Annotated in this window: 50 protein-coding genes and 2 pseudogenes (1 of these 52 only partly in view); 30 read left to right on the top strand and 22 right to left on the bottom strand. The window is 62.9% G+C overall.

Going from position 1 to position 55,591, the window contains the following annotated elements:
* Nucleotides 1-165: 165 nt before the first annotated feature.
* Nucleotides 166-294, top strand: a pseudogene (locus tag DK926_RS19860) (histone-like nucleoid-structuring protein Lsr2); the annotation flags it as partial.
* Between the two features lie 181 nt (nt 295-475).
* Here DK926_RS19860 and DK926_RS26495 read toward each other — a convergent pair.
* The 6 genes from DK926_RS26495 to DK926_RS19835 form a co-directional block, all read right to left on the bottom strand.
* Nucleotides 476-670 (bottom strand): hypothetical protein, encoded by a 195-nt coding sequence (locus DK926_RS26495; RefSeq protein WP_125833436.1) that lies wholly within the window; start codon nt 668-670, stop codon nt 476-478.
* Between the two features lie 24 nt (nt 671-694).
* Entirely contained in the window at nt 695-1,000 is a 306-nt protein-coding gene (locus tag DK926_RS19855) for a hypothetical protein (RefSeq protein WP_114331859.1), read from the bottom strand.
* Nucleotides 1,001-1,186: 186 nt separating this feature from the next.
* A complete protein-coding gene (locus tag DK926_RS19850) occupies nt 1,187-1,750 on the bottom strand; it encodes a hypothetical protein (RefSeq protein ID WP_114331858.1) in 564 nt (187 codons plus the stop codon).
* Nucleotides 1,751-3,088: 1,338 nt separating this feature from the next.
* The gene (locus tag DK926_RS19845) at nt 3,089-3,826 is read right to left on the bottom strand and encodes a DUF2637 domain-containing protein (protein WP_243636915.1); all 738 of its coding nucleotides are present in this window, start codon (nt 3,824-3,826) and stop codon (nt 3,089-3,091) included.
* Between the two features lie 234 nt (nt 3,827-4,060).
* The gene (locus tag DK926_RS26490) at nt 4,061-4,960 is read right to left on the bottom strand and encodes a hypothetical protein (RefSeq protein WP_125833435.1); all 900 of its coding nucleotides are present in this window, start codon (nt 4,958-4,960) and stop codon (nt 4,061-4,063) included.
* On the bottom strand, nt 4,957-5,850 hold the full coding sequence (locus DK926_RS19835) for a ParA family protein (RefSeq protein WP_114331855.1): 894 nt from the start codon (nt 5,848-5,850) through the stop codon (nt 4,957-4,959). Before DK926_RS19835 ends, DK926_RS26490 begins: the two co-directional genes overlap by 4 nt.
* Nucleotides 5,851-7,623: 1,773 nt before the next feature.
* On the opposite strand from DK926_RS19835, the gene DK926_RS19830 reads away from it, so the two are divergent.
* The 11 genes and pseudogenes from DK926_RS19830 (at nt 7,624) to DK926_RS19780 (ending at nt 19,990) form a co-directional block, all read left to right on the top strand.
* Nucleotides 7,624-8,214, top strand: coding sequence for an SMI1/KNR4 family protein (locus DK926_RS19830; protein ID WP_165839627.1), 591 nt, complete (start codon nt 7,624-7,626; stop codon nt 8,212-8,214).
* Nucleotides 8,215-8,691: 477 nt separating this feature from the next.
* Nucleotides 8,692-10,026: pseudogene (locus tag DK926_RS19825) on the top strand (transposase); the annotation flags it as partial.
* Nucleotides 10,027-10,181: 155 nt separating this feature from the next.
* A complete protein-coding gene (locus tag DK926_RS19820) occupies nt 10,182-10,970 on the top strand; it encodes an ATP-binding protein (protein ID WP_114331852.1) in 789 nt (262 codons plus the stop codon).
* A gap of 62 nt (nt 10,971-11,032) precedes the next feature.
* The gene (locus DK926_RS19815; RefSeq protein ID WP_114331851.1) at nt 11,033-12,427 is read left to right on the top strand and encodes a hypothetical protein; all 1,395 of its coding nucleotides are present in this window, start codon (nt 11,033-11,035) and stop codon (nt 12,425-12,427) included.
* 45 nt (nt 12,428-12,472) lie between these two features.
* Nucleotides 12,473-12,703, top strand: coding sequence for a colicin E3/pyocin S6 family cytotoxin (locus DK926_RS19810; protein WP_114331850.1), 231 nt, complete (start codon nt 12,473-12,475; stop codon nt 12,701-12,703).
* Complete coding sequence (locus DK926_RS19805) at nt 12,696-13,049, top strand: hypothetical protein (protein WP_114331849.1); 354 nt, start codon at nt 12,696-12,698, stop codon at nt 13,047-13,049. Before DK926_RS19810 ends, DK926_RS19805 begins: the two co-directional genes overlap by 8 nt.
* 460 nt (nt 13,050-13,509) lie before the next feature.
* Nucleotides 13,510-14,061, top strand: a complete 552-nt coding sequence (locus DK926_RS27100; protein WP_243636914.1) for a hypothetical protein — start codon at nt 13,510-13,512, stop codon at nt 14,059-14,061.
* Nucleotides 14,062-14,495: 434 nt separating this feature from the next.
* Entirely contained in the window at nt 14,496-15,668 is a 1,173-nt protein-coding gene (locus DK926_RS19795) for a site-specific integrase (protein ID WP_114331847.1), read from the top strand.
* Between the two features lie 39 nt (nt 15,669-15,707).
* Nucleotides 15,708-16,547, top strand: a complete 840-nt coding sequence (locus tag DK926_RS26485; protein ID WP_125833434.1) for a hypothetical protein — start codon at nt 15,708-15,710, stop codon at nt 16,545-16,547.
* 333 nt (nt 16,548-16,880) lie between these two features.
* Nucleotides 16,881-18,053, top strand: coding sequence for an ATP-binding protein (locus tag DK926_RS19785; RefSeq protein ID WP_114331845.1), 1,173 nt, complete (start codon nt 16,881-16,883; stop codon nt 18,051-18,053).
* 5 nt (nt 18,054-18,058) lie between these two features.
* Nucleotides 18,059-19,990: a hypothetical protein gene (locus DK926_RS19780; protein WP_114331844.1), complete on the top strand. Its 1,932-nt coding sequence runs from the start codon at nt 18,059-18,061 to the stop codon at nt 19,988-19,990.
* Nucleotides 19,991-20,008: 18 nt separating this feature from the next.
* Here DK926_RS19780 and DK926_RS19775 read toward each other — a convergent pair whose 3' ends face one another.
* Nucleotides 20,009-20,740, bottom strand: a complete 732-nt coding sequence (locus DK926_RS19775) for a hypothetical protein (protein ID WP_125833433.1) — start codon at nt 20,738-20,740, stop codon at nt 20,009-20,011.
* A gap of 80 nt (nt 20,741-20,820) precedes the next feature.
* On the opposite strand from DK926_RS19775, the gene DK926_RS19770 reads away from it, so the two are divergent.
* The 4 genes from DK926_RS19770 to DK926_RS19755 all read left to right on the top strand — a co-directional run bounded on the left by DK926_RS19770 (nt 20,821) and on the right by DK926_RS19755 (nt 24,003).
* The gene (locus DK926_RS19770) at nt 20,821-21,750 is read left to right on the top strand and encodes a hypothetical protein (RefSeq protein WP_114331842.1); all 930 of its coding nucleotides are present in this window, start codon (nt 20,821-20,823) and stop codon (nt 21,748-21,750) included.
* 291 nt (nt 21,751-22,041) lie between these two features.
* The gene (locus DK926_RS19765) at nt 22,042-22,329 is read left to right on the top strand and encodes a hypothetical protein (RefSeq protein WP_114331841.1); all 288 of its coding nucleotides are present in this window, start codon (nt 22,042-22,044) and stop codon (nt 22,327-22,329) included.
* 309 nt (nt 22,330-22,638) lie between these two features.
* Nucleotides 22,639-23,646, top strand: coding sequence for an endonuclease/exonuclease/phosphatase family protein (locus DK926_RS19760; protein ID WP_207890870.1), 1,008 nt, complete (start codon nt 22,639-22,641; stop codon nt 23,644-23,646).
* Nucleotides 23,647-23,796: 150 nt separating this feature from the next.
* The gene (locus DK926_RS19755; protein ID WP_114331839.1) at nt 23,797-24,003 is read left to right on the top strand and encodes a hypothetical protein; all 207 of its coding nucleotides are present in this window, start codon (nt 23,797-23,799) and stop codon (nt 24,001-24,003) included.
* 181 nt (nt 24,004-24,184) lie between these two features.
* Here DK926_RS19755 and DK926_RS19750 read toward each other — a convergent pair whose 3' ends face one another.
* Nucleotides 24,185-24,793: a DUF4190 domain-containing protein gene (locus DK926_RS19750; protein WP_114331838.1), complete on the bottom strand. Its 609-nt coding sequence runs from the start codon at nt 24,791-24,793 to the stop codon at nt 24,185-24,187.
* 226 nt (nt 24,794-25,019) lie between these two features.
* Here DK926_RS19750 and DK926_RS19745 point away from each other — a divergent pair, with 226 nt between their 5' ends.
* On the top strand, nt 25,020-26,015 hold the full coding sequence (locus DK926_RS19745) for a hypothetical protein (protein WP_114331869.1): 996 nt from the start codon (nt 25,020-25,022) through the stop codon (nt 26,013-26,015).
* 151 nt (nt 26,016-26,166) lie between these two features.
* On the opposite strand, the gene DK926_RS19740 is transcribed toward DK926_RS19745, so the two are convergent.
* Complete coding sequence (locus tag DK926_RS19740; protein WP_114331837.1) at nt 26,167-26,505, bottom strand: DUF4229 domain-containing protein; 339 nt, start codon at nt 26,503-26,505, stop codon at nt 26,167-26,169.
* Nucleotides 26,506-26,661: 156 nt separating this feature from the next.
* Here DK926_RS19740 and DK926_RS19735 point away from each other — a divergent pair, with 156 nt between their 5' ends.
* The 3 genes from DK926_RS19735 to DK926_RS19725 all read left to right on the top strand — a co-directional run bounded on the left by DK926_RS19735 (nt 26,662) and on the right by DK926_RS19725 (nt 29,196).
* A complete protein-coding gene (locus tag DK926_RS19735; RefSeq protein ID WP_243636913.1) occupies nt 26,662-27,363 on the top strand; it encodes a DUF3105 domain-containing protein in 702 nt (233 codons plus the stop codon).
* Nucleotides 27,360-28,061, top strand: a complete 702-nt coding sequence (locus tag DK926_RS19730; protein WP_114331836.1) for a DUF305 domain-containing protein — start codon at nt 27,360-27,362, stop codon at nt 28,059-28,061. Before DK926_RS19735 ends, DK926_RS19730 begins: the two co-directional genes overlap by 4 nt.
* A gap of 157 nt (nt 28,062-28,218) precedes the next feature.
* Nucleotides 28,219-29,196, top strand: a complete 978-nt coding sequence (locus DK926_RS19725) for a peptidoglycan DD-metalloendopeptidase family protein (RefSeq protein ID WP_243636912.1) — start codon at nt 28,219-28,221, stop codon at nt 29,194-29,196.
* Nucleotides 29,197-29,245: 49 nt separating this feature from the next.
* On the opposite strand, the gene DK926_RS19720 is transcribed toward DK926_RS19725, so the two are convergent.
* The 7 genes from DK926_RS19720 to DK926_RS19690 form a co-directional block, all read right to left on the bottom strand.
* Nucleotides 29,246-30,202, bottom strand: a complete 957-nt coding sequence (locus DK926_RS19720; protein WP_114331835.1) for a cytochrome c oxidase assembly protein — start codon at nt 30,200-30,202, stop codon at nt 29,246-29,248.
* Between the two features lie 10 nt (nt 30,203-30,212).
* On the bottom strand, nt 30,213-30,809 hold the full coding sequence (locus tag DK926_RS19715; protein WP_114331834.1) for a copper resistance CopC family protein: 597 nt from the start codon (nt 30,807-30,809) through the stop codon (nt 30,213-30,215).
* A gap of 47 nt (nt 30,810-30,856) precedes the next feature.
* Nucleotides 30,857-32,629, bottom strand: coding sequence for a cytochrome c oxidase subunit I (gene ctaD / locus DK926_RS19710; RefSeq protein ID WP_114331833.1), 1,773 nt, complete (start codon nt 32,627-32,629; stop codon nt 30,857-30,859).
* Nucleotides 32,630-32,709: 80 nt separating this feature from the next.
* Nucleotides 32,710-33,672, bottom strand: a complete 963-nt coding sequence (locus DK926_RS19705) for a M56 family metallopeptidase (RefSeq protein WP_114331832.1) — start codon at nt 33,670-33,672, stop codon at nt 32,710-32,712.
* Entirely contained in the window at nt 33,669-34,022 is a 354-nt protein-coding gene (locus tag DK926_RS19700) for a BlaI/MecI/CopY family transcriptional regulator (protein WP_114331831.1), read from the bottom strand. Before DK926_RS19700 ends, DK926_RS19705 begins: the two co-directional genes overlap by 4 nt.
* Nucleotides 34,023-34,044: 22 nt before the next feature.
* Nucleotides 34,045-34,542 carry a M23 family metallopeptidase gene (locus DK926_RS27095; protein ID WP_243636911.1) on the bottom strand — a complete coding sequence of 166 codons (498 nt, stop codon included), beginning with the start codon at nt 34,540-34,542 and terminating at the stop codon, nt 34,045-34,047.
* Between the two features lie 725 nt (nt 34,543-35,267).
* Entirely contained in the window at nt 35,268-37,289 is a 2,022-nt protein-coding gene (locus DK926_RS19690; RefSeq protein ID WP_114331829.1) for a cytochrome c oxidase assembly protein, read from the bottom strand.
* A gap of 184 nt (nt 37,290-37,473) precedes the next feature.
* Here DK926_RS19690 and DK926_RS19685 point away from each other — a divergent pair, with 184 nt between their 5' ends.
* On the top strand, nt 37,474-38,403 hold the full coding sequence (locus DK926_RS19685) for a cation diffusion facilitator family transporter (protein WP_114331828.1): 930 nt from the start codon (nt 37,474-37,476) through the stop codon (nt 38,401-38,403).
* A 25-nt stretch (nt 38,404-38,428) separates the two neighbouring features.
* Here the strand turns inward: DK926_RS19685 and lspA are convergent, their stop codons facing one another.
* Nucleotides 38,429-38,950 (bottom strand): signal peptidase II, encoded by a 522-nt coding sequence (gene lspA / locus DK926_RS19680; protein ID WP_114331827.1) that lies wholly within the window; start codon nt 38,948-38,950, stop codon nt 38,429-38,431.
* Between the two features lie 149 nt (nt 38,951-39,099).
* Between lspA and lnt the strand changes: the two genes are divergently transcribed.
* The 3 genes from lnt (at nt 39,100) to ccsB (ending at nt 43,319) form a co-directional block, all read left to right on the top strand.
* Nucleotides 39,100-40,707, top strand: coding sequence for an apolipoprotein N-acyltransferase (lnt, locus tag DK926_RS19675; protein WP_114331826.1), 1,608 nt, complete (start codon nt 39,100-39,102; stop codon nt 40,705-40,707).
* Nucleotides 40,708-40,816: 109 nt separating this feature from the next.
* A complete protein-coding gene (locus DK926_RS19670; RefSeq protein ID WP_114331825.1) occupies nt 40,817-42,361 on the top strand; it encodes a cytochrome c biogenesis protein ResB in 1,545 nt (514 codons plus the stop codon).
* A complete protein-coding gene (ccsB, locus tag DK926_RS19665) occupies nt 42,348-43,319 on the top strand; it encodes a c-type cytochrome biogenesis protein CcsB (protein WP_114331824.1) in 972 nt (323 codons plus the stop codon). Before DK926_RS19670 ends, ccsB begins: the two co-directional genes overlap by 14 nt.
* 12 nt (nt 43,320-43,331) lie before the next feature.
* On the opposite strand, the gene DK926_RS19660 is transcribed toward ccsB, so the two are convergent.
* Genes DK926_RS19660 through DK926_RS19650 form a run of 3 tightly spaced genes read right to left on the bottom strand, consistent with a single transcriptional unit; the run spans nt 43,332 to nt 46,258 of the window.
* On the bottom strand, nt 43,332-43,679 hold the full coding sequence (locus DK926_RS19660) for a DUF3703 domain-containing protein (protein ID WP_114331823.1): 348 nt from the start codon (nt 43,677-43,679) through the stop codon (nt 43,332-43,334).
* A 4-nt stretch (nt 43,680-43,683) separates the two neighbouring features.
* The gene (locus DK926_RS19655; protein WP_114331822.1) at nt 43,684-45,855 is read right to left on the bottom strand and encodes a cation-translocating P-type ATPase; all 2,172 of its coding nucleotides are present in this window, start codon (nt 45,853-45,855) and stop codon (nt 43,684-43,686) included.
* Complete coding sequence (locus tag DK926_RS19650) at nt 45,848-46,258, bottom strand: metalloregulator ArsR/SmtB family transcription factor (protein ID WP_114331866.1); 411 nt, start codon at nt 46,256-46,258, stop codon at nt 45,848-45,850. Before DK926_RS19650 ends, DK926_RS19655 begins: the two co-directional genes overlap by 8 nt.
* Before the next feature lie 137 nt (nt 46,259-46,395).
* Here DK926_RS19650 and DK926_RS19645 point away from each other — a divergent pair, with 137 nt between their 5' ends.
* The 6 genes from DK926_RS19645 (at nt 46,396) to DK926_RS19620 (ending at nt 51,133) form a co-directional block, all read left to right on the top strand.
* Nucleotides 46,396-47,055 carry a thioredoxin domain-containing protein gene (locus tag DK926_RS19645; RefSeq protein WP_114331821.1) on the top strand — a complete coding sequence of 220 codons (660 nt, stop codon included), beginning with the start codon at nt 46,396-46,398 and terminating at the stop codon, nt 47,053-47,055.
* A complete protein-coding gene (locus tag DK926_RS19640; protein WP_243636910.1) occupies nt 47,039-47,665 on the top strand; it encodes a vitamin K epoxide reductase family protein in 627 nt (208 codons plus the stop codon). The genes DK926_RS19645 and DK926_RS19640 overlap by 17 nt, the downstream gene beginning before the upstream one ends.
* 55 nt (nt 47,666-47,720) lie before the next feature.
* The gene (locus DK926_RS19635; RefSeq protein WP_114331819.1) at nt 47,721-48,338 is read left to right on the top strand and encodes a TlpA disulfide reductase family protein; all 618 of its coding nucleotides are present in this window, start codon (nt 47,721-47,723) and stop codon (nt 48,336-48,338) included.
* Nucleotides 48,339-48,367: 29 nt separating this feature from the next.
* Nucleotides 48,368-48,961, top strand: a complete 594-nt coding sequence (locus DK926_RS19630) for a TlpA disulfide reductase family protein (RefSeq protein ID WP_114331818.1) — start codon at nt 48,368-48,370, stop codon at nt 48,959-48,961.
* Entirely contained in the window at nt 48,958-49,791 is an 834-nt protein-coding gene (locus DK926_RS19625; protein ID WP_114331817.1) for a cytochrome c biogenesis CcdA family protein, read from the top strand. Before DK926_RS19630 ends, DK926_RS19625 begins: the two co-directional genes overlap by 4 nt.
* Nucleotides 49,792-49,891: 100 nt before the next feature.
* Entirely contained in the window at nt 49,892-51,133 is a 1,242-nt protein-coding gene (locus DK926_RS19620; RefSeq protein WP_114331816.1) for an Nramp family divalent metal transporter, read from the top strand.
* A 951-nt stretch (nt 51,134-52,084) separates the two neighbouring features.
* Here the strand turns inward: DK926_RS19620 and DK926_RS26865 are convergent.
* Nucleotides 52,085-53,497 carry an ankyrin repeat domain-containing protein gene (locus DK926_RS26865; RefSeq protein ID WP_207890868.1) on the bottom strand — a complete coding sequence of 471 codons (1,413 nt, stop codon included), beginning with the start codon at nt 53,495-53,497 and terminating at the stop codon, nt 52,085-52,087.
* A gap of 1,446 nt (nt 53,498-54,943) precedes the next feature.
* Nucleotides 54,944-55,591, bottom strand: partial view of a nucleotidyltransferase gene (locus DK926_RS19605; protein WP_114331814.1) — the 3' portion only. 654 nt of this gene lie beyond the right edge of the window; only the last 648 of its 1,302 coding nucleotides appear in the window; its start codon lies off the right edge, out of view; its stop codon occupies nt 54,944-54,946.

Here is a 55,591-nt window from a genome sequence, read left to right as displayed (position 1 = left end):
CGACCCGGCGAATCGCCTCGAACTCCGAGAGCTCGGCGTCGGATTCCAACACCGTCTCCACCATGCGCACTGCTCGCTGCCGGAACTCCGGCGGGTACTGACGTGGCATAGCTCCATCCTCCTACAAAGAACGGAACAAAACCTGGGGTACTTCATGCCCGCAGCGAGTGTCCGAAGCGGGATCCGGCGCAAACCAGGGCGATTCGTCAGTGGGCGGCCGATGAGGGCTACGAGATCAGCGAGCGAGGCCGCATTCCGGCCGACATCGAAGAGGCGTACAACTCAGCCCACTAGCCGACCGCCGGCCCCGGTAGTTCCGCACGGGCGATCGAGGTGCTGGGTAGCGGCTCGTGCCGCTCTGACAGTCGATGAGTACTTCATTCGAACGGAGTCGGTCAGCCGGGTGGATGCACACTGCGACTGCGACGCAAGGTTTGGGCGACCCATCTCGCGACGCCATGCGGTGAGTCCGTTTTTAGGCGGTCAGTTCGATGTGCTGATCGACAGCAACGTCGGCGAGGGCGACGCCGGTTTCGAGGGCGATGACCTCGCGCGCCATCGTCGGAACGCTGCTGAACTCCCGGGCCTGGGTGACGGCACCGAGTTCGGGGATGGAAATCAACCACCATTTGCCGTCTCGGGTCACCACGACCCTGAATCTCGCGCTCACTACTGCAGTTTTTCATGTTGTTGGTCAGATGTAGAGCAGGTTGGGTGGTGCTGTGCCGTCGAAGAGTTCGAGGCTGTCGAGGACGCCGTTGTAGTTTTCTGGCCGGAATCGGCCCAGGCCGACGATGAGTGCACAGGTGCCGTCGAGTCTGACCAGGTAGGACGGGGCACTTCCGTTGTCCGGTGAGGCGTGTTCGCGCGCGGCGAGGAGGGCGTAGCGGACCGCATCGGCGGCGGCCCGTTTCGCGGTGTCAAGGTTGGGTTCTGCTCCTGTGGCGGTGACGATCTCGGGGCTGTTCTCTGGGTGGGTGGTGACTGTCCAGGTGATCATCGTCGGTGGTTGCCTTCCGTGCTCGTGGTGGGTTGCTGCTTGCTGGGCAGCGTCGCACGGGGAGCGCAGCGAGTCGTGCGACGCCGACGCTGATCCAGCAGCTCTTGTGGATCATTGGGGGTTCGGAGTTTTCTGGGGACAACGACGTTCGGCCCCGGGGTGCGGGGCCGAACGTCTGGTAGTGGTTCAGGCGTTGTCGAAGGCGTCGAGGATTCTGGTGGGGTCGCGGCGGTAGCGGCCTCCGTCGAGGAAGACGCCGACTGCGGTGCGGTGGACTCGGCGAAATTCTTCCATGAGGGTGTCGTAACCGATGCGGTCGGTGATGCGCCAGGTGATCGGGCCTAGGTGTAGGTCGACCCAGTGCATGGTGCGGCGTTGTTCGGGGATGTAGCGGCGCTGCGGCACGGCTGCGTGCTCGGGGCTTGCGAGCCAGAGGACCGATAGTGCTGCGGCGCCGTACTCACCTCCTGGCTGCATCGGCTTGGGAGCGTGTCCGTCCGCTCCAGTGAGGGCTGCCCGGACGGTGGCGAAGGCGGCGATGACGTCGTGGACTACTTCGGCGCTGTGGAAGGTCATCATGACATGTCCGAGCACGACGATCATCTGCGCGTGTTCGGTCGCTGAGGCGGTGACGGTGATCGTGGCGTTCTGTGGTCCGGTGACGATGGCGGTGGTGTGGGTGACGATGCCTGTTGCACGCCCGTGGTCACGGGCGGTCTTCTTGTGCTGGTGAGTGGTGTTCGTGGGCATGTCGGGCTCTCCTCGTCTCGCGTGACCGGCTCCCCCGGCCCTTCGCTTTGCCAATTTCTTTCGCCGTCATCTGGCGTGAGGAGAGAAGGCGATGCACTGGGACGTCGTCCTGCCCTTGGGACGAAAAGTTTTCAGCCGGAGGCGTTGGGAATAGTTTTCGGAGCCCACAGGGCCGGAGCGCAGCGGAGTCAGGGGTGGGTAAGACGGGCCAGGGTGGCGCAAGCTCGGAGAAGCCAGATGCCCGAAAGAAACCTGACGCTTTCTATCGCGCGACGCGCAGCGGAGCTCCAATCGGTGGACACCCGCAAGGGTGGCCCGTCGCCATCGACGGGTACACCACGGGCCAAAGCGCCAAGGTCGGTGACCTTCCCACTTCCTGCCGTTGCACTGCCCAAGGTGACTGTGCGGAAGCGACGGAACCCAGCACCGTTCTGAGTCGCGGTAGCACTGTCGGACCCGGATCCGTGAAGCTGACGAGACTCGAAAGAACTGACCGTCCCGTGATCTCTGTCTGAGCAGTGGGGGGACCTATCTGCCCGTGCCTGCATCTAACGAATGTCTACACGCAGCAGACCAACGAACCACGGTGTGAGCGACTGAATACGCTGCACTCCAATCTATTTCAGGAACAAAGCATGGACATTCTCAAACTCGTCGCGGTCGGATTCAACATCGCGGCGAACGCGTCGGCGATCGTGGGCAACCTGGTCAACATCGCGGTAACGCCTCCCCACTGAATTTCGGCCACCTGTCTCGACATGACTTGATGGGAGATGCACTGGTGAAGACCATTTCGTTAAACCACGTGGTGTATAGCGCAATTGCGCGTTCGGTGACTGCTGGCGCCCTTGCCGCCGGCAACGGTGCCGGATCGGCGGATACGGGAACGCAGACGTTCGGGACCCGGGGCGAGTGCGTGGCGGTCCGACAGTCGTTCGAGAACAAGACCGGCAAGGAGTGTGGGAGCAGGATCAGGCGGCGGCGAACTGGCAGTCTGGTGATTCGCTGCTGCCGTACCCCGTTCCTGCGCGCTTCGGACGCCGTGCACAGAGGTCGACGGGGGTTGGTGGTGCACGGTGTCACACCCACGATGACCTTTTGAACCCACAGCATGGCGCGAGTTCGCCACTCCCCCACGCTGTGTGCGGTCTGCTGTGGTTTTGCCGTCAGTGCACCGTAGGGCTCAGGGTCCGCCGAGCACCGTCAGCTGCGGTGAGGAATCCGAACTGGCCAATTCACCAAGCCGCAGCTCTAGGGCTGTACCAACATGCGCAGCTCGGCGTTGAACGGCCCGGCCGTCGCGCAGGAAGGTAGGACGGATACGAGGAGCTCACACACCTATGCGAGCGCAGGCATGCGTCCACGATCTTCGAGCATGTGAGGGTGGTTGGCCGCGGCGGGCTCTAGGCCGCAGTGCCGGGCTGTCGTCATCTGCAAGTCGAACCACGCCGCAAGGTGGGTGGAGACGGTTGCCGCGTCGACATCCAGCTCTGCGGCGACATCATTGTAGGACCAGTCTGGATGTTGGAGGTACACAAGCACCGTCGCCCAGATGACTGGATCGAGTCCGCCGCTCCCTTCCGCGACGTGCGTCGACGCCGCAGTATCGAGGGCATCCGAGATTAGCTGCGTCCGTTCGACTTCAGCCTGGCCCGCCGGCGTTTCCTGCTTACGTGGCGCACGCAGAATGACAGCAAGCACCTCGGTCATTGCGAGCAGAAAAACCGGTGCAACAGTGGCGATTCCGGCCGCGATCACGGCTGGCACAGCATTGGGGGCCAGCGTGGCGTGGTATCCGTTGCCGAGGATCGACGCGCCGGCCGCTACCACGAGCACAGCCAACACGAACCTTCGCCCGCGAACGGTTTGGGGGTCGGTGTGATGAGAAAGTGCGAGCGCGATCACCGTCGTCGCGACGATGGCACCGTCGAGAACGGCCGGCAGCGCCCATGCAAGCCCCGGATCGGTTCCCGCCATAACGGCCAGCTCTCTGAGCGCAGCGAAAGACAACCAGAACGAGGATGCGGCGATTCCCACAGTGAGCGCAATTCCGGTGATCAACGCGGCGAAGAGCACCTGGGGATGGACCGTGAGTACGGGTAGCGACTCGGGTGCGCCGCTATTTTTCCTGCGCAGATCCATTCAAGACTCCTTCTAGTGGTCAACTACGTTTAGGCCGCTGCGGCCACTCCAGAGTGGGTCGGGTCCGGGTTTTGGATGAAGCTGCAGAACCTTGACCAGCCGATCTGGTCTGATTTTGGTACCGGTACCCCTCGGCGGAACGAGCCGCCGCGGTTGCCTCTAACGCCGTCACTCGACACGTAGATATAGGCGTAGCGCCTGTTCGACAAGAGCACTTCTGCTGCCGGCACCCCAGTCGATAGCCAACTGGTCCAAAACTGCTGCGTCGGAGTTGATGACACCGGCGAGCGGCACACGAGACTGCGGCGCGTTGTGTCGTCGGCGTGTGGGCCTTCCTGCCTCCGCCCTTCTGAACAGTCCTGTGCCCGAATTGGTGACAGTGGCCGACCAATGCGTCTTCAGTTCGCCTGCGTGCTCTTCGACGGCATCAAGCACAACTTGGCCGTAGGAACGTGCCTTTGTCGGATCCGCGCTCCGCTCATTAAGGGTGAGGGCTCGCAAGGCGGTGTAAATCTCGTGCGGCAGTGCTACTTCGGGCGGCGCGGGACGGTTGACGCTGGTCGTCTGCGAGTCTCGTCGTGAGTTCCTGCGCCGCGCGTCTGTACGGCGTGGTGTGCTCTGCTTGTCGTCACCCTCAGTCGGAGGGGTGAGGGTATCGATAGGTTCCTCATCGGGCGTCACCGTCGCGTCTTCTGTGACGCCCGATGCACCTTGAGTCACCACTTCCGAGTTTCCCGTATCGCGCGAAGTGGGTTCCTGCGCTAGGGAGGGATCGTGATTTGCCACGACAGTTAGCGCGTGACCCGGCTTGGGGTGGCGTTCGCTGGGTGCGTCGGTACCCGGGGTGGCCTTGTCGTCCGTCGTTACGCCGCTACCGCTGCCCGCACCATTGTTGCCGCCAGCTGATAAACCTTGAGTCGGAGGTGTTGCCCGTTCGTCACCGGTACGAGGCACCGCATTCCCACCCGCGGCCGCGGCGTCTCGGACGAGGTTAATCGGCGGGAGCAGGTCGTCCATGTCGTCGAGTGCGTTCGGGTTGAACGCGGCCTTGCGCTTTCTGGTACTCATGCAACACCGCCTGCAACGCGATCGCGTTCTGCGTTTGATACGCGGCTGAGAATCTCACGCGTCAAAGCCTGATAGTCCGACGCAAGTCCCGATGGGTCTCGGGACCACAGCCGGTCGCCGGTCTTCCCCTTCTGACGCAGTCGTTGTAGGCGGTTCTTCTGGTCCGATTCCGCGACCTCCACGAGTTCGAGCGGAGTGAGGTGGCGAGTCCGAAGATCTACTGCTGCAGCACGATCTGATCGAATGAACGTCTCAAATGGGTCGGCGCCGCTGCCGTCGAGGAGGTCATTTACCTGCTCGAAGACCTCACGATTGCGTGCGGTTGCGCGAGGGTTCGTGTCGAATAGGACCACGCCAAGAAGCTGGATCAGAGAGCCCGCTTTTCGAGCTCGCAGGTACCGCATGGCGAGTAGTTCGACACCGGACAAGCTGGCGTCGTCGTCTTTCGTGGGCACGACTAGGTATCGGGCTGTGCCTAGCAGCGCCTCGAGGAGTGGGGCGTCACCAGGTCCGGAGTCGATCAACACCAGGTCGTAGTTCTCGGCATCGTTCAAGTCGTTCAGCGTTTGGGTCAGGTTCGCACGCAAATCCGTATTCGTCTGCGCCGCCGTGGCCGCCACTGCGGAGATAACCGCGAGAGCCGGGCCGCCTGGAATGACATCGAGATTTGGCCGGACCGCTCGGACGGGAGTCAACGGCTGCCCGTACTGCAGGGTGATGCTGAGTCCTTTTCCACCGTCGCCTTCGACCCCGAGGTCGGACGACGAGACGTTTGCTTGCTGGTCGGCATCGACGACAAGCACGCGCCGGCCCGTGGCGGCGACCATGCCCGCTACTGCTGACACGATCGAGCTTTTACCGACGCCGCCCTTTTGGTTGGCGACCAGCACTGTCCGTGAAGTTCCGGTTGTCGTCACCCGGGTGAAGGTACCGGACTCGTGCCGTAGATAGGGCCTGCGACACGCACTTCGAACCGATCGTTCATACAGCCGTTAACAGGGTTCTACATCAAGACTTCTCAAAGGCGCCGCAGATAGCCTCATCAAAAGCCTGTAAAGCAGTCCTTGGAACAGCCGTTGGGAAGTTCCTGTGCAGAGCTGCCGCGACTGCGTTTTGAACAGCCCTTTAACTGCTCCGCGTTAGGGCTTAACATACGGCTATATCGACAACAATGCTTGTTGCTCTACCTACAGCCAGTCGCAAGTACGTCGCTAAGGTACGTTTCACAGCTTTACCCAACGCCTTTTCAACTGCCGTGCGCAAAGCCATACAACACTACTTGCACACCACCTTTACGAAAGCTGCTCATTCAGCCTTACCCACAGCCATAATCATGCACAGTCATACGTAATTACACCCGGCCATGCAAACGACCGTATGCACGGCCTTGCACACGCACATACTTTCCGCCTGACAACTGACCTGGGCACTGCCCATGCTTGCACCATTAGGTCTGGTCGAGCGCAGGGGAGTCGGTATGGCCATACGTATGGCGTAGCGTATGGGCTTACACATGGCCGCATATACAGCCCTCTACTTGGCCAAACTTGTTTATGCAGGTCAAGAGCCACTTTGTAACTCTATCCGAACCGCTGAGTCCGACAACTCAACACGCAGGGGGAGTCCTTCAGGACGCGTCATTGCGCATACCGGGGAGGAACCAGACAGTGGAATCCTCGGGAGCAAGGTGGACCGAAATACCGGGCGACTCCATAAGCTTCGCAGTGCCCTTCGGCAGACGGATCTGGGGCGCCCGATGTAACCCGAAGACCACGCTGTAGCACTATCCGACACCACGCATCGATTCGTGCCAGAGCCACGACAGAATCGGAATTATCAACAGACCAAGGCTGACCACCACCACCGCCCCGTCGATCTTTCGGCGCGCGCCATCACACCCCCGCACCGGATGCTCATTCAATCCACTTCAATGAACGCGAACTATGACCGCCGAGCGCCCTCGCCCCACACGTCGCAGCGCGTGAAGTGCATTTGACAGCACCGGTACCGGGGCCGACGCCACTAAGAGCAGACCGACAGATAGAAATTGGCATCGATTGCAACACGCCGAGTAGATCATTGAGCCTACTGCCCCCTGCTAAGCATCCGCGCCGACCGTCGCTCCGGCCCGCACCGAGTGCCAGGGGGTCCTGTATAGACCCCACTGAAACCCCGTCCGAAGCGCTGGCACAACCGCCGTATCGACGGTCATAGCGGCCCCCGTTCCTACGTCCTTCGCTATGGGTCTTGCTATGGCCATACGTATGGGATTAGAAAGCAGTCGAGTGCCACTTACAAGCGGCGCCGGCAGACAAGCCTTCGCCTCCTTCGCGTTAACCTTCACCCCAAGAATGGCAAAGGCATGCAGATCAGGACATCATTCTGATTCGTCACAGTGACGCTGAACATCACGCAGTTGAATCACTGCGCATCACTAACTCCTGAGTCGCCACGTGACTACAACGGACTGATGCCGGCGATTCGCCGCGGGGATCTGCTTTGGGAGATTGGCTGCGCGAGCACGAGGGCGCCCGCCTCCGTGAACGGTATCCCGCGCAGCGAGCGCTCGCGGTTCGCTGCCAGCGCATAACCCGCACCCCGTTAGCATCCGCTCATGACTCTCACGCAGACCTGGGCGAACTATATGGCCCTCTTGCAGGAAGTTGGCTCCGGTCACAGCTGCGTCTATCGCGCCGCCGCCTTCGCGCGAGGCGCGGCAGGAGGCCGAACAAGCAACGACGCTGTGGACCGAGGAACTTCACGAGTTCTTCTCACTGCAGGGCGGACAAGTCTTCCCCGTGCGTTCAGATCAGTGGGTCGGCACAGTACTGCCCGACCGCGGCTTGCTCACTCTTGAGGGGCTGATCTATCGGCACAGAGCAGCCCGTGAGATGCGGGCAAATACAGACGATCTCGGTCCGGAATGGCCTGAAGTCGTACATACCCAAGAGGCAGGTGGTACCGCCGAGACGTTCCTCGACGCCTACGTGCCATTCGCCGAGGACGGTGCCGGGGACTTCGAATACATCGACACGCGTCCGGGCAAGCATCACGGATGCGTGCGCTACTTCATGGCTATCGACGGTGGCGGCCCGATATTCGATTCTCTGGCCAGCTACGTCGCGGCCGTTCACCACAGCGTTGAGTCGCCGTACGACTACAACGGACTGATACCGACGAGAATTGACGGGGCCCTGCTCTGGGAAGTGGCTGACGCATCGCATCTACCTGCGGGGTCCCAGCCGATCGATTGAGATAGGCCGCTAGATCCCACCCGGACGGCATGGTCGGCATCGGCCCTTTCAACCGCAGCCAGTCCGTATCCTCTGCGCCCGACAGCCGTATCTCGAAGAAGTACTTCGCCTCGGTTAGCCAGTCGTCATCGAGACGAGTCATTGGAACGCATTGGCCGGAACCCTTCATAGGAGCCACGCCCTTTCCCAGCTCAAGCTGCATCCAGCGCGATATCCGCTGGCGTTCAGTGCGGCCTACCGCTGATACCCATCGGGGTATTCCCAGGTCAGACCACTGACATTTCATGCGGCCGCTGACATCCAACCTGAGACTTCCCACCAATGTGTCAGTGGGTTTTCCCGTTTCGGTGTCAGTAGCTCTGGCCTCGTGGTCGAATACCTCCGTTCGGGGACCCAGCACTGTGTTGGGAGGGGGAGCGGGTGGGGAACGCGGATGCACGGGCGCTACAGCAGGCTGTAGCGAGTCGGCTAGCGGCAATGAACGAACGCGGCGAGCTCACAAGCGACCACGTACGTCTGAGCGCACAGACACTGGGGGTAGCCGAACGCACCGTGTGGCGATGGTTGGCCGTTCGCCGAGACAAGGTCGAGCCTGTTGCGCGGCAACGCTTTCGCCTGGACAACGCGCTGCGGGTACGACTGGCGTACTGGCGCGGGAACGTCCTGGCCCTGCACAGGGAACTCGTAGCCGCGGAGAAGGCAGGCGGGCCGGCGGCACCCAGCAAATCCGCACTGTATCGAGCGGTGGCAGCCGATGTCACTGCCGGCGACAGGGCAGGGCTCCGCGCGGGGGAGAGGGCACGCAGAAACTTCGACGTATTCCTCAAACGCCCACCATCGCATCGCAATGCGGTGTGGGAGGCCGACCACGTCGAGGCACCTGTTCAGGTCGACGTCGAAGGCCGACTCGTCAAACCGTGGGTCACCTGGTTCGTCGACGCCGCCCACGACGTCATCCTCGGTGTAGCAGTCACACCTCGAACACCGAACCGCGAGAGTGTGTTGGCGGCCCTGCGAGCAGCAGTGATGCGCCGCGAACCGTACGGGCCTGCAGGAGGACTACCCGCGGCGGTCCGGATCGACCGAGGCAAAGACTTCCTGTCCCGAACCGTCGGCGAGGCCCTGGGCGCCTTCGCAGTACGAGTGGACGACCTGCCTGCCTACTCAGCGCATCTGAAGGGAACGGTGGAAACGATCAACGGTGCCGCAGAGAAGATGCTGTTCGCCGCCTTACCCCGCTACACCCACCGACAGACCCAAATCAACGGCACACCTACCGATCCCAGCCAACCACCGTTGCCGTTCGAGGCGTTCACCGCCGAGGTGCTGACCTGGGTGCGATGGTGGAACAGCGAACACGCCATCGCAGAGCTGGGGGAGCGGACCCCGCTCCAGTCGTGGGACGCCGACCCGACTCCACTGCATGACGTCGACGAGACACGGCTGTGGATGTTCACCCTCGACGACGACCGCCGGGCGCGCAAAATCACCACCAAAGGCGTCGCTTTCGGCCGCGGCCGCCACTACGTAGCCGACTGGATGACCGGCCTGGTCGGGGCTACCGTCCGGATCCGCTACATGCCGCACCACCACGGGGAGATCGAGGTTTTCGACGCCGGCACCGGCAAGCATCTGGGCACCGCAGTTCTCGCCGACTCCGCCTCCCCTGAAGACCGCGCGAAGGTCCATCGCGCCCGGGCCCGCAAAGCTCGCCAGTTGCGGGCCGATCTCGCTGCGGCCGAACGGGATCGCCGGGTCAGGTATGCAACGTCTACGGTGCCAGAACCTGCGAAACGGTTGGATGCGATGACCACCGCAGAAGTAGCCGCCGTCCTTGGCGCCGAACGCGACAGCGACCTGGCGCGGTGGGCACGACCGGATCTCATTCGGTTCGATCCACCACCAGCCAACTGGCGACTACCGCAGGGCTCCGAACATGAAACCAGGACGTCGGACGAGGAAGGCCGGTGACCACGACACCCCAAAATCCGGGCGTCGGCGTCGGACTCACCATCACCGACCACTTCCTCGGACTGCCTGGAGCTCACATCGTGGCCACCGACGCACTGCTACTGACCCGCGACAACCTCGCCGACGTCATCGACGCGAAGGCGATGATGTGCGTCCACGGCGATGCAGGCGTGGGAAAAACGTTGTCGGTCAACGCCTCCCTCCGCGAACTGGCCGCCGGCACCGTATGCCGGGTGCAGTTCCGGGCCAGGCCCACCCCGCGAGACATTCGGCACACACTCTTCGGCGCACTCGGCATCGCCGGAGCCCCACCACGACGGCCGATCGAGTTCGACCAGACACTCAAAGACGCTCTTTCCGAACGATTCCGGGTCCTGGTGTGCGACGAAGCGCAGTGGATGTCGCGGGAATGCTTCGAATACTGGCGGCACCTGTGGGACGACCCGCGCACCGACGTCGCGATCGTGTTCGTCGGCGGCGGCGACTGCTACCGCGTCCTGTCCAGAGAATCGATGCTCTCGAGCAGGGTGTACGTGTGGCAGGAGTTTCGGCGCATGACCCCTAAGCAGGTCCTATCGGTGATCCCGGCGTTCCACCCGGTATGGGAGGGCGCCGATCCCGAGGTCTTAGCCTTCGCCGACGCACACGCCGGGCACGGTAACTTCAGATCCTGGGCCAAGCTCACCGCTCATACCATCCGAATCCTGACACGCCTGGACCTCGACCGAGTTGACCGCGACGTCCTGGGCTCGGTGTTCGCGAAGATGTCTGGCCGCAGCGGATGAGGACGACACCTCACCGTCCACCGCCAGCGTCGACCATCGCATCTGACATCGCCGCTGTCACAGTGCTTCTCGACCGCGTTGACGACGCGCGACTCACTCGTACCCTGCTCGGCGCCCACGATCTCGCCGCAGCAGTGGTCGTGGTGCACCCGACTCCCGGTGCAGCGGCTGCAGTCACCCTGGCCCAGGATCTGCTGGCCGCACTCGGACACCGGCTCGACCCGACTGGTGCCCGAGGTGTCACGGGTCCGGAATCGGCGTGGCGGGCGGTCGAGGCGTGGATCTGCGGCGACGACATCGAGCATCTGATCGTGCTGCGTTCTCAGCTCCTCACACCGGACCAACGCGCACGCCTGTTCCAGCTGCACCGCGACACCGGAGTGCACCTGGTTCTCGTATGGCACGGACTGCATCGGCTTCCACCTCACTTCGACGCCGCCGGGATGGACCTTTACGTCACCGACGACCTCGCAGCCGTAACAAGTCGCCTCGGCTCTATGCGGCGGCCTCACCCACCCCCGTCATCGCCGACTCGGGCGCTGACGACCGTCCCCGATAGCGCCGGTCACACCTTCCTCGCCGACGCCGCCCGCCTGCTTCCACCGGCGGAATATCTGCGGGTCGCAGGCGTCTATCGGCAGGCATTCGAGACAACCACCCACCGTATGGCAGCCGGTCGGGGAGCGCCGGATCTGCCAACTCAACTGTTGGCGTGGCTGCCAGCGCCGCGAACTCACCTACGCGCACGCTACGGCGTCGCCAACCCTGGATCGGCCCGACGGTGGCATGCCGCAGTGGGATTGGCCCGGTTCCTCGGCGGTCTGGTCGTCGACAGTCCCGGCCGCGCCGACACTGTCACCAGGCTCCGCGGCGCCCAAGCCGCATTCAAGCGGTACGGCCTTGAGCTGGCACTGCCGCCGCACCTGAACTACATGGTCGGAGTGGGCCTGACCAGCATCCCGGTCACCGAGCAGCTCGTTGCCCGGATCCGAGAACGCATCGCCAACCCGGTTCGAGCGGCCGCGTTGGCAACGATCCTGTTCACCGGCGCCACCTACCGCGAACTCACCTACCTGCCGCAGGACACCGTCGTTGGAGACACCATGGTCTTCCGCACCACACGCGTCGTCGCGCACCCCACCGACCTGGGTGTTTGGGTAATCCCGGCATCGATCAGGCCCCTACTGCGGGCCGCCACTGCTCTTCCAGCATTCGCGTGCCGACCGCGAAGAACCCCGCCTGTTCGCCGACGCGATCGGCAACACCGGCGCCCTGCACCTGCTCGCCCGCCTCTGCGGAGTGACAATTCCCGCTCTGCACCCTTGGCACCACGGCTGGCTCCGCAGCACCGTCGCACTCAACCTGGCCGGATGTTACGAATGCAGAGACACGGTGCCGAGATGACGCACCCTAAGTGCGAGATCCTTGATGAACTGGTCTGCTGCTGCGAGCGTTAGGAGTGTCGTCACGGAAATGGGACGCGGATACGCGATGATCAACAGGTGAGTCCAGTCGGAAGAACAAACGATGACTGGTTGGGCTCGCAAGTTAAGGTGAACAGAAAGGGCAACTCTCGATGGCGTAACGCCGAGGGGAGCCGACTATATGAATGGGATAGCACCCACGGACACATTGAGGCCTACAACAAGCGTGGGCACCATGTGGGTGTACTCGATTCAGAGACCGGCCAGCTCATCGGCGCGGCAGTGAAAGGAAGGAGCATCGATGTTTAACAACTTAACCGAGAAGTCGTTCGTCGATGCGTGCTTGAACGGGCATGCCTTCCTTGAAGACGTTGACGACTGGGTTGAGCACTGGCACACCTCTGACGACGTGCCCGCCGAGCTGCAGACTTTTCTGGGCTTAGACGACACGGAGTATGCGCTGTGGGTCGAGCAGCCAGAATCACTCCAGTTCGCTATCGCGGCGCATCGCCATAACCAACCCGTGACAGCTCTGATGACGTCCCAACGGGACTACGCTCTCGCTGCTCGCGCAGACAATCCCGAAGCCGCCAGCCACCTGGTGAGCTGGCTCGCCCGCACGGGTCGCATCGACGACGATTTCAAGCCGGCATAGGAAGTTGGGCACCGGAAGGCCCCGAGTATCGTTCGACGAATCAGCGGCCAATGCAGCAGCTTTGTTCGTATCACGTCGGCAGTTGATTCCCCCCATTGACGTCGAGTCGCTCCTGGCCGAGTTCGCGGAAATCGAAGCGGTAAGCGGCGAGTGGCCCACACCCGACAGCGACGCTGCGGTCGTATACGGCAACGGGTCACGCCGTCCACGAGTTTTTTACAACAACGACGTCGAGCACCAGGGACGCGTCCGTTTCACCCTGGCCCACGAACTTGGCCACATTCGACTCCCATGGCACTGCGGTTCGATGACATGTTCCCCTCTAGGGGGATGGCAGACTGAACGCACCACCTCTGACGAAGCCCATACAACTGCCGAACGTGAAGCCGATACGTTCGCCTCTGGGATCCTCCTTCCCAGGATTTGGCTACGCAATGAGCTGCGAACGCATCGCGATAATATGAACACGCTCCTCGGAGCGGTACAGATTGCTGAAGCCAGCGCTACCGCAACGCTGTGGGCCATTCGTGACTGTTTGCCCGTACCTGGTTGGGTTTTCCAGCTGAACAATCGATCTCGGTTCTTCCAGTCCCGAGGCACCCTAAGCCACGGCGGTGCGTTGTATCGAGGTTCTGACCAGGGGCGACTTTTTTTGAACCGGCATTCTGTCGATCGCGGCTCCGTGCAGCTGGGACGAAACGTTGTGCGGTGGTGGCGGCTGGTCGGCCCCTACACGCTTCCCGACATCGGTGACCCCAGAACACGAGATCGAGAGCTCCTCCAAAAGGCCATGGCCGCCCAAGGGATCGACACGCGACGTGAGCAGTCGATTAATGGCAAGGTTGGCGGCGGCACCACGAAGTATGTAGCCGGTGGGGACGCCGCCGAGGTGTACGCCGGCCTGCGGTACCGGTTTACCGACACATCTGACTATGCGTTGCTGCTGGACGACGAGTACTTCACCCAATGGCTTGCTCGACGCTCCACTCGTATCGCCGAACGCACATCCTGAAAGGGACCGTCGGCGACAGCCCGCGACGTGTCTCTTATTCACATCCCCCTCAACTGAACGTCCAGCCAAGCCGTCGCTGTGCGCTGGGGTCGAAGGTGCGCACGTACCTCCCCCCCCACTTAACAACGCTGCTTCGACTCGCCACAGTGCCAAAGACGCAGATCAGGGCATAGGAGCCGGCAAGGATCACTGACGCCTATCGGGAAAACTTACTGACACAGTCTGGGAAAACCGCAGCTCAGGCCACTGACATTTTGGTGGGAAGTCTCATCTGAACTGGTGTTTCGAGCGTTTTTTGATCCACTACGTAGTCACCCTGGTTGTTGTGGATGTGAAGCACGTAAATTGCATTTTCCGCACCAGCTCTCTCGAAACGCCAGTTCAGCGTAGTTTTGCTCCGCAGGAGTGTCGGTGGCGTGCGTTAGGCTGCCCGAATGGACTTCCGACCAGGCCGAACACCTGCGGTGAGCACTCCGGATGGCGCCTCAGAGCTCATCGCGACGGCTGTGGAGCCCTTGATCCCGCCAGCGGTCGCCGCACGCATCGCGGGCGCGGTGCAGTCGTCCCGGTCTGAGGGCACCCGCCGCACCTACGCGACGGCATGGCGGCGCTTCGCCGGGTGGTGCGAGCGAGAGGGTCACATCGCGTTGCCGGCGCACCCGGTCACGGTCGCCGCCTACCTTGTCGATGCCGCCGACACCCGCGCCGAGACGGGGGAGCGGGCCTACGCCGCCGCCACGTTCGGCACCTGGATCGCGGCAATCAACCATCAGCACCGCACCACCGGCCATCTGTCGCCGACCGCACACGAATTGGTGACCGCGACGCTCTCCGGGATCCGCCGCGAATACGCCACGGCGGGGGACCGGCCACAGAACCGGCGCGCACCACTGCTGGTCGACGACATCAAGATCCTCGTCTCGACGGCACGAGACCGATGCCGCGGCTGGGCCGACGAGGTCCTCGAACGCCGTGACTCCGCGATCCTGCTGCTCGGGTTCGCCGGCGCCTACCGCCGCAGCGAACTCGCCGACCTGCAGTGCGGCGACATCACCCTTAACCGCCTCGACGGGATCCACGTCCGACTGCGCAAGTCGAAGACCGACCAAGAGGGCAGGGGAGTGGTGAAAGCGCTGCCGTACACCAATTCCCACAAGACCTGTCCACCCTGCGCCTACGTTCGCTGGGTCCAGGTCGTCGCTGCATTCGACGCCGGTGGCCGCCCGTCCGTGATTCGGCTATTGCGCAAACGCGAAACGTTTAGCGGGCACGTCTGCCGTGGGGGAGTGCCGCGCACCGCGGCCCGGGCACCACTGTTCCGAGCGGTAGCCCAGAACGGCAACCTCGGCTCCACCCCGCTGTCGGGTGCCGCGATCCACAAACGCATTCGCCGTCGCGCCGAAGACGCCGGCTACGACCCCACCACCCTCAGCAAACTCGGTGGACACTCCCTCCGCGCCGGCTTCGTCACCCAGGGCACTCGCAACGGCGCCGACGGCCATGCCATCGCGCGTCAAACCGGACATGCCAGTCTCGACTCAGTCGAGGTCTACCGTCGCGAGCACGCGCCTCTGATCGGAAACGCCGTCACCGACATCGGTCTCTGAGGGGTCAAGTACGCAAACGAGGCTTATTAGAATTCGAGCATGACCTCACCCAGGCAGCCAATTGACTGGAACCACAGGATCAGCGCCCTCTTCGACGTGATCGCAGGTTGGTCTGGGGTGACCAAGTCTCTTTATTTGCCTACACCACAAAGTGATCTCGCAGGCGACGATCTGATCTACCCGCTGCATCCCACTAGTTCGGTGGCATGGCAGGCCATCGGAAGTTCGATCGATCATTTGGGCCTCGTTCGAGATGCCCTTGTTTCGAAGCCATCTCTGCGCCCATTCGCGTTCTACACCCCTCTTCGAGCTGCACTACTCAGTTCGTCTAAGGCGGTGTGGATCCTGCATCCCGACGAACCTTCAGAACGTCAGCAGCGCGGACTCATAGTCGCGAACGAGGATAACCGCCGGTTTCGACAACTGGTCGACGAGACCGGAAGCGGACCGTTCCTGAATGCCTCATCGAGCGCATCATACGAACGCATGGCCGGCAAGCTCGAAGACCGCTCCACAGCGCTAGCAGAAGCGGCAGCGAGCATTGGTATTACGTTCTCGGGCAAAGGCAAAGCCTCCATAACCGACACCGCTGTCATCCGAGAGGCCGCCAAGATAGTCCACGGTGCCGCAAGTGGCGCCGACCACGCCACAATATTGTTGTGGATGACCGGATCCGGCCACGCACACGGCTTGAGCTGGCAAGGAATGTTCAACGTCGAGATGGGAGATCGGGCGGCTGACGGCATTCACGAAGGCCGGGTGAAGACGACCATCGAGGACTTTGGCTCGGCACTGGGCGCCGCGGTTCTTGCATGTAGTGAAGCCCTCACGCTCTACGCTTCGCGGTCCGGCCGAGCGATCGAATCGATACACTCATAGCGGCACAAGTGAACCTCCGTGAGGACTTCGGGGCTCCTGCCGGTCCGTTCACTCCGAGATCAGTCGCGTAGCTGGGACGGCCAGCATATTGGATGTGGTCAGGCCCCTTGTCTGCGCGTGGTCATTGCGCTCGACAAGTTCATGCCCAATCGGGTGACGTACCGCCACAGGGGCGCAGGTACGTACGGCCAGGTGCTCAACGAGCCGCGAGGGCGCCGTTAAATCGACTGTTCTGAGCCTGAGCTATCACCGGTAGCGCGTTGAACTATCGGCAACCATGGGCAATTATGGAGGCTTATAGCTTTTTCACCATAAACGGCTATAATTTTCCATATGGATCCAGCGCTGAACCCGTTCAAACCAGGTTCTGGCCTGCGCCCTCCGGCGTTGGAAGGCAGAACACGTCAACGCGAAGAGTTCGACTTGCTGGTAGTACGAAGCAAACGCCGAAACTACGACCGAGGCATGGTCCTGTCCGGTCTGCGGGGCGTAGGCAAAACGACGCTGCTCAACAACCTCGCTGAGCATGCAGAGCGACAAGGCTGGTTAACCATCGGCATCGAAGCGCGCCCCAACGACTCGGGCATCGCCGCTGTCCGCGCCAAACTGGGAAACGAACTTGCACTGAGCCTGCGGCGATTCAGCCGCACACATCGACTGCGTAAGGCGATGGACGAACTGATCGCGCTGGCGAAGGGCTTCACCCTCGGTGTCGGTCTGGGCCCGGCGAACGTCGAATTGAGAATCGACCAACCCGCTGCCAGTGGCGACATCGACATCGACCTCGAAGAACTGGTCGAAGCAATCAGCGCAGTGATGAAGAAACAAGGAACGGCGTTCGGGTTGTTCATCGACGAGATGCAGGATCTCGATGGGGATCTCCTCGGCGCACTGCTCGCCGTTCAACACCGAGCCAGCCAACGAGAATGGCCCTTCTTCCTCATCGGCGCAGGCTTACCCAGCCTCCCATCAGTACTGGCCGACACACGGTCATACGCCGAACGGCAGTTTTCCTACAGCACCATCGGTCCACTGAGCCCGACCGACGCTGCCGACGCATTGGCGATACCGGTTCGAGAACATGGCGGTGCGTTCACCACCGACGCACTCGACATCCTCGTCGAAGCAAGCGGTGGTTACCCCTACTTCCTCCAAGAATTCGGTAAAGCGATCTGGAACATCGCCGCATCATCGACATTCGACACCGACGACGCACATCTGGCAGTCGAAGATGGCCGACGCGCACTGGACGGTGGTTTCTTTCCCTCCAGGTGGACCAGAGCAACAGACCGCGAAAGACGCTACATGCGTGCCCTCGCTCTGACCGGAGAGTCGAACCCCCGATCTGGACGAGTAGCCGCTGAAATGGGTCTGACCACGACCTCCGTCAGCGACATACGCGACTCCGCCATCAAAAAGGGCCTTATCTGGGCACCCGAACACGGGCGAATCTCGTTCACTGTTCCGGGCATGGCCGATTTCATCAGACGGCAATCGACCGAGTAGGACACATGATGTTCGAGATGCACGCTCGTTGGCTGGAGGAACTACGTGGCCACGTCACCGCCGATGGATCGGTCACCCACACGACTGGCTACATGACGTTGGTCGCGATCAGCTCCGAGATCTGTGACCTCTGCGCCGATCCCGACGAACATAGCTATTGGACCTGGGACTCGATCGCCACCGACCTCGACGACGTCCTCGACTACCTCGGCCCCGACTCGACAGGCGTTGTCAGGACACACATTACTGCGGTCCTCGACACCATCTGGAAGGAGTTGTTCGTCGCCCGCAGTGGAAAGACTCCTACCGTCGATGACACCAAACGTCCTCTCGTCGCCGCCCGCGCGGCAACACTGCACGCCCTTCTCGACGACGACACCGTCATCGTCTCGTTGTGGCGTGATCTGGTGGCAGCGTGCAAGAACGACGACCATCTCCTCTACACACACGACCGCATCGCATTCCTACGGGACAACCTCCACGCACTGATCGAACACAGGCGCCAGGACGACGGACCCTGGGGAACGTCTCAAACCGCGGTCGACATACTCTTCGACTACGGCCACGGCGTGAGCCGAGCCCAGCAATTACTGGGAGAGACAGCGTTCGACTTCGACCCACGCGACCAGTCCCGTCCCACCGGTCTCGACGACCGCGGACGAATGGACCTGTCCGAACGGTGGATCGTCCGACGAACTCGAACCAGCCCAGCGGTGGTGTGGTTCCGCATCTCAGACGCATACCCCCGCGCGCTCAACTGCCTGACCCACGACACCATCACGTTCTACCCAGCTCAAGTCCTCGCTGGCGGAATCATCGACCACGCCACAGCACGCGAAATGTTCGACGTAGTACCCGAAGAACTGTTGACAGATCGCTTCAGCACCTTCCAGCAGTCAGAGGAGATAGACGAATACACAGGTATCGAGCACAGACCTGGGCTCGCCTACGCGCGAGTCGCGATCCCCGTCATCGAACCACATCTCGCCGAATCCGCAGCCCGCGCTCATCTCGACGCCCTGCTGAACCTCATCCGACCATCGAGGGACACCTGGACACTTCTCAACGGCCACCTCGCGTTCGTAGGAGGCTGGATGCCACGCCTCGACTGGGGTCCGAAGTACGCCCGAAAAGCCACTGTCTTCGCGCAGAACGATTACACGACAGTCAATCTGGAGGACCTGCACCGATCCGGGTACACCATCACCTCCTTAGTAGCCGAGCACCTACGGCCCGTTCATCGACTGCTGGAGCAAGTCGAGTCAGCCGAGGACTCCGAGGCGGTCGTGATGGCCGCGGTCCGAGCCATCGAACACGTCAACACCTGGACAACCCGTTCAACCACCAAGTGGTACAAGTTCATCAAGACTTACCTCGTTCAGGAATACACCAGGTTGGCATTCCTGGAACGCGCCACCCAGACGACGTTCGAAGCGATCGTACGGACCCTCCCGGACACATCTCCTACAGCTTCACCCCAACCTGTCCTAGACACCATCCGCGGCGAAGTCGAAAGCGGCACATGGGGGAGGAGCTTCGATCGACTGAAGGCGCTCGGTTACCTCGCCGATCTGAACACGATCTACGCGCAGCACCCGCTCGTCCGACGCCTCCGCGAAACCGAACACATACTCAGCTCAGGCCAGTCGATTCAAGATGCCTTCGCCCGAGAAGCGCGTCGCGTCGACGCCAGGGTCGCCAGGCTCACGCGGACACGCAACTCAGCAATACACGGCGGGCCGCTCTCGCCGAGTGCGTGCGACTCCGTGATGGACTTCGCTCGGGAACTATCGCTTCAAGCGCTGCGACATGCACAGACTTCTGCACTATCGGGGACTGATCTGAGAACCGTCATGGATGAACGCAGCCGAGCAGAAGCACAGCGAGCCAACGATCTCAGGCTCCGAGCCGAACTCGAGGACTTGTTCGACTCCTGAGTTCTTCGATTCGGCCAATCACGGTCTAGGAACCATTGCAGGCCACCATGGGTCCCCCGGGTGCGCGATCGTCGTCACCGGCAGCCGGGTTCCTGGCTGGATCCGGATATGGACCTCGCCGGTAACTGCTGACCTATTGCGCCACAAATCGACTACGACAGTCGACAGATCAGGCGCGTAGACATCCGTCGACTGAGGGTGGTGAACGAACGTGATCAGCGCGGGTTCGCCGACCGACCGAAGCGTCTCCCTCAGCCCCGTATCCGGGGTGTGCAGTTGCCAGAAGTAGGTGATTTCACCGCCCCAATACTCGAAGAAAGACCGGACGCCCTCTGGATCCGCCCCGATGGCTTGCAACGTGGTCAGCGCGCAGATCGCATCGTTTCGACCCCTTAACTGGTCTCGGGACGTCAAGACGCCGTTGTTCATGATTAGCTCAGCCTGGGCTCGCGTTATGAAACCAGCCCGGACCGCCGCCTCCACTTTGTCTGCCAACAGGGCAGAAGATGTGGCTCGCAGTCCATTCTCGCGGATATCGCGCACTTCGGCGGCGAGCAACCGGGAGCATTGGTGCACGAGAATGCCTCGCTCGGAAAGCTCATGATCGATCACGTTCGAGAGCGACTGAGGTACTTCGACTTCTCGACCTTCTGCACTACGACGCTGTGCCAACTGGATGCATTCATCGGCGAGCTCCTGCAGCACCGGAGGCCAACTGGCGAGATCGTCAAGAGCAAGTGGTTCTTCCACGCGGAAAGCATAGGACTGCATTCATCACAATGGTCGCGCCACACATGTCGTCATCCGATCAGCGATGGACAATCGAGCGCATGGACCGCCCGATCGATTTTTCGCGCCCACGTTGGATGCTCTGTGGACGCTGCACACGCCAGTGGATGGTCGACCTCGACTGGATCGATCGGTGGGAACAATCCCGAGAAAGCTGCCCGGACTGCGGTGTCACGTGCGAAACAGAAACTGGACCAAGGGTGACGGTCGCCCCCGACGATCCTGCCCTGCGCAACGCCGCAGAGCGTCTCCCTTGGTTTCACACCAGTACCCATCCGGACTGGCCCGCCGAGCATTTCGCCCCGGAAGAATCACTGAGTGCAGCGACCAAAGAGATGTTCGAACAGAACGGTTCGAGTGTCGCGAGCTGGGCCGAGAGGCAAAGAGCGAAAGCACTGCATATCGGTACGTATGAAGCGGCCGTTCACAACATGCTGCGTCGAATCAGCGACCAAGGCGACCGCGGGAAGCAGTTCTATCTTTACCGAGTTCGCCTCACAGCCGACATCACGCTGCGCGATAGCTGGATAGCAGATCCTGGCGGGTTGGTGGGCGATGTACCGCTGACCGACGTGTGTCCGCCCGGGGTCCTCGCTACGCGGTACCGCAACGACCACGAGGACCCGGGCGGACTCTCACTTGCCCTCGGACGTTCCGCAATTGCCTCGACCCAACGGATCTCGATCCCGGAAGCCGCCGATCGCGAGTGCGACCATCTCTGGGTTCAAACCGCAGTAGCTGAGCTCGAGAATGCGGTGCCTACGCGCCGCGCCAAAGCGCACGATCTGGTCGTCCCGCTTGCACAGCAACTACCGGTCAATCTTCGAAGGCAATTCTCGGCCGCCGTCGCGTTCGACGAAGATCAAGACACCGAAGAATGGGCCACGTACACCAATGCTCTCGTGAACATGGTTACTGCGCCCGAGCTGATCCTCGCTGCGCTCGATCAGCAGCCGATTCGGTGCCTCTGACTGGCACCAATCTGCGCCGCAGCAAGCAGGCACCACGGTCAGTCGTATTTCTGACAATCCGGATTCCCGGCCACCTCACGAGTTCAATGTTCTGTCGCACCGAACACTGAAGTTGCACAACGCCCGGGGAGGCAGCGCCGCCTTGCGTCAAACCCGGCGGGTCGCCGCTCCGAGGCACCACCAGCGTCAACATCTCTTGACGCTGCGATAACTGTGCTTTTCGCCGGCCTATCCAGTGGCAACACGGTGGATCGTCGTGCTGATGACGACCAGATGTGGTTACGTCGAAGGATGTTCAACGATGAGGGGCACACGGTTTCCGACGATGACGTCCTGGACCTGGTTCATGAAATGGGAGCAATAGTGGTGCGCCGCGGACCCGTCGAAAGTCTCGACATCGAGAGTTGGCGACGAAATCTTCGCGCACAGGCCAAGGCCCGTGGGTTCCGGATTCATGTCCGCAAGACCGATGACGACAAGTTCATCGTTTCCGACCCAAACCATGTTGTAGACCGGCAACGCATGCGCGCAGCGGTGCAGGCCATCTCAATTCCACCCGATCTGGGGCCGAAGCTCTGACACCTGACCCGTTCCTCGTTGCGCCGAGCACGACATCGCAGCGACCGGAAGCGCTGACGCAAAGTCGGCGCACTCTGAGCCCGCCATAAGCGACTGGCGATGGAGCCCATAAGCGCGGCGACCAAGTCACCGATGAACGGGAGCAGGCGCACACCGAAGCGATGAATTCAGCGAGATCACGGCATCCGTCAGGTTATCTTGACGAACTCGTGACCGCTTTTGCGCGGCACCGAAACGCGACTCGTTCAGCCAAGTCTTCACCTTGTCATCGAGGTGGCCATCGTATGAACTGCGCGAGAACCACCGCGTGTGCAGACACGCCGTAAACGACTGTCCCTGCGACGGTGGTGGTTCGGTGAACCGATCGGGGGAGTAGCAGTGGTACGCATCGCGACGTGGAATGTGGAGAACTTGTTTCTGCCCGGCGAGGACAGTGGACCGCGGTCGGACGCGGACTTCGACGCGAAAGCCGATGCTCTCGCCGCCGTCATCGACGTAATGAACCTCGATGTGCTTGCCGTCCAGGAGATCGGCAGCAGGGAGGCACTCGACCAGGTTCTGGGCCGCGTCGGAGAGGACTGGCATGTAGAGCTCGCAGACACAGACGGCCGCGGTATCGGAGTCGGAATCGCCTCGCGGACACCGCTCACCGACGTCCAACAGGTTGTCGATTTCCCGGACGCGCTGGCCCCGATTCAGGTCGACGACACAGACGACCGCATCCACCAGTTGGCTCGACCGGCCCTGCACGCCGTCGTCGATACCGACCTCGGACCGGTACACGTCCTCACCTGCCATCTGAAGTCGAAACTGCTCACCTTCCCCGGAGGCCGTTTCTCCCCACGCGACGAGCACGAACGCGCCCGCTTCGCCGCCTACGCGTTGTTCCGCCGCACCGCCGAAGCCGCCGCGATCCGCGACGCCGCCACCGACATCCTCGACAAGGGCGACAACACTCGGTTGGTGGTGTTGGGCGATCTCAATGACACCGCCGACGCGCAAACCACCCAGATCCTGCACGGACCACCGGGATCGGAGATCGGCACCACCGGATACGAGCGCCCCGACCAAGGCGACACACAACGCTTGTGGAACCTCGCTGCGCGGATCCCCGTCGACCAGCGTTACTCGCGTATCTACCGCGGCCGCCGCGAACTCATCGACCACATCTTTCTCTCCCACTCGTTGGTCGAGCGAGTCGATGACGGCGCGGTCACCACCGACGCTGCCGGCATTCCCGAGTCCATCGGCGACGATCCAGGTCGCCGCCGAGACAAACCAGCCTCCGACCACCGCCCGGTGCTAGCTGCCCTCTGAATCCACCGGTCGAAACCTCGGCCACGGGATGGGCCAATACGGTCACCACGGGTTGGGCGCCGAACTGCCTCGCAACCTGGCCCCTGGTCCGTACCCTCGACTGCGGCGCCGTACCGGTGCCAGGTATCCCGAGATTGTAGGAGGCGTTTCATGGCTGGAATTGCTGACAAGCTCGACAAGGCATACGAAGACAAGCCGCTCACCGAACTCGTCGACGCGCCCGTCGAGGCGCTCCAAGGCGTCAGTCCCGGCGACGCCGAGCACCTCAAAGCGGCGTTCAACATCAAGACCATCGGAGACCTCGGCCGCAACAAGTACTTCCTGTGGGCACTGGCCATCACGAAACTCGCCGAGTAACAACACTTCCCGATCTAAGCAGGAGCATGGACCCGGTTACCGGTCCATGCTCCTGCCGTGCGTGAAGTTCGCAGCGGCGATAGTTCGGCCCCTGTCCGCCGAACGCCCCCAGAGCCGACCTGCATGGCGCACCGATTCACGCTGCGCTCGGTACTCGGTATCGACGCCACGCACACAACGGTCATGGACCGGGGACCCAGTACCCACCGTCGGAGTCGAGGTTCGAGACGCACACCATGTCCAATCCCTCGGGTGAGACCGCGATCCCGCGCACCGACGGATCGCAGGCCGAGCTCTGGTCTGCGTACGCGATGATCGGCGCCGACTGCACCCACCGTGCGGTGCTCCGTCCGGCGTACGCGCACTTCATGAAAGTCCCGTCCGCCGCGGTCGCGTGATTGTCCACGGCAGGATCGCACGTCTGGTCGACGACCGGGAGGACTGGGACGGGCTCGTCCGGCACTCGGGTGGTCGTCGGGGCCGGCGGCAGCGTGGTCAGTGATGGAACGGTGAATACGGTTGGCGGAGGCGACATCGGTGTCGCGGGCAGGGAGTAGTCCTGGAAGGCAGTCGAGGCCGTCGAGTCCTCGGCGGTCAGGCCAGCCCCTAGGCCGTACACCACGATTGCCGCCAGCAGCGCTTCGATCACACCGAAGGCCAGACCAGCGATCGCCAACCCCCGGCCTCCCGGCCGCCAGAACACCAGAATGCCGAACACGATTGCTACCGGAAACAAGCCGAGCAGTGCTGCCACCAGCGCGATGACTGCGTAGGGTTGATCGGGCCACACCCAGTAGCCGTCTCCTTGCGCAGATCGACGGTCATCGGCGTACCACTTTCCATTTCACGGTTTCGGACTCATCCGGGACGGTAGGTGGCCGACCGAGTCCGACGGAAACTACCAGTAGGTAATCATCTGAACGAACGACACCCGGCACCATGAACTCGATGAGGCAATTCGGGACCGGCGATGCACCTGACCGTTGACGTCGGTGGGCGGCGGTAGCGTCTCAGTCGTGCAGCCGAGACCAACCGCACCGTCGGCGAGTGGGTACCGGTACGAGTGGTTACTGTTCGCCGACTGGTGCGCCGCCGCCGACCTCGCACCATTGCCGGCATCGCCGGTCACTCTTGCGGAGTTCCTCGGCGACAACCCGGCGAGTGATTCGGTGCAGATCCGGCGTGTCTCGGCGATCAACCGCGGCCACCTCGACGCCGACCATCCGCCGCCGGGACGGGCCACCTCTCTTCGTCTGGCTCTCGATTCTGCGCGGGCAGGCAGGACGCGACGGCGAGCCCGCCAGTACATGGCCTTGGCGGCCGCGCTCCCCACCGAAGGGTCGGCGGCAGCGTTGTTCGGGCGCCGAGACGCGGTTCTGCTCATGCTGTCCGGCGCGGGCCTGTCGCACCAGGCGATTGCGGCCCTCGACCGAAAAGACATCAGCGCCGACGGAGACAGTGTGTGGATCGGCGGTGCCCACCGGATCCGTATCAACGCTGATGAGGCGTCGGGCAGTAGTCCGGTTGAGATGTGGGAACGGTGGCGCATCGTCGTGCAGTTCTCCGATCGATATCCCTCGACCGCGTTGCTCGTAACTCATCTGCAGGCCAACACTTTTCCCGACATGACTGGCTTTCCCGACTGGCCTGGTCCGGTCGCGCTGCCGATCGACCGGTGGGGCCACCTGCCGTTCCCTGCAACCGCGATGACTGCGGCCGCGATCGGTGCGGTGCTCGACGCTCACCGCACCGGGATACCACCGCAACATGTTCCTCCGCGCCGACACTCGCCGAGGTCACGCGAGTGCGAGGACATGAACCCGAGTGCGACTGCGCCGGAACAGATCTCGGCCCCGTTGAGCGCGGAGTACTACAGCGTCGGCGTCGACGCACGCCGCCGCGCCCACACCGCGCTGGCCGATGTGCCCGATCTCGTCGACGACGTCGAAGACCGCATCGAAGTACTGCTGCAGCGCACCCTCGATCTGCTCGGCGACGACACCGAACTCTGACGTGGCGTGCAGTCGGGTTCGTCAGGAACTCCTGACGAACCGGACCTGACATATAACCGACTTATCGGCGGGGCTTGTCTTCATCGCATCTCGACCATTTGGTAACTACCCCTACCAAGATCGTTGGAGAAAGGGCAGGCCCCATCCACTTTCACTTCACGTGCGATTGATTACCTCGACGGGAGGAGCACCGCGCTGACGGGCGTAAGGCCGGACTCTTCCGTGCTTCTGCACGCGTGCGGTCGACGGCGTCGATGTCCGCGTTGATGGTGCGGCGGAGCTTTCTGAACGCAAATGCCGAGAACGGAAGGCTGGCTGCGAGCGCGATGAACAGCACCGCGGGCAAGGGGATCGCCAGATCCGCCGCGGCCCTGACAGCTAGGACGATGCCTGCGGTGGCGCACACCAACAGCAGTCGAGCGCCGTTGTAGGCCAAGACGTGGAAGACCAACAGCCCTTTGATGGTGGCGGGTTTGCGGAACAACGGCATCGGTTCGGGGCGACCTCTCGTGGGGATGAGCTACTGTCGAATGTAAATACTATGCTTCATAGTATTTACAAGGAGGAGTGGATGCGTAAGACGAGGCCGACCCGGGGCCGTACTGGTGCTAGGACGCCGCACCGCGGGGTTCCTGGAGGTAGCCGAGTGCCATGGTCGATCGTAGGCGCCACTTTCGTGATAGTGCTGCTCATAGGCTTGATCGGATTCAATCTGACCCCACGCATCATCGACCGCAACCAGGCGCAGCGGTTCGCACCGACCGCCGAGGATCCAGATCCTGCGCAGGGGATCGAAGGGGTAGTCGAGATCGAGTACGCGGCAGCGCGACATGTCGCGGCTACACAGCGGGTTGCGTACGACAAAAGTCCGCCCTTCGGTGGACCCCATGATTCGACGTGGGCAACGTGCACGGGCATCGTCTATCCCGTTGCCTTGCGCAACGAGAACGCGGTTCATGCACTCGAACACGGAGCGGTATGGGTGACGTACGACCCCAATCGAGTATCAGCAGAGGACATCGATGCACTCAGCTCTCGCGTCGAAGGCAAGTCGTACATGTTCATGTCTCCCTATCCCGACCTGCGAGTGCCGATCACTCTTCAATCATGGGGGCACACACTCGAACTCGACTCCTCGGCTGACCCACGAATCACTCAGTTCATTGCCGCGTTGCGGCAGAACCCGTCTACCCACCCTGAGAACGGTGCGAGTTGCTCGACCATCTCAGGTGCGTTCGATCCCGACAATCCACCGCCGTTCGACGCGACCGAGCCCGGTCCCGATGCGATTCCACTCGACGATCCCGTCCCCGATCCTGCCCCACCGATCGACGGAGGCGCCCGATGACCGCCGATTATCACGCGGTGACACTGAGTCCCACCCACGAACCCCGCCGTAGTCGGCTTCTCGTTGCTCTGGTCGGCGTCGCTTTGGTTCTGGCGGGGGTCCTGTTCGGCGTCTTGGCGTCACCGGTTGGGCCCGGCGCCGATCCTCCTGCGGAGGATTCTCTCGAAGTTGGTTTCGCACAGGATATGTCGGTGCATCACAATCAGGCGATCGAAATGTCTGCCATGGCGTTGGATCGATCTTCCGACCCGATTGTGCGCACCCTCGCATACGACGTCCTGACCTCGCAGCAGAGCCAGGTCGGCATGATGCAAGGGTGGTTGGCACTGTGGGGCAGGCCGCCAGTGGCGAACACACCTCCGATGTTGTGGATGGCCGCCGGCAGTTCGATGGCCGGTCACACGATGTCGACGGACATGGATGGGCAACCAGCGATGTCGATGCCAGGAATGGCGAGCACACCGGAACTCCAAGCTCTCAGACGCATGGACGGAGAAGGATTCGACGGTAGGTATCTTCAACTTCTCCGTCGCCATCATCAGGGCGGGATTCCGATGGCGACATTCGGCGCAGCAAATTCGACGGAGCCTGCCGTGGCATCTCTGGCGCTGACGATCGCCTCGACGCAGGCCGCGGAGATCGATCAGATCGACATGTTGATGGCCTCTCACGGGGTCGCGCCGCTCCCCGAGAACTAGGCCCCGACACCGTCGCCTCCGGCACCGGCGTCCGATAGGCAGCACCACACAGTCCCGCCACGAAAGGTCCGACATGCCCCTCTCCGAATTATCATCATCGAGCGCCGCCGACGCCGAAAAGCGCTCGCACAGACCGAGATCTGGTTCGATCGTCGCCGTGGTCATTGCAGCGGCGTTCACGTTCACACCGACGGCCACTGCGGCTCCTCCGAACGCAGACACCGCGACGGTCGACAGAACGGCAGTCGATGCTGTCGGGCGATTGATACGCCTTGCCGATCGCGCGGCCCAAGTGGGCACCGACCCGATCGCATTGTCCGAACTGACGAACTTCGCGTCAGCGAGCGTGGAAGCAGCGCGCACCAACGGACTCGTCGGCGACGCTTCGGCCCCGGTTGAGGAGACACTGCGTTGCGTCGTCAACATGCTCGCTACAGGAGCCGCGGGCGGGTCGGCGCAGGCAATCTCGTGTCTGACCCCGTTGACCAGGATGGACCCACTTCTGGGGCTGCGGGTCCTGTCCTCGCTACAGGTCGACCTCCTGGACCCCGCCCTGCCGCATGCGCCGGATCGAGGCCCCGATGAGACATCGACATCCGATTCGACTGCAGGCGAACCGGATTCGCTCGATTCCCGCACCACGCAGCCCTCGCCCGAGATCGACGCACCGGCGCCGGCCCCGCGCACGGACATCGAGGCACCCCCTGTACCTGACCCAACGCGATCAGCGACAGCCGCCGCGCCCAGTAGCGGAATCGTTACGTCGAGTTTCGGGTCGCGTGCGGGCGCACAGCACGGCGGTGTCGACATCGCCAATGCCCTGGGCGCCCCTATCGTCGCGGCGGCCGACGGCACCGTGATCAGCGCCGGCCCGGCGCAGGGATTCGGGCTGTGGGTTCAGATTCGGCACGACGACGGATCGATCACCACATATGGGCACAACGACGGCAACTCGGTGACCGTCGGTCAGCGAGTGGTTAAGGGCCAGCAGATTGCGCAGGTGGGCAACCGCGGCAATTCGACCGGACCCCACCTGCACTTCGAGTCGACCTCGCCCGGTGGGCAGAAGGTCGACCCGGAGTCGTGGCTCCGGGACCGGGGCGCCCAGATCGGCGCTGGTCGGCTCGCGCAATAGCGCGAGGGTCTGCATTCGGAGACGAACCGACACCGGCCGCCGATAGTGGCTAACGGTGCCGGTGGGTGTCGGTGCCGATGGTCTTCAAGAACTCGTTGTATGCATTGAGTTCGCTGTAGCCGTCCTCTTCCGCCTGGCGATCCGCGAGAGCGGACTGATCTTTCTCGTCGCGGTTCCACTGGATGCAGAAGAGCAGGACGACGAGCAGTGCAACCGGTTCCCCATACGACCAGGCGAGAGCTCCGGCGAGTTTCTGATCGTCGACCGGGTCCACACCCCATTCCGGCGGCGGGAAGGCGAAGGTCGACAGCATCGGTGTACTCGTCATCATCAAGATGACCCCGAAGAAGACGTGCAGCGGCATTTCGACGAAAAGGTCGAACATGCGACCCAGGTTCGTCTGGCGGACCGGCAGTGGCCCGACCGCGAGGACCGGGATGATGAAGAGCAGCCCGCTGGCGAAGAAGAAGACCTCCATCGACACATGACCGATCACGGTCACGGCCAGAGCATCGAAGATCGACGACAGATACAGTCCGTAATAGCTGAACAGGAACAGCGGGATCGTCACCCCTGGGTGCAGTGCGATCCTGCCGGCGGGACTGCGCAAACCGATCAGTGCCGCCACCAGGATCCAGCGTCCACACCCATGATGCGCAGTGGCGCGCAACAGCATCCGCCCGGGTGAGCCCAAGACCAGTAGCGGTGGGATCGTCATCGACAACGTCAGGTGCTGGAACATGAAGACGCTGAACATGCTGTAGCCGTAGCGCTCGACCTGCAATCCTGTGACCAGTACGAGAAACAGGCAACCGAGAAGGAAGCTTGCACTGCGCCACGGTGACCAGTAGATGCCCTTCTTTCGGACTCGGTGCAATCCCCAGCAGTACAACGCTGCCATGAACATGCCGGTGATCGGCAGAACAGGCAGCGGGGGCACATCCCAACTCAGCAGCGCCGAAAGGGTGGGCGGTGCTGTCGGTGTGTCGACTACTGCGAGGATCATCACCGCAGCGTCACTGCTTGTTCTTTGCTCGGAACACCAGGGCCAAGGCGATGGCACCCAGCAGTAGGACGGCGATGGCGACGATGGACAACAACATCATCGTGTTCTGTTTCGGTGGGCGTTCGCCTTCGCTGGCGGCGGGGTCGGCCGGGTCGTACGCGGGCGCAGCGGACGGCGTCGCGGACGTGCTGTTCGCACCAGAGGATTCGGCTGCTGCGACGTTGGACTCGGCCGGAGTCGTTGCGGCGACGTCGACCGAAAATGTGTACGACCCCGAGATGGGGTGCCCGTCGGCCGATGTCACGCGATACCCCACGGTGTAGTCGCCGTTGGGAAGTCCGTCTTTGACCGAAACGGTGACGTCGGGCCCGTCGACGGTTGTCGATCCTTGAGACCATTGCTGTTCGTCCGGGCCGACCAGGCTGATGGTGGCGAAGGATTCGTTGATGTTCTGGTTGAACACCAATCCGACTCCGATCGGTGCGAATTCGAGGGTGACGTCGGCGGGTGGATCGGAGCTGACCAACTCACTGTGCGCCGCCGCCGGGGTAGCGCCGAGCAGCGCGGCGCCGCAGATCGTTGCGACGATCAAGAACAGTCGTTTCACGTGTAATGCTTTCTGTCTCGGGTGTTACGAACGGTAGGCGAGCTACATCAGCGGATCGAGCTCGGCGGGTCGGAATCGTCTTTTCCTGCAATGGATTCAGTGATCACTTCCGACGGTGCTATCGAGTCCGGGTGGGGTCCGCCCACGTGCTGCTCGGCCCGTATTCTCTCCACCATGTGTGGGTAATGAAGTTCGAACGCAGGTCGCTCGGACCGAATTCGAGGAATTTCGACGAAGTTGTGCCGCGGCGGCGGGCAGCTTGTCGCCCATTCCAGTGAGTTGCCGAAGCCCCACGGATCATCGACGGTGACCACTTCACCGTAGCGGTAGCTCTTGAACACGTTCCATATGAACGGGAGCGTCGACGCTCCGAGGATGAACGAGCCGACGGTGGAAATCTGATTCAGGGTCGTGAAGCCGTCGGAGGGGATGTAGTCGGCATAACGCCGAGGCATACCTTGCGCACCGAGCCAGTGCTGGACGAGGAATGTCGCATGGAATCCGAGAAAGGTGAGCCAGAAGTGCCATTTGCCAAGTCGCTCGTCGAGAAGCCGCCCGGTCATCTTCGGGAACCAGAAGTAGATGCCTGCGTAGGTGGCGAACACGACGGTGCCGAAGACGACGTAGTGGAAGTGGGCGACGACGAAGTAGGTGTCGGTGACGTTGAAGTCGATCGGGGGGCTCGCCAGCAACACGCCGGAGAGTCCGCCGAAGACGAAGGTGATGAGGAAGCCGATGGAGAAGAGCATCGGCGATTCGAGGGTGACCTGTCCGCGCCACATGGTGCCGATCCAGTTGAAGATCTTCACTCCTGTCGGAACGGCGATCAGAAAGGTCATGAAGGAGAAGAACGGTAGGAGCACTGCTCCGGTGGCATACATGTGGTGTGCCCACACTGCGATGGACAGTGCTGCGATGCCGAGGGTGGCGTAGATCAGGCCTTTGTAGCCGAAGATCGGTTTACGGCTGAAGACGGGGAAGATTTCCGAGACGATGCCGAAGAACGGGAGCGCGATGATGTAGACCTCGGGGTGGCCGAAGAACCAGAACAGGTGCTGCCACAGTAGTGCTCCGCCGTTCGCGGGATCGAAGATGTGTGTGCCGAGCTTGCGGTCGGCGAGCAGCCCGAACAGGGCGGCCGTCAACAGCGGGAACGCCAGCAGGATCAGGATGGAGGTCACCAGAATGTTCCAGGTGAAGACCGGCATCCGGAACATGGTCATGCCCGGGGCACGCAGGCACACGATCGTGGTGATCATGTTGACCCCGCCCAGTATCGTGCCGAGTCCGGCGACGAGCAGGCCGACGATCCACAGGTCCGCACCGACACCTGGGGAGTAGACGGCGCTGCTCAGCGGCGTGTAGGCGGTCCAGCCGAAGTCCGCCGCGCCACCGGGAGTGATGAACCCTGCGGTCGTGACCAGAGCGCCACTGAGGTAGAGCCAGTAGCTGAAGGCATTGAGCCGCGGAAAGGCGACATCGGGTGCACCGATCTGCAGCGGCAGTATGTAGTTGCCGAATCCGAAGACGATCGGCGTCGCGTAGAGCAACAACATGATCGTGCCGTGCATGGTGAACAGCTGGTTGTACTGCTCGTTGGACAGGAACTGCATGCCAGGAACTGCGAGTTCGGACCGCATCAGCAATGCCATCAGTCCGCCGACGAGGAAGAAGCCGAACGAGGTCACCAGATACATCAACCCGATGACCTTCGGGTCGGTGGTGGTGATCACCGTGTAGAAGAACGCACCCTTGCGTGCTCGACGCGGAGGGTAGGGCCGTACCGCTGGCGCAGCGGGAGGGGACGTCAGCGCCGTCATGGAAACCACCTTCTGTCGAACGCGAAAAGGAACGCGCTCGCCAGAGTAACCTAAATACTATGCAGCATAGTATTTAGGGGTCAGGTCTGAAATGTGATGCACGCCAGCGCGGATACGGCGCTGAGTGCAACCACGGACAAGGCCGCGGGTGCGAGCAACGGAAGCGTCGCGATCGCCGTGAAGGCGCCGGCGCGTTGCCGAGCTCCAGGCGCCGACGCCCCCTCCAACTGCCGCAGTCGTTCGGAGGTCGATTCACTGAAGACACCCAGTGCCCAGTCGGGTCGTGGGGAGTCGGAGCCGGATCCGCAGACCCTAGACAGGGCCGCGCTCACCGCCTCAGGGCTGGTTCCTTCGGCTGCAGCGCGGTCGGCGGCGAGTTCGACGAGCATGCGCACCGCCGACGGTGCGGCGGCGAACAGTGGAACGCGCGGGAATGCTGCGGCCAGGATTTCGCAGATCGTGACGATGCGGTGGTGTCGTCCCCGCAGGTGCGCGCGCTCGTGCAGTAGGACTGCCCGTTGCTGTTCGGAGTCGAGACGCTCGGCCAATCCGGCGGTGGCCACGATGTATCCGGGTCGTCCGTCGATGCTGTACGCCAGGGGCAAAGGATGATCGAGCCACATCACAGGATCCGGACCGGTCTCCCGACGGGCCACTATCGCCAGGACGTCCAGGTGTTGGTTGCGCACCTGTGACCGGGTTCTGATCTGCCTGCGGGCTAGACGCGTCAACCGTACGGTTGCACTGACGAACACTGCTGCGGCGGCGAGGGCGGCGGTTTCTCCCACCCAGGGTTGAACGGCATGTTGCAGTGAGCCCAGGCACCGAACAGCGAGTTCGACAAAACCTTCTGCGGGAGCGTGGTCGGGCCATATCAGCACCACAACCGCCGAACCGAGCAGAAAGAACACCCCTGCTACGGTTCCGATCCACGCAGACAGTGCAAGCACCGGAGAAACGGTCCGAGTGAGTGATCCGAGCCATCGTGGCCCGGTGAGAGCGGACAGCACGGCCGCGAGCAGCAACGCCAGCGCGACGATCATCGGTCGGTGTCCGGGAGGCTACCGCGCAGGGCTTGGAGTTCGTCGTCGGTGACCGTCTTGGCGAAATGCATCAGCACTGCGGCGGAGTCGTGGCTGGTGTCGAGGATCTCGCGCAATGCCTGTGAGGTGGCTTCCGCACGTGTCTGCGCGGGTGAGTACATATAGGCGCGCGAGACCTTGGTGCGCTCGACCCATCCCTTCTCGTGGAGATGGGTCACCACAGTCAAGATGGTCGTGTACGCGAACTGTCGATCGGCCATGTGCGCGAGCAGATTGTGGACCGACTGCGGCTCGGTGCACGCCCACAACACGTTCATCACTTCCGCTTCGAGGTCGCCGAGCCTCTTCATCGCTGGATTTCTCTTTTCGTCATCAGGTGACATCGACACCACGGGCCGAAAGCCACGCCTTCGGGTCCGATTTGGCCCCGTCGGCCTGCCACACCTCGTAGTGCAGATGTGGGCCGGTGGATTGACCGCGGTTTCCTACCGTAGCAATCAGGTCGCCCGCTTTCACACGTTGACCGGCGGTGACCAGGGTTTCATTGATATGACCGTAGACGCCGATGGTGCCGTCGTCCTGTCTGACTCGGATCCACAATCCGAACCCCTGCGCCGGTCCCGACTCGATGACTTCACCGTCTGTCACCGACACGATCGGGGTGCCGATCGTATTGGCGATGTCGAGACCGTAGTGGGTCGTGCCCCATCGCGCCCCGTAGTTCGACGTCAGGGTCCCCGACACCGGAACCAAGGTCAGTGGGCGGCGCGCCTCGGCGTCGCGTGCCGCCCGCTCGATCTCTCTCGCCCTGCCTTCGGCCAGTTGCTCTGTGAGTTGCTGGGCAAGCTTGCCGACGTCGAGATCGGGCACCTGCAAGATCTGGGCCGGTTCCACCACTGGGGCACTGGCCTGGGGCAGGCCGGCGGACGGTTGGTCTGTGCTCGATGCGCTCAGGGCCACATGCTCGGTCGATGCGTTCTGCGAGCTGGCGGCCGCGGACAGGAACGCACCGACCGCTACGGATGCAGCGACGGCGCGTCCTCCTGGCTTGGGGACTCGGCGCCGATGGGCACCGTTTCGGCGCACTCGGCCATGCCCCTCAGCGCGGCCGTGCCCCTCGATGCGGCGGTGCCCGGCTGCTGGCGCTCGTCGAGACTCCGGATAGCCGTTTCCGGCCCTGGGCGGGTCCCCATCCTGCTCGTCGACCCACGCATCGCATCGTTCGAGCGCGACCTCGACTGGTGTAACCGTCTGCGAGGGGGCGACCGGGGATACGAACCGGGATGGGACGAACTGAGCAGAAGGCAGCGCGACATTGTGCGGTTCGGCGGACTGAGTCCACCGGTGGACAGCGAGCGAGTGCTCGTCGTCGTCGATGATGTCGGTTTTGCGGTGTCGGGCCAAAAGATCAAGTCCTCGGTTGCTCTCGCGACTCGTAAGCCCGCGAGATATAACGAATTGGTGACGATCAATGGACAGGCTACTACTATTCGGCATAGTTTTTCATCAAGGATCTCGCGACGGGGGAATCGGCGCTGTTCAGACGCCATGTTTCGCGGTCGTGGAGAGACGTAGCAGTGGAGGGTCCGCGCGAGTCAGCCGTTACCCGGTCGAGACGAAAGGTCGTCCAGCATCGAGTTGTAGGCGTCGAGTTCGTCGTCACCGGCGTCGTCGATGGCTTGGTCTCGCCGCCGTGCTGCGTTCTCGTCAGCTGCGGACCAGCGCACCGCCGCGAGGACGGCGGCAGCCAACAGAGGGAGTTCGCCGATGCCCCATGCAAGGTTGCCCGCGAGTCGTTGATCGGCGAGTAGATCGGAGTTCCAGTCCAGTCGTAGACCGCTGTAGAAGGTGCCGCCCAGCGCTGTCTCGATGTCGATGAGCGAGACCAGGAAGAACGCGAAGCCTGCCAAGGCGAGGATGCTGGACAACAGCTTGGACAGCCCGGAGATCGGCCGGGGCGTGGGATCGAGCCCGATGGTGCCCCAGAAGAACATTAGGCCCACGATCAGGAACCACGCTTTCATCGCTGCGTGTGCCACATGTGAATCAGCGACGAAATCGAACACTCCGCCCGAATACAGCAGATAGAAGCTCCCCAGTAGCATCGCTGCACCGATCCATGGATTGAGCAATAACGCGGTCGTTCGACTGTGGAACGCTGCTGACAGCCATCGTCGAAGTCCGGGAGCAGCGTCGGGTGATGCTGCCGGCAGGATCGATGCCACCAGCGTGATCGGGCGCCCGATCACCAGTAGCAGCGGTGTCGCGATCGCCACTGCGGTCAGTCCGGCCATGTGCACGCTGAACATCGCCGGACTGTAGAGGCCGACGCCGGACGATGTGGCGATCAACAGCACCGCGGTCCCCGCGAGCCAGCTGGCGGTCCATCGTCGTCGCCATGTCAGCCCTGCTGCGCGGCGGCGACGGAGTGCGATCAGGTACAGCGTTGCCAGCAGGATTGCGGCCGAGCCGAACAGTAGATCGAATCGCCATTCGAAAGCCAGGCGTGCTGCGGTGGGCGGGCCGTCGAGCACGAATCCGAGTGCTTCCTCATGGGCTTGGGGTAGTTCGGTCGACTCAGGGGCGGGCGGGGGAGTGCGCCCCAGAGCGACAGCGAGGCCGATCGTGGTGACCAACACGAGCGCCTCGATCAGAGACAAGGTGATGAGGGGCTTTCGGTTGGCTGGGTCGAGGGCGAGTGCGCCGACCGTGTTTCGGCGTTGACGCCACCCCAGGACGCCCACGACGGTCAGGGCGGCAACCTTGGCGAGTACCAGGATTCCGTAGGTGGACTCCCACAGCGAGTCCAGCGGCACCCGGACGGCGGCGTTGATCACTCCGGATGCGGCCATGGTCACGAACGCGATCAGTGCGATCGTGGAGTAGCGGCGAGTGGCGAGTGCGAGGTGCCCTCCGCCGCGCAAAGCGTGCCCCAGTAGCGCGAGTAGTCCACCCGCCCATAGAGCTGCCGCGAGAATGTGCAGGATCAACGAGTTGGTGGCGATGTCGTGATTACCGCCGGTCGAAGAATGGCCGCTCACAGCTCGGGGCATCAGCGCGAACAACGACATGGCGAGCAGAGCTGGAGTCCATTTGTGCCGCAACGCTATCGCGCATCCGGTCGCGGTTGCTGCCCCGATCAAGGAGGTGAACATCCAAGCGGTCGCGACATCGACGTCGCCGATGGCACGCAGAAACTGCAGCGGCTCGCCGGCGATCGCCCCTACCGGCTGACCGGAGGCATCCGAGAGTGTCAACGGAACCAGAAGCGCCGCGCAGACCGCCCACACCGCGGAGGCTTTCGCTGCAGTGCGCACGGCGACGTAGCCGTCGATGTCGAGCACTCCAGATCCCTGCGGCGGAACGAGAAACGCCGCCAGCAGCAAGGATCCCACTGCCACAACGGCCGATGTTTCCCCGAGTGCCGTCAGCGCCGGAATCCCGAACGTCGTCAAGGCCCCGGGATCGGGGATTCCCAACAGAACCAAGGCCTGCGAGGTCGACAGTGCCGCGAGTAGTGCCGCGACGATCCCGGCGATAGCAGCGCACAACAGGAGCACCTGGGCTCCGGTGCGTCGATTCACAGCACCGCGGCGCTCCTGGGCATCGGTGGACATGTAGGGGACCTCTCATGGTCGGGCGGTGACGCAGGCGGGTGCGCCTGCTCGGTTGACCCACCGGGAAATACTACGCAGCATAGTTGACACGACCGGGCGGTTCGGAAAGTATTGCGCACACGGTTAGTTGCATATATGCGCATATCGCAATATGTTGAGTCGAACAGATCCGAAAGGGGCGATCATGGGGCACGGACATGGGCACGGCCACGGTATCGACGCGAACTCGGCGGCGAGCGCCTCCGGCAGACATCTAGGACGATTGTGGATTGCAGTCGGCCTGGGGGCGGTCACTCTCGTGACGCAGGTCGTGGTGGGCTTGTACACGTCCTCGTTGGCGTTGCTGTCGGACTCCGCGCATGTGTTCACCGATGTGTTCGGAATTTTGATGGCAATCGTGGCGATCAAGCTCGCACAACGGAGAACAACCCGTTCCGATCGCACATTCGGCCTGTACCGAGCCGAGGTGTTCGCAGCACTGTTCAACGCCCTGCTTCTGTTCGGTGTGGCGGGTTGGATTCTCTTCGAAGCCGCACAGCGTATTTCGGACCCGCCCGAGGTCCCTGGTGTGCCGGTGATGATCGTCGCGGTGCTCGGTCTTGCGATGAACGTCATCGCGTTCATGCTGCTGCGCAGCGGCGCGCAGGAAAGCCTCAACGTTCGGGGCGCCTATCTCGAGGTCATGGCCGACATGCTCGGCTCGATCGGAGTGCTGATCAGTGGCCTGGTGACCGTGGTGTTCGGCTGGCGGTACGCGGACCCCGTGATCGCCGTCGCGATCGGGTTGTTCGTCCTGCCTCGTGCATTCAGTCTGGGCCGCCACGCGGTGCGCATACTTCTACAACACGCCCCTGCCGGCATCGATGTCACTGCAGTGGAGAACGCGCTGAGCGGCGTCGACGGTGTCGACGAGGTGCACGATCTCCACATCTGGACACTGACGTCCGGAATGGAGGTCGCATCGGCGCATCTGACCATCACCCCTGGTGCGCAATCGCCGAGCGTGCTCGCTACGGCGCAGCGAATTCTGGGCGAGGACTACGGACTCGAGCACGCGACCTTGCAAGTGGAGCCCGCCGACGGGGAAGGCCGCTGCCGGGAGATGAACTGGTAGTCGGCAGCTCCCCGGCGACGCCGGTTCATTCGCCGCCGCCGGGAGCTGCCGACTCGCCGGAACGGGGCTCGGGTTCGGGCCCGGCACGAGGGTGTGTGAGCAGCGATGTCACGATCAAGGCCGCAACACCGCAGGTGATGTAGACATCGGGCAGGTTGAACGTCGGCCACCAGCCGGTATGAAAGTAGTCCGTGACCGCTCCGTTGACGAGACGGTCGATCACATTGGACACGGCACCGGCCAGGATCGAACCGAGCGCAATCATCGTCACCGGTCCGGCCTCCCGGGCGGCGCGCCAGGCGTACACCGCCAGCCCTGCCGTGATCGAACCGGTCACGGCAGCAACGACCCAGAGCGGCAAGGCGTTGCCCAATCCGAAGGCCACCCCGCTGTTGAACGTCAGCCGCAGCTGCAGTGGTCCCAGTTCGGCCGGAGTGCCGGGAAGGATCCGCCGGGCCCACGAGCCCGCACCGAGGGAGAGCACCACCAAGATAGCGACGAGTGCCGCGGCCGACAGGCGTAGCCGCGCGGCGGAGTGATGTTTCATCGGCCCTCGTTTCGGTTGTGCATCAGAGAGATTCGACTGATGTCGACATTGCCGTTGCCGCTGGCACCAGGACACGTCAAATACTATGCGTCATAGTAGTTCATGTACGGTGGGGCTTCCGCGGCGAACGATGATGTCAGGAAGCGTTGATGACGGTTACACCCGATGCGGGACCGATCGGACCATCACCGTGCGGTGACCACGATCCGGAGCCGCCTCGTCGCGAACATTCCAGGCGCGGATTCGGTATCGGGATCCGGCTTGCCGCAGCCACCTCGGCGGGGTTGGGGTTGTACGCCAGCTTCCCTCCGATCGGAGTGTGGATTCTCGCCCCAGTGGCAATCGCGATGTTCGTGGCGGCCGTGCGTGGACAATCCGCCCGCGCGGGCGCGTGCTACGGCATGATCATGGGCCTAGCACTGTTCCTACCCCTGCTCCCGTGGGTGGGGGAGTACGTCGGCGAAGCGCCGTGGTTGGCACTGGCCACCATCCAGGCGCTGTTCGTGGCAATCTTCGGGGCGACGGTGGATCGGTTGTCCCGCTTGCGTTTCGGATTCGTCTGGATCGCATGTGCATGGGTTGCCATGGAGGCCATTCGATCTCGCATTCCGTTCGGCGGATTCCCCTGGGGAAGAATCGCATTCGGTCAAGCAGATGGCCCCCTTCTTCCCCTCGCCTCACTGGTCGGTGCTCCTGGTCTGTCCTTCGTCGTCGTCATGATGGGCAGCGCGATGGCCTTGTTCGTCGTCTCCGGTCGCGGTCGGCGTGCGGCGCACCTGGGATCGGCCGTCGCCGTCGGGGCGGCGACCGTAGCGGCACCGTACTTCGCTCCAGCCGCGCACGAGCGGATCACAGTCGCCTCGATCCAGGGCAACGTGCCCCGGTCGGGTCTCGATTTCAACAGCCAACGGCGGGCTGTGCTCGACAATCACGTACAGCGCACGATCGAGCTCGCCGCCGAGGTTCGGTCCGGCCGGGTGGACCAACCGGATCTGGTCATCTGGCCGGAAAATTCCTCCGATATCGATCCGCTACGTAATCTCGACGCAGCGCAACGGATCGATGAGGCAGCACAGGCGATCGGGGTTCCGATCCTCGTCGGGGCGGTACTGCAGCAGGACGACGGCACGTCCCGGAATACGTCCATCGTATGGGACCCGGCGACCGGGTCCGGGCAGGAGCACGACAAACGCCAGCTCGTACCATTCGGGGAGTATCTGCCGCTACGCCCCCTTGTCACTGCTCTCGCTCCGTTCGCCGCCCAGGCGGGAAACTTCATCCCCGGTGACGGCAACGGTGTCGTCGACCTCGCCGGTGTCCGGCTCGCCGTCGCGACCTGCTACGAGGTCGCCTTCGATCCACTGCTCACCGAGTCCGTTCGCGCCGGAGCAAGCCTGATCGCGGTGCCCACCAACAACGCCACGTTCGGCCGCACCAACATGACCTATCAACAGCTCGCGATGTCACGGGTGCGTGCCGTCGAACACGGCCGCGCCGTCGTCGTCGCGGCCACCAGCGGCGTCAGCGCCGTCATCGACGCGCGTGGGTCGATCTCGGGCGAGACGGAACTGTTCACCTCGGCGGCAGTGGTCACATCGGTCGCTCTCGGTACGGGGCTCACCCCCGCCACTGTCGCCGGGGACCTCCCGCAGTGGATCGCGGCCGCGAGTGCTTTTCTTGCGCTCGGCTATTCGCTACGAAGGACACCGACTCCAGCTCCGATCCGCAGATCAACTACTATGCAGCGTAGTAGTTGAGATGGCATCGGAAGGTGTGACAGTGGACGAAGGCTCGGGCCCGCCCCGACAGCGACGCTCTCGCGCAGTCGTTGCTCTGCTTCGTAATCGTTGGCGACAACTGACCTCGATGCACACAGCCTTGGTTCTGCTGTTCCTGCTTGCGCTCGCCGCAATCCCGGGGGCCTTACTGCCGCAGCGCAATCTCAACACGCAAGCCGTCGACTCCTATATCGCCGCACGGCCGGTCCTCGGACCGCTGATGGACACCGTGGAACTGTTCGACGTGTTCGGCAGCTTCTGGTTCACCGCCATCTACGTTCTACTGTTCGTCTCACTCATCGGGTGCCTCACGCCACGGATGTTCGAACACGCGAAAGCGCTTCGTGCACAACCGGTTCGAGCTCCACGGAATCTGGCCAGGCTTCCGCTGTATCAGGCCGGCGACCTTGCCGGCGGACCACCGGACGTCGTCGCCGGCATCCGGACCCACTTGAAAGGCTGGAGAACGGCCGTTCGGTCCGAACCCGACGGAATCGTCACGCTGTCCGCAGAGAAGGGGTACGCCCGGGAGGCGGGGAATCTGCTCTTTCACTTCTCGCTCATCGGACTCCTCGCAGCCATCGCCATCGGAAAGCTCGTCGGTTACGAAGGTTCGGTCATCGTCATCGCCGACAACGGCCCAGGCTTCTGCAACACCTCTCCTGCGGTGTACGACTCCTTCCGAACCGGAAACAGCACAGACGGAACCGGTCTCGAGCCGTTCTGCATCCGGGTCAAGGACTTCACAGCCGACTACCTCGACAACGGACAAGCATCGATGTTCACCTCGAACATCTCCTATCAGTCTGCCGACGACATCGCCACCGACACCTGGAGAGACTTCGAACTCAAGGTCAACGAGCCCCTGCGACTGGGCAACGAACGCGTCTACCTCACCGGCCATGGATACGCGCCCGAATTCACGGTCACGTTCCCCGACGGGCAGAGCCGCACGGAGGCCCTACAATTCCGGCCCGACGACGCCACCACCTTCCTCAGCAGCGGGGCGTTGCGCATCGACCCACCCGGTGGCACGTATGCCACGGCCGATGAACGACGGCGGGGACAGATCGCCATCGAAGGACTCTTCGCGCCCACCGCCCAGTTCAACGGAACCCTGCTCTCGTCACGGTTCCCCGAACTGTTCGACCCTGCAGTCGCGGTCGACATCTACAAGGGCGACACAGGCCTGGACACCGGGTTCCCCCAATCGATCTTCTCGTTGAACAAGGAGATGATCAATCAGGGCCGGCTGGTCAAGCAGGACCGCGTCAACTTGCGGCCCGGTGAATCGACAACACTCAGCGATGGCACCAATGTTCGATTCGACGGCGCCAAGGAATTCGCGAACCTTCAGGTCGGATACGACCCCGCACAGCCTTGGGTGCTCGTCTTCGCCGTCACGATGATGACCGGCTTACTGATCTCGCTGGTGATCAAGCGCCGCCGAGTCTTCTTCCGCGTGCGATCTGCGGGCGAGCGGACATCTGCCGTCGAGATGGGCGGTCTTGCGCGGACCGACCACGCCGGCTGGGGACCCGAATTCGACACGTTGCATGCGCGAATTCTGATGGCCGACAACCGGCATACGACCACCGACAGAGAAACGGAGCCGCTCGATGCCCATCGATGACACTCTCGCCCGCTGGAGCGATGTCTCCTTCGAGACCGCGTTCGTGGTCTACCTCCTCGCCGCCATCCTGTTCATCGCGCAGCTCGCGACCACCCGGACGGCGGTGACTCGCGACAGCGAGGCCGCAACGAGGGAGTTGGTCACCGCCGCGACATCGTCGACACCGGGGTTGGTGGTCGCCGCCCCGCGCAGAGCAGCGTCCGAACGACTCGAGCGCATGGGTCTGGGGCTGGTGATAATCGCATTGATTCTGCATGTCGGATCGATCGTGCTGCGCGGCGTCGCCACTGGTCGGCCGCCCTGGGGGAACATGTACGAATTCGTCTCCGTCACATGCGCGGCCGGAATTCTGGTCGGACTCGTCGTCTTGCGCTCGAAGCACCTGCGCACGCTGTGGCTGTTCGTTCTCGTTCCTACTCTGATTCTGTTGTTCGTCGCCGGAACCGTGCTGTACGCGAATGCGGCGCCGGTGGTGCCGGCGTTGCAGTCGTACTGGCTGCCGGTGCACGTGTCGATCATCTCGCTCGGTAGTGGAGTATTTCTCATCTCCGGTGCCGCGAGCGTGTTGTTCTTGATCCGAATTCGACTGTCCGACGATGGCCCTGCCGACAGCAGGATGCGCCGATTCGCCGCACGGTTGCCCACCGCGCGGGCGCTCGACCGACTGGCCTATCAGACAACGATTTTCGCGTTTCCACTGTTCGGGATGGGTGTCATTCTCGGCGCGATCTGGGCCGAGGCCGCCTGGGGACGGTTCTGGGGGTGGGATCCGAAGGAAACGGTCTCGTTCATCACCTGGATCGTCTACGCCGCGTACCTGCACGCCCGGGCCACCAGTGGATGGCGCGATACCCGAGCGGCGTGGATCAACATCGTCGGATTCGTGGCGATGCTGTTCAACCTGTTCATAATCAACATGGTCGTCTCCGGACTTCACTCCTACGCAGGACTCAACTGATGCCGATGCCACTCACCGGCCGCCCGGATGCACCACCGCGGCGAGATCGGGGGGTATCGGCATCGGCACGGTCAATCCGGCATCGACCCGCCCGGTGTTACCGACCGGGTACCGTTTGGACCACGATCCCGGTGCTGCCACCACGATCCGGATCAATTGTCCCCACGACTCACGTCGATCATGCTCTCGCACAGCGACTGTCAGCATCGCGGCATGATTCTTGGTGTGCAGCCAGGCGTACGGCTGCGACAGTATGTGCGCACGTTCGAGGTGATGCCATCGATCGGTGTTCGTCGACGCGGTCGCTGCAGCCTTCATTTCGAGGGCATAAAGCGTGCGCGCTATCTCGTTCGCAGTCATGTCTTTACCTTGCTCGGTGCTCGAGTGCGCTGGAGGCATTATCAGGCGTGCAACACGCGCACCCCGGAGAGCATGGCGATGACAGTTCGACAGCAGAGGCTTTCGACGAATCCGTTGGCGGGGAGGCGATCGGGAGATTCGGCCGCTGCAGGATCCCCGCCTCTCGAGCATTCACCTGCGGGGCGCAGCACGCATCGTCGAGGTGCGGCGGCGGCGCGACGGAGACGTGGATCGTGCCCGACAGCGGTGTAGGCGCCGCGGCGGTATGCCCGTCCAGTGGTTTCGCACGTGCCGCGCGGATGGCGTTGGCTATGACGAGAACCTCGGCGAGTTCATGGATGATCACCACGGTGGTGAGGCCGAGAACACCGGTCGCGGCCAGCGGCACAAGTATTGCGATGATGGCGATGGACAGGCCGATGTTCTGGACCATGATCCGCCGAGCCCGGCGGGCGTGGGCGAGCACCTGGGGCAGATGCCGCAGATCCTCACCCATCAAGGCGACGTCGGCGGTTTCGATGGCGACGTCGGTCCCCATGGCTCCCATCGCGATGCCGATGTCGGCCGTCGCCAACGCCGGTGCGTCGTTGACTCCGTCACCGACCATGGCGATCTTTCGGCCGGAGGCGATCTCGGCAAGCAGGCGGGCTTTGTCCTCGGGCAGCAATTCGGCGTGGACTTCGGTGATGCCGGCTTCTGCGGCCAAGGCCTGCGCGGTGAGAGCGTTGTCGCCGGTGAGCATCGCGGTGTCGATTCCGAGGGCGGTGAGTTGGCGAACTGCCTCTGCTGCTTCGGGGCGGAGTTCGTCGCGGACCGCGATCGCCGCGATCAGAATTCCGGCGCGGTCGAGGAGAACGACGGTGGCGCCGGCGCTCTGCAACCGCGCGACATCGTCGGTGAAAGTATCGTCGTCGAACCAACTCGGTTTTCCGAGCCGGATCGCAACGCCGTCTATGGTCCCGGTCAATCCATGCCCGGCCACGGCGGTGACATCGTCGGCAGCAACGACCGTCGGTGTGCAGGCGAGTATGGCGCGAGCCAGTGGATGCTCACTGCGCGCTTCGAGTGCGGCGGCCGCGGCCAGCGCGTCGTCGCGGGTGACACCGGCTGCAGTGACGACGTCGACGACTTGCGGTGTTCCTGCGGTGAGTGTGCCGGTCTTGTCCAGCGCGACGACCCGGATGCGGCCGAGTTCTTCCACTGCTGCACCGCCTTTGACCAACGCGCCGTTGCGGCTGGCAGCTCCGATCGCCGCTACCACCGATAGCGGCACCGAGATCGCCAGGGCGCACGGCGATGCAGCGACCAACACCACCAGCGCTCGTTCGAGCCACAACATCGGATCCCCCAGAACAGCGCCGAACCCGGCGACGAGAACGGCCAGAATCATGATCGAGGGCACCAGGGGGCGTGCGATGCGGTCTGCGAGACGCTGGCCGGACCCTTTACGATCCTGCGCCTCTTCCACGATGTGCACGATCCGGGCAAGTGAACTGTCGGCCGCCGCAGCGGTGACCGCGACCTCGATCGCTCCGCCGCCGTTGATGGCGCCGGCGTGCACCACGTCGCCTGGATTGGCTTCGATGGGAACAGATTCCCCGGTGATCGCGGACAGATCGAGATTGGTGGAACCGCGGGCGATGATGCCGTCGGTCGCGGCCCGCTCGCCGGGCCGCATCACCATCGTGTCTCCGATGACGACGCCGTCGGGCGCTAGGACCGTCTCGGTTCCGCCGCGCAGCACCGTCACGGTCGGGGGCACCAGCGACAGCAGGGCACGCAACCCGCGGCGGGTTTTCGTCACTGCGTGGGCTTCGAGCCCTTCGGCGATGGAGAACAGGATTGCCAGCATCGCTGCTTCGGGAATCTGTCCCAGCGCGATCGCGCCGACGAGGGCAATGGTCATCAATGTCCCGACACCGATGCGGCGGCGGCGAAGATTATTCAGGGTCGAGGGGACGAACGTCGCGGCGGCGACGGCGGCGGCGATCAACTCGCCGGCGGTGGCGACGGTATCCGCTCCCGCGCGGCTGATCGCCCACGATGCGGCGAGGATGACCGCGGCGACAGCGGCGAATTGCAGTTCACGGACCCTCCAGAGAGTCGGTGGACGGTCGTCCTCAGGCGCCCGGTCGGCCGAAGCAGGTGGAGTGGGTCCGCAGCATGCGTCAGACATCGCCGACTCCCGCAGTCGCAGCAGAGGTGGACACTGGTTCAGATTTCTGGGTCAGTGGTTCGGTCAGCACCGCGAGCAAGTGCGCTCCGCGGTCGGTGAGCGAATACATGACCAGCTTTCCCGTCCTGCTGGAGGCCACGATGTTGGCGGCTTTGAGCTTGCGCAGGTGGTGGGAGACCAGTTTGGTGCTCTGGCCCACGATCCACGCGATGTCGCAACCGCACATCTGACCGCCCGTGCCGAGCGCGAGCGCGACCGTCAGACGGGTGGGGTCGCCGAATGCCCGCGCAGCATCAGCCAAAGGCTCGATATCGCCGAGGGTCGGAAGGGTGTCTCGAACGTGCTCTGCGTGGGGAAGATCCAGGCACAGCAAGTCGCACGAGTCGAGTGGTTCGGTGGACATACCCATCAATCTAACAATCGTGAGATCGTTAGGAAACCCCTTCAGGTAAACATTCAAACGATTGTTAGTGTGTCAGGTGCTCGGTCGGCTGGCAGCCGAATCGACACGTCAGTGCAACGACTCGAAAAGGTAGAACAATGAGCCGCACGTTAAAGATGTCCCTCGCGTTGGTCGTGGTGTTCGCCGCCGCGCTGGCGGTGTTTCTGGTGATGGACAGATCAGGAACACCCGATGCAGCAACGGCGCAACAGGCCAGCACCGATCCTGCGTCGATCGCGGTCCGCGAGAACAGTCACCGCCTGAACACCGCACCCGATGGCCGTGTGACATTCGTGGAGTTCCTCGACTTCGAGTGCGAGGCCTGCAGGTCCGCCTACCCGGCTATCGAACAGTTGCGGGAAGAGTACGGCGACAGAGTCACCTTCGTGGCCCGCTACTTTCCCATTGCCTCGCACTTCAACGCCGAACGCGCCGCACGTGCGGTCGAAGCAGCCGCGCAGCAAGGCGAGTTCGAGGCGATGTACCAACGGATGTACGAAACCCAAGCAGAGTGGGGCGAGCAACGTACCCCGAAAGACGAGTTGTTCCGCAGCTTCGCGGCCGATCTCGGACTGGACATGACCACATTCGATGCCGCCTACACCGACCCCGCCACCCTCGAGCGCATCCAGGCCGACGTCACGGACGGCACCGCGCTCGGCGTGCAAGGGACGCCCACGTTCTTCCTCAACGGCGACAAGATCGAACCCCGAACCTACGGAGACCTCGCCGATGCACTCGATGCCGCGCTCGGCTGACCCGGCCGCGCCGCCGATTCAGCCGGCCCGGCCCCTCGGCCGGAGCCTGCCGTGGTTGCTCCTGGCAGGTGGTGCGATTGGGCTGGTGGCAGCGTTCGTCCTCACGATCGAGAAATTCACTCTCGCGATCGACCCCACCTACTCACCGAGCTGCAGCATCAATCCAGTCCTGAACTGCGGATCGGTGATGGACACCCCGCAAGCGGCAGCGTTCGGGTTCCCCAACTCCCTGATCGGTATCGCCGGGTTCGCGGTCGTCGCGTCGATCGGGGCAGCGATGCTGGCGGGTGCGGTGTTCGCCCGATGGTTTTGGGCTGCAACTCAATTCGGTATCACCGCGGCCATGATCTTCGTGCATTGGCTAATCGTTCAGAGTGTGTACGAGATCGGCGCGCTGTGTCCGTACTGCATGGCAGTGTGGGCGGTGACCGTGCCGATCTTCTGGTACGTCACCGTGCGGAACCTCGATCTCGCGGTGAGGTCGCCGGGTCCACGTCGGTGGGTGGACTGGCTGATTCGCAATCACTCCATTCCCGTGACCGTGTGGTTCCTTGCATTGATTACCTTGATTGCACAGCGCTTTTGGGCGTATTGGTCCACGCTGCTATGAACCGCCCGCCCTCTCGTCCACTCGCTGGGATCCTCGCGGCCAGTTCGAGGTCATCGTGAAGCCTGGTTGGTCGTTGGTAATGCTCGCACTCGTGCTCGTCTGTATCGCGGTGCTGTGGCCGCGGACCGATGGCGCTGATTCCGGCCTGGTAACGACGCCGGACACCGTCACCCCGGCCCAACGTGCACCGGCATTCTCCCCACCATCCGACGCCGAGTACACATCCAGTTGCCCCACGCCCACAGCGTCAGGACAGCAGGGGCCGCTCGCCGGGGTGATGGTGCGCTGCGTCGGCGACGCGTCAAATCTCGACCTCGCCGACGCGTTGGGCAACGAGACTGTGCTGCTGAACCTGTGGGCGTCGTGGTGCGGGCCGTGCCGGACCGAAATGCCTGTACTCGACTCCTATGCCTCGGAGGAAGGGGCTATCCGGGTCGTCGGAATCAATGTCGAAGACCGACCGGATGCCGCGTCGATGGTGTTGCGAGAGATGAACATTCGATACTCCAACTACGTCGATACCGGCGCCATCCAGAACGCGCTAGCGGCCCCGCCTGTCCTACCTCTGAGCTACATCGTCACCGCGGACGGTGCCGTCGAGCGCATCACCGATCCCACCGTCTTCGACACACCGGATCAGATCCGCACTGCAGTGAAGGACTCCACGTCATGAACCAATACCGCCTGGACCGGGCACGGACAATGACCGGAAACCGGCTCGTCGGCGCGGTGCTCACCGTTGCCGCCGCGGTGTCGATCTCCGGATGCTCCGCAGGCACCGATGCGGTCGCATCCGGCGGCAGTTTCGACTTCGTTGCACCCGGCGGGCAGACCGATATCTTCTACGACCCTCCCGAAAGCCGCGGAGCCGTCGGCGAACTCACCGGACCGGATCTGATGGACGAAGGCAAGACCACCGCACTGTCCGACTACGAGGGCGACGTCGTCGTGGTCAATCTCTGGGGTCAATGGTGCGGCCCGTGCCGAGGTGAAGCCGACGACCTCGAGGAAGTGTTCGAAGCCACTCAGAGCAGCGGAGTCCAGTTCCTCGGAATCAACGTCCGAGATCCGCAGAAGGACAAGGCCCAAGACTTCGTGGTCGACAACGAAGTCTCCTACCCCTCGATCTACGACCCCTCGATGCGGACACTGATCGCACTGGGTGGCAGCTACCCGACCAGCGTCATCCCCTCGACCTTGGTTCTCGATCGCCAGCACCGCGTTGCAGCAGTGTTCATGCGTGCGCTGCTCACCGAGGACCTTCTCCCGGTCGTTCAACGGGTCGCCGCCGAATGACGACGCTATTGTCTCAGGACATCGGATCGGCGTTCCAGAATGCCGCGTCGAGTGGGCCTCTGGTGCTGGCCATCGCCGCGTGCATGCTTGCAGGCCTGGTCTCGTTTGCATCCCCTTGTGTGGTTCCGCTGGTGCCCGGTTATTTGTCGTACCTGGCCGGCATCGCAGGGGCCGAATCGTCTCAGCCCACCGGCCAGCTGCCTTGTGGTGTCAACGGGTACTCGACTGTGTCGACATCGGCGAACCGGTGGCGGGTGGCCGGTGCGGCAGGGTTGTTCGTCGCCGGCTTCACCGCCGTGTTCGTACTCGCCACAGCGTCGATATTCGGTGTCATCGGTACCTTGCGGCTCAACGAAGAACTGCTGCAGCGCGTCGGCGGAGTCATCACGATCGTGATGGGCTTGGCGTTCATCGGATTCATCCCAGCGCTACAACGCGACACCCGATTCGCGCCCAGAAACATCACATCGCTTGCAGGGGCACCGCTCCTCGGCGGTGTGTTCGCGCTGGGGTGGACGCCATGTCTGGGTCCCACGCTCGCTGGTGTGTTGTCGGTAGCCGCCGGGACCGAAGGTGCGACCGCAGCTCGCGGAGTGACGCTGATCGTCGCGTATTGCTTGGGTCTCGGGTTGCCGTTCGTCCTCTTGGCCTTCGGGTCGAGTTCGGCGATGCGGGGCGTCGGGTGGCTGCGAAGGAATTCGCAGAGAATCAAGGTTGCCGGGGGAGTGATCATGGTCGCCGTCGGTGTGGCGCTGCTGACCGGCGTGTGGGGATTGTTCGTCGCGTGGATTCGCAACGAATTCGTCACCTCGGTGGTTCTGCCGATCTGACGTCTCGCGGCGGGAATCGACATCACCCATTGCATTGTTCGGGTCACCGAACTATATTTTCAGGGTTCTGAAATTATCAGTCAGCGTTGGGTGCGATCACATGACTTTGCTGCAACGCCGGGCATCCCGGTCGCCGTCGAGATTTCGAGCGGGATTCGCGCTACTGGGCCCGGCGTTCGTTGCCGCGATCGCGTACGTCGACCCCGGCAACGTCGCGTCCAATGTCAGTGCCGGAGCGCAGTTCGGCTACCTGTTGGTTTGGGTGATCGTGGCCGCGAATGTGATGGCCGGCCTCGTTCAATTCCTGTCGGCGAAGCTCGGGATCGTCACCGGAATGACCCTTCCCGAGGTTGTTCGCGAGAAGTCCCGCAGGAGCACGCGGCTTGCCTATTGGGGGCAGGCGGAAGTCGTTGCGATGGCGACCGATCTCGCGGAGGTCGTCGGCGGCGCGATTGCCCTGTATCTGTTGTTCGATCTCCCGCTTCTGCTCGGCGGGTTGATCACCGGGGCAGTGTCGATGATCCTGCTGATGGTTCAAGATCGCCGCGGTCAACGGCCGTTCGAGTTCGTCATCCTCGGCCTTCTCGCGGTCATCGCTGTCGGGTTTCTGGCAAGCGTCTTCGTAGAGCCCCCGTCATTAACCGAGGCCGCGGGAGGCCTGATTCCCCGGTTCGACGGCGCTGAAAGCGTTCTGATCGCTGCCGCGATGCTCGGCGCAACGATCATGCCGCACGCGGTCTACCTCCACTCCGGTCTCGCCCGAGACCGCCACGGCCACCCCGAGGCCGGACCGGTCCGGCGCCGTCTGCTGCGCATCACCCGTGTCGACGTCGGATTGGCGATGTTGCTGGCCGGCGCCGTCAACATGTCGATGTTGCTGTTGGCGGCGTCCACACTCGGCGGCAGAGAAGGCGTCGATTCGATCGAAGGTGCACACGCTGCCGTCGGAGAGACGCTCGGGCCGGGCGTTGCTCTACTGTTCGCAATAGGCCTGTTGGCGTCCGGTTTGGCATCGACGTCGGTGGGGGCGTACGCCGGAGCGATGATCATGGACGGCTTGCTACGCAAGCGAATTCCGATCGTCCTACGCCGACTCGTGACACTCCTGCCAGCGCTCGCAATTCTCGCTGCAGGCGTCGACCCCAGCCGCGCGCTCGTCGTCTCACAAGTCGTCCTGTCCTTCGGAATTCCATTCGCGTTGATCCCCTTGGTGCGGTTCACATCGGATCGCAAGTTGATGGGAGAGAACGTCAATCACCGAATTACCACGTGCGCAGCCTGGCTGATCGCAGCCGTCATCGTCGCGCTCAATATCGCGCTGATCTACCTGACCTTGGTCTGATCATCGCTACCGACTTACTCCATTCACTGCCATCGATAGTGCAGACCCGCCTGGATCCCGTTGATCGACCGAGCGCACCAAATTGCTGGCCATTCATTGGCCGGGGCGGCGTGCCATACGTGCGTGTTGCAGTCGATTCAGGTGGCGCACAATTTGATATTGCGGATCGTGGTTACGGTCGGCAGGATAGGTAGACAAGCTCCACCAACAGGAGAGGTCTGAAAAAAAGAAAGACCGTTAGTCCGTTATAGCTATCTGACTTATTTGAGTGTTCGTGCCAGCGAGGGAACCTGCCGGTCGAGCTCTCGCGGGCTCCGATGATGCACGAACTCCTCCCGCGTTTCGGTAGTGTCCGTTGATGGCAGTGTCGGAGGAGGACTATCGGCTGGTGGAGGCGTCGTGAGGAGTCAACGCCGGTTCGAAGGCCACAGGTTCGAGCTCTGGCTGAGCGCGATCGTCTTGGTATGCCTGGCCGGTGGGGTCGGACCGTCTGTCGTTGGGGTCGCCGTTTCTGTTGGGGCGCCGTGGAATTGGTTCCAGCTGGCGGTGTGGGCATGTGTCGTCGTCGGGTTCGTTCACACATTCGTCAAAGCGTGGCGTGGCCGTCACTCATCTAAGGCTGACCTGCCCGACCCGGACGTGTCGGTCACTGATGTCGAGCGCATCGTGTCAAGCGAGCCGAACCTAGTTGCAGCAGTCAAAGCGCTGCGCAAGCAGACCCTGGCCTGAAGCCCAAAGATGCCGCCGATCTCGTCGATGCAGCTCGCGCAACGCGGGGTCCTGAACCGGGATTCTGACCGGTGGTCAATTACGTTCTGTTCGGTCCGATCGCTGGATAGCTGCCCATCGTGACGTCCGAGCGCGCCGCGTGGACGTTCATGATCTGGTTACTTTATCCGCGCACCCACGAACAGCACTTGACCGCACTCCTCGGTCGAAGACCTGTTCCGATCAAGCAGGTTCGATCGGTGGGTCGACGTCCGCCACGTTGTGTTCTTCGAGCCATGCAATCACATCGAGCGCCTCGGACCGCCGTGCTGCGCCGAGGGGTGTGAGTCCGTCGTAGCCGACCCAGTCGATGTCGGCACCGTGATCGAGCAGCACGGCGGCGGCGTCGACGTGGCCTCCGTGGCAGGCACCCCAGAAACTGCCGGTGATGGTTTCGAGGGTCGGATTTTCGGTTCCCAGATGGTGCTCGACCGCCGCATCGAGGCCGAGGGCGGCCGCGTCGAACAACGTGGTGACTGCTCCGCGCTGCACCAGCCGACGCGCGGCGTTCCACTGTCCGAATGCGGTGGCATTCGAGAGTGGGGTGCCTCCGGCGATGACTGCGCCTCGGGCATCGATATCTGCACCCGCATCGAGGAGTGCGTCGATGGCGTCGACGTCATCGCTGCTCGCCGCCCAGTGCAGAGGTGTTTCGTGATGGTCTCCTGGAAAACGGCAGTCGGGGTCGGCTCTGGCCGCGATGAGGGCTTCGATGGTTGCGGCGATGCGCGGGAAGTGACCGGGCCAGTCGGTGGCGACGTGCAGCAATGTCCGACCTTCGCGGCGCGGTATGTGCACCGACGCGAGTTCGGCGTGCTCAGCCAGAAGCTGCTGCAATGCCTCCACCTCGCCCAAATGGATCGCGGCTACGGCGGCTTCGTGGATCGGATTGTCGACGAGCGCGTCGAGGATCCACTGGTCGGGAGGGATACCCGACGTGCCGTCTGCAGTGTTGTAGAGACGGCATTGCATTCCGTACTGGTGTGGAATGGCTTCCGCGTCGTGCTGTGAATGCGGGCAGGTGTCGGGTTCGATGTCCCGGCCTTCAACACGCACACTCGGTGAACCGCGAAACTGCCGGGCCAGGGCTTGTTCGCTGTTGTCGATGCGGCTGAACGTCACTGTTGCTGTGATGGCGTTGTCCTCGAGCAGTTGGTGCAGATGCGGCAAGAACCGTTCGTGGTGTGGGCAGCCGTCGAAGTAGAGGACTTCGATCGACGGCGGCTCGTCCATGATGGAGATGTCGGCGATCAGGCCTTCTCGGATGGTCAACTGGACGAGCATTTCGGGCGGCACATCAACGCTACCCGGCGCCGCGATCTTCATCCGAGCGGTGTACACGTCCTCGACGGTCGATGAACTGGTGGATTCGATATCAGCGATGCTCAATGTCATGCCGCTGGCAAGGAGCCCGGCGTAATGATCACCTGCCTGCTTGCGAGTGGTGCACTCGTGACCGGTGCCGCGTCGCTCGCCGCCCCACCGGATATCCTCGGCCAGCAAGGCGGTAAACGACTCTCGGGTACCGGCCGCCAGCGCTGCGCTCAGACTGACGCCCAGCTGTTCGGTGCTGTCGGTGCCTCGTTGTGAGCTCATCCGACTCCTGTCCTGACGCCGCGGAACTCCCTGGATTCGGGTGGTGTCGTTCGAAGCGTAGTTCCACGCGGTTGATCGTGGGCACGTCCGGTGACTGGAAGAGTCACTCGGGAGCATTATTCTGCCGACTGTAACCCTCCTGTCGCTGTGCATTGGCGAGTCGACCCCGTGTACAAGAGCTTGGCCATGCCCCCGGTGAATTGGAGGGTGCCGTAGCCGAGGCGGTCGATGGTCGGGTCGCCAAGATGCGCGTTCCGATCGGTCTCGGCCTCGCATCGTCGGATGCAACCCGGATCGGTCGCTGCCCAGAGTTGTCAGCTGCTCTGGTTGGAGGGTAGCGGCTCCAGGCTGCGCTGCCAGCTCGGCATGGCGGTGGGCGACAGAATGACTGTATCCGAGCATTGTGCGGCGAGCGGCGGAGGTACCTAGGTGACGAGGGCACGAAGCGATGTCGTGCGTCCGCGGTGTCGCACAGGGTCCTGCAGCTCGTCGACTGTGTAGGCGCGTTTGCGTGGATCGCGTGTAGCTTCGAAGAACGTGGCGAGCGGAGTTCGACTCGAAGATGATTTGCACCGGATATGTGCCGAATCGGTTTTCGCACTGGGGAATCCACCCATAGGGCTGGGTCGGTCAGATAAGCCATGAACTGTCGGATCGCGCCATGATAACCCAGGACTGCCTGTGCGCGGCACCGTTGATTCCGCGGAGTTCGGCCGCCCAGTCGTCTGCCTGAGTGGCGGTCCACTTCCAAAGCACGTCCGTGTCGCCTCAGCCCGACATCTACGCGGGACCGAGTTTCGACTCGCGATGGCGCCCGGGGAGAGGTTGCGCGCCAACTGTTGCCGCGTCCACCCGGTCACCATTGCCTCGAACACTGCCTCGACTGATCGCAGTACAGCGACCCCGTCGGCCAGCTGCAACTGCGCCGCGCCAGTCGGCAGCTCACCACGACTCATCGACAGACCCCCAGTCATTCGCATGATGTGCGAAAGTCTCGCATAATCCGCGAATCTGTGCATGTCACGCCAGGTCACGCAGCCCGACGGCTCGGGCCGGATTCGGCGCCGGGCCCGGCGTGGCCACCAACCTATGAGTCTCCGGCCGAGCTAGAATCTGCATCAGTGCAGGTCGTAGCGGGCTCGAAAACTGCGTTCAGCCAGGCGGCCATCGGGGTGGGGTTCGAGTTCGCACTTTCTGCGACTCGCTACAGTTTACTGGTAACCCTGCATATCAAGACTGGCCAAATTGCTAGACCAACGCGAACTGTGCCCCGGCCGTCGCGTGCCACGCATCCATCAGCCCTGTGCCCCCTGCGCGGATATGGCTTTGGCGCGAGAACCTCGGCGTCGACTTCCGAGTTGTTCGCGACAGCGGAAACTAATATCTGGGAAGAAACGGCGCCGGGGCTGGCTGCCGCGAGTATCCTCGCATTCGATTTGGTGCCGGCTAGGTCGCATCCTCAGTTGTCGCGCTGATTGGCACATCGATGCGGTCCCGTGCAACGACAATGCCATCCTGAATGGCATAGCACTCGACCAGATGCTTACCGCGGAACGAGGTGCTTTCGTGTCTGCCGTTCCCGCGGTTGGGCTCGACGATCTGCCCGCGAATCATGTTCCGACGTTTGGCTTCGTCGCCTTGGTTGAGTACCTTCCAACGGACGTCATACGGACCCGGGACATCGCACCCAGTGATGGTGAAGTCCAGCCCTTTGTTGGGCAGCAAAGGAGTCTTGGCTCTAAGCATCTGCCTGAGGGATGTTGGACGCCAGCCGTTTTGGGTGACCGTGCAGTCGATTGTGAGCGTGTATCGGATGTCAATCGGGCACTTCTGCTCGACGAACTCTTCGGTGTTGTCGAAAGAGCGTGCTGATTTGACAACGCTTTCGAGTGGCACTGATGTTCCGAAGATCTCTCGCCACTTTTTGTTTGCCGAGGCCTTACCCTCGTCAGCGATTGCCTGGAGGCAGCGGTTATACGCCTTCTTGGCCTTCGGCTGGAACCTCGCCTTGACTTTCACCCGTTGGTTGCTGCCCAACGCCAGGTAGAAGTCCTTGTCAGGTTCCTCCATGAGGAATCCAAAGAAGTCGCGGAC

Source organism: Rhodococcus sp. Eu-32 (genome assembly GCF_003336925.1).
GTDB lineage: Bacteria > Actinomycetota > Actinomycetes > Mycobacteriales > Mycobacteriaceae > Rhodococcoides > Rhodococcoides kyotonensis_B.
The sequence above is the reverse complement of the archived record's forward strand: the minus strand, read 5'-3'. Positions and strand labels throughout refer to the sequence as shown.

Coding starts and splice junctions, on each gene's coding strand:
- DK926_RS19855 (WP_114331859.1), bottom strand. CDS start 1,000: ATGATCACCTGGACAGTCACCACCCACCCAGAGAACAGCCCCGAGATC.
- DK926_RS19850 (WP_114331858.1), bottom strand. CDS start 1,750: ATGCCCACGAACACCACTCACCAGCACAAGAAGACCGCCCGTGACCAC.
- DK926_RS26490 (WP_125833435.1), bottom strand. CDS start 4,960: ATGAGTACCAGAAAGCGCAAGGCCGCGTTCAACCCGAACGCACTCGAC.
- DK926_RS19805 (WP_114331849.1), top strand. CDS start 12,696: ATGTTTAACAACTTAACCGAGAAGTCGTTCGTCGATGCGTGCTTGAAC.
- DK926_RS27100 (WP_243636914.1), top strand. CDS start 13,510: ATGAACACGCTCCTCGGAGCGGTACAGATTGCTGAAGCCAGCGCTACC.
- DK926_RS19795 (WP_114331847.1), top strand. CDS start 14,496: ATGGACTTCCGACCAGGCCGAACACCTGCGGTGAGCACTCCGGATGGC.
- DK926_RS26485 (WP_125833434.1), top strand. CDS start 15,708: ATGACCTCACCCAGGCAGCCAATTGACTGGAACCACAGGATCAGCGCC.
- DK926_RS19785 (WP_114331845.1), top strand. CDS start 16,881: ATGGATCCAGCGCTGAACCCGTTCAAACCAGGTTCTGGCCTGCGCCCT.
- DK926_RS19780 (WP_114331844.1), top strand. CDS start 18,059: ATGATGTTCGAGATGCACGCTCGTTGGCTGGAGGAACTACGTGGCCAC.
- DK926_RS19770 (WP_114331842.1), top strand. CDS start 20,821: ATGGACCGCCCGATCGATTTTTCGCGCCCACGTTGGATGCTCTGTGGA.
- DK926_RS19765 (WP_114331841.1), top strand. CDS start 22,042: ATGTTCAACGATGAGGGGCACACGGTTTCCGACGATGACGTCCTGGAC.
- DK926_RS19755 (WP_114331839.1), top strand. CDS start 23,797: ATGGCTGGAATTGCTGACAAGCTCGACAAGGCATACGAAGACAAGCCG.
- DK926_RS19740 (WP_114331837.1), bottom strand. CDS start 26,505: ATGCCGTTGTTCCGCAAACCCGCCACCATCAAAGGGCTGTTGGTCTTC.
- DK926_RS19730 (WP_114331836.1), top strand. CDS start 27,360: ATGACCGCCGATTATCACGCGGTGACACTGAGTCCCACCCACGAACCC.
- DK926_RS19720 (WP_114331835.1), bottom strand. CDS start 30,202: ATGATCCTCGCAGTAGTCGACACACCGACAGCACCGCCCACCCTTTCG.
- ctaD (WP_114331833.1), bottom strand. CDS start 32,629: ATGACGGCGCTGACGTCCCCTCCCGCTGCGCCAGCGGTACGGCCCTAC.
- DK926_RS19705 (WP_114331832.1), bottom strand. CDS start 33,672: ATGATCGTCGCGCTGGCGTTGCTGCTCGCGGCCGTGCTGTCCGCTCTC.
- DK926_RS19700 (WP_114331831.1), bottom strand. CDS start 34,022: ATGAAGAGGCTCGGCGACCTCGAAGCGGAAGTGATGAACGTGTTGTGG.
- DK926_RS19690 (WP_114331829.1), bottom strand. CDS start 37,289: ATGTCCACCGATGCCCAGGAGCGCCGCGGTGCTGTGAATCGACGCACC.
- DK926_RS19685 (WP_114331828.1), top strand. CDS start 37,474: ATGGGGCACGGACATGGGCACGGCCACGGTATCGACGCGAACTCGGCG.
- lspA (WP_114331827.1), bottom strand. CDS start 38,950: ATGAAACATCACTCCGCCGCGCGGCTACGCCTGTCGGCCGCGGCACTC.
- lnt (WP_114331826.1), top strand. CDS start 39,100: ATGACGGTTACACCCGATGCGGGACCGATCGGACCATCACCGTGCGGT.
- DK926_RS19670 (WP_114331825.1), top strand. CDS start 40,817: ATGCACACAGCCTTGGTTCTGCTGTTCCTGCTTGCGCTCGCCGCAATC.
- ccsB (WP_114331824.1), top strand. CDS start 42,348: ATGCCCATCGATGACACTCTCGCCCGCTGGAGCGATGTCTCCTTCGAG.
- DK926_RS19660 (WP_114331823.1), bottom strand. CDS start 43,679: ATGACTGCGAACGAGATAGCGCGCACGCTTTATGCCCTCGAAATGAAG.
- DK926_RS19655 (WP_114331822.1), bottom strand. CDS start 45,855: ATGTCTGACGCATGCTGCGGACCCACTCCACCTGCTTCGGCCGACCGG.
- DK926_RS19650 (WP_114331866.1), bottom strand. CDS start 46,258: ATGTCCACCGAACCACTCGACTCGTGCGACTTGCTGTGCCTGGATCTT.
- DK926_RS19645 (WP_114331821.1), top strand. CDS start 46,396: ATGAGCCGCACGTTAAAGATGTCCCTCGCGTTGGTCGTGGTGTTCGCC.
- DK926_RS19640 (WP_243636910.1), top strand. CDS start 47,039: ATGCCGCGCTCGGCTGACCCGGCCGCGCCGCCGATTCAGCCGGCCCGG.
- DK926_RS19630 (WP_114331818.1), top strand. CDS start 48,368: ATGACCGGAAACCGGCTCGTCGGCGCGGTGCTCACCGTTGCCGCCGCG.
- DK926_RS19625 (WP_114331817.1), top strand. CDS start 48,958: ATGACGACGCTATTGTCTCAGGACATCGGATCGGCGTTCCAGAATGCC.
- DK926_RS19620 (WP_114331816.1), top strand. CDS start 49,892: ATGACTTTGCTGCAACGCCGGGCATCCCGGTCGCCGTCGAGATTTCGA.
- DK926_RS26865 (WP_207890868.1), bottom strand. CDS start 53,497: ATGAGCTCACAACGAGGCACCGACAGCACCGAACAGCTGGGCGTCAGT.